Below are 57,671 nucleotides of genomic sequence, written 5' to 3'. Positions count from 1 at the left end.
GCCGGTACGACAACACCGGCACGCTGATCCTGTCCGAGTTCGCCGGCGCGGCGGACGAGTTGCGGCAGGCTTTGCTCGTGAATCCGTATGACGTCGACGGGCTGAAGCAGGCGCTGCTGCAGGCCGTCCGCGTCGAACCACGGGAGGCGAGCCGGAAGATGCGGGCGATGCGTAGGTACCTGGCCGAGCACGATGTCGACCGGTGGGCCAATACGTTCCTCGAGAAGCTGGCCGGAAGGCCCGAGCTGTGACCGGAGGTCGGGTGCTGGCACTCGACCTCGGAACGTCCTCCGTACGCGCGCTGGTGTGCGACGCGTCCGCCGCTCCGCTGCCGGGTCTGCTGGCGCGGCGGGCAGTCGAGCCGCAGCAGGACGAGGACGGTCGCGCCGAGGTCGATCCTGACGTGTACGTGGCGGGGCTGGTGGAGTGCCTCGACGAGCTCTCCGCGGCGGGGTCGCTGGACGGGATCTCGGTGGTCGCGACGTCGTCGCAGTGGCACTCGGTGCTGGCCATCTCCGCCGACGGGCGGCCGGCTTCACCCGTGCTGACCTGGCTCGACACGCGGGCGCCCGCGCCGTCGGAGCCTGCCGATCCGGAGGCGTTCCACCGCCGGACCGGCGCGTGGGTGCACCCGCTCTACTGGACCGCGAAGGCGCCGTTCGTCCGCTCGTCGGTGGCCGGCGCGGTGCGCTTCCGCGGGCTGCCGGACTACGTACGCGGCGTGCTGCTCGGCGACGACAGCACCTCGCTCTCGGTCGCCTCGGGAACGGGGCTGCTCGACGTCGGCGCCGGCCACTGGGACGCCGAGGCACTGGCGATCGCCGGGCTCGCCGAGAACGAGGTGCCGCCGATCTCCGACGCCCCTGGCAGGCTCGCGTCGAAGTGGGCCGCGCGCTGGCCCGCCCTCGCCACCGCCGACTGGCAGCCCGTCCTCGGCGACGGCGCGGCTTCGAACCTCGGCGCCGGCTGCGCGACCTCCGACGCGCTGGCGGTGACGGTGGGGACGTCGGCCGCGCTGCGGGTCGTTCACGGCGGCGACGAGGCGCCGGACCTGCCCTGGGGCGCCTGGCGCTACCGCGTCGATGCCGAACGCCTGGTCACCGGCGTCGCGTTCTCCGGCGGCGGCGTGCTGCACGCGTGGGCCGTGCGGTTGCTCGGCCTGGACAAGGACGCTGAGCCGACGGTCGCGCCCGGGCGGAGCGGGCTGCTGTCCGTACCCCTGCACGCCGGCAGCCGGCCGCCCGGATCGGCCCCGGCCGGGTCCGGGCTGGTGTACGGGCTGTCGCTGGACACCTCCGCGGAGGAGTTCCTGGCGGCGACGCTGGAGGGTGTCGCGATCGAGGTGGCTCGGGCGGCGGAACTGCTGGAGAAGGCGTTCGGCCGGCGGCTGGAGATCGTCCTCGGCGGCGGCGCGACGCACGCGTCGCCGTGGTGGCGGCGTACGTTCGCGGCCACGCTGGACCGCCCGGTCCTGCTCGCGTCCGACCCCGAGGTCGGCGCCCGCGGCGCCGCGGCGCTCGCGTTGAACCTCGCAGTGGACCGCCCCGTGGAGATCGTACGTCCCGATCCGGGCGATGTTAAGGCGATGGCAGCGGCCCGATCTCGCTATGACGCCCTCAGAAACGGTCTCGATCAGCCACACTGAGGACTCACACGCGTAGCGAGGGGTGGGTCGGAGTGACGGTGGGTCCGCAGACGCCGGACAGCGAGCTGCTGTCGGCGATGCTGCACCTCGTCCCCTGCGCGGTCGTCGTCGTGGACGGAGCCGGCCGGATCCGGATGTGGAACGACGCGGCGGAGAGCCTGCTCGGCTGGTCCGCCGACGAAGTGATCGGGCAGGACGCCTCGACGCTCGGCATCGCGACGGCGGACCCCGACGAGACCGTCCGGGGCTTCGCGCTGATCCGCGACGAGGGCACCTGGGAGGGCCACTACCCGCTGTTCCGCCGCGACGGCGAGTCCATCGTCTGCGCGGTGCGGGCGCGAACGGTCCAGCCCGAGGGCAACGTGATGTTCGCGATCGAAGAGGTCACGACCGCGCGGATGGTCTCGGAGACCGCGAGCCTGCTGGACGCGCTGATGACCGCCTCACCGGTGGGGTTGGCGTTCTTCGACAGCGAGCTGCGGTTCGTCCGCGTGAACGAGGCGCTGGCCCGGATGACCGGCCGGCCGATCGCCGAGCACCTCGGCAAGCGGCCCGAGGAGGCCGTGCCGGAACTCGCCGACACGCTCGTACCGAACCTGTGGCGCGTCACCCGCCTCGGCCGGCCCGTCGTCGGCCAGGAGCTGCGGGCGATGTCGGCCACGCCTGGCGCGCCCGAGGGCACCTGGCTGTGCAACTTCTACCCCTGGCAGCCGGGCACGGCGACGCCGTTCGGGGCCGGGCTCGCCGTGGTCGACGTGACCGCGCGGCGGCGCGTCGAGGACGAACGGGCGCTGCTGCTCGAAGCCGAGCAGGCGGCCCGCAAGGAGCTCGAACGGGTCCGCGACCGGCTCGCGTTCGTGGCGCTCGCCGGAAGCCGGCTCGCCTCGACGCTGGACGTCGGGATGGCGCTGGAGACCGTCGCCGATCTGGTCGTCCCGGAGTTCGGGCGGTTCTGCATCCTCGACATGTGGGACGGGCGCCGGCTCAACCGCGTGCACGTCCGCGAGGACGAGCAGTTCCGCACCAACCTGGTGCAGGAGATGCTCGACCTGTCCGGATCCCAGCGCGAGAACCATCCGGCGATCAAGTCGGTGCGGACCGGTCGGCCGGTCGTGATCCCGGAGACCACGGAGGCCATCCTCGAGGAGATGTACGACGACCCGAAGGCTCGTCGGGTCGTCCTCGAGGCGACGGGTGGAAGCAGCTTCGTGACCCTGCCGCTGATCACCCGCGGCCGTGTGATCGGTGTGCTCACGCTGCAAGGGCCGGGACAGGAAGGGCGTTCGTCGACCGTCGACGAGGACGTCGCGCTACTCCAGCAGGTCTCGACGCGGGCCGCGCAGGCCATCGACAACGCGCAGCTGTATCGCCAAGCCCAGCAGAGCTTGCGGGAGCTGGAGGCGGTCGAGCGCCAGCAACGGCAGGCGGCGGTGACGTTGCAGTCCTCGCTGTTGCCGAAGAGTCCGCTCGAGTCCAAGGATCTCGACATCGCGATCCGGTACAGGCCGGGAACCATGGGCACCCAGGCCGGCGGCGACTGGTACGACGTCATCGAGATCACGCCCGGGCGTACGGCGATGGTGATCGGCGACGTGATGGGCCGCGGCCTGCAGGCAGCCGCTTTCATGGGTCAGCTGCGCATGGCGATCCGCGCGTACGCACGGCTGGATCTGCCACCGAAGCAGATGCTCGAACTTCTCGACGGGGTGGTGTCGGATCTCGGCGAGGCGGAGATCGTCACCTGTGTGTACGGGGTGTTCGACTCCCGGCGCGGGACGTTGACGTACGCGTCCGCGGGACATTTGCCTTTGCTGCTTGTGGATCGGCCCGGTCGGGTACGGCGGTTGGACCACGAGATCGGGCTGCCGCTCGGCGTAGGCTCGTACGCGGCGCCGGAGCACGTGGTGTCGTTCGCCCCTGGAACGTTGGCGGTCCTCTACACCGACGGCTTGGTCGAGCACCGTCAACGTGACATTGACGCGGGGATCGACAAGCTGATCGAGACGTTGGCCGGCGCATCGGGCGACCTGGAGTCGATGGCGGACGCGATCCTGCGCGAGCTGAAGCCCCACGACGACTACGACGACGATGTCGCAGTCCTGTTCGCTCGGGCTCGGACGATCACCGACGACCCGACGACCGGCGAGCTGTCGGTGACGTTGCCGAACGACGTACAGGCCGTACCCTTGGCTCGGGCCAAGGTGGAGGAAACCCTGCAGCAGTGGGGGATTTCCGGCGATCTGCTTGACAACATCGTGTTGACAGCGGACGAGCTGGTGACGAACGCGCTACGCCACGGGCGGCCTCCCGTTCGGCTGCAGCTGCGCCAGAGCGAGCGCGCGGTGATCGTCGACGTTCACGACGGAACGGCCGTACCGCCGCGCGAGGTCAACGCCGACGCCGACGACGAGGGCGGCCGTGGCCTCCAGCTCGTCCGGCTGCTGTCCACCGAATGGGGCTGGCGCCGTACCCAACGCGGCAAGACCGTCTGGTGCGAGCACGCCCTCCCGGTGAGTATCGTCCGCTAGCGAGACTTCCCCGCCGCCTCGCACTCACCTCACACGGCCAGCAGGCCCTCTACCTGGCGCCCACCCCACGTAAAGGGGCCAATGATCATGTTTACATGATCATTGGCCCGGGTGCCGGTGAGCGTGACCCGCTAGCGCTGGACGCGGGCTCCGGCCCCTCCGACGAGGGCCTCGACTTCCTTGAGGTTGGCCATCGAGGTGTCGCCTGGCGTGGTCATCGCGAGCGCGCCGTGGGCGGCACCGTACTCGACCGCGACCGCGAGATCGCCCTTCTCTAGAAGGCCATAGATCAGTCCGGACGCGAAGCTGTCGCCGCCGCCGACGCGGTCGAGGATCTCCAGCTTCGGGCGGTGCGTCGCCTGCACGAAGCCGGCATCCGCCGACCAGGCGATCGCGCCCCAGTCGTTGACGGTCGCGCTGTGTACGCCGCGCAGCGTGGTGGCGGTGACCTTGAAGTTCGGGTACTCCTTCGTCACGGCTTCGATCATCCGCTGGAAGTTGCCGACGTCGAGATCGGTGAGGTTCTCGTCGGTGTCCGAGACCTCGAATCCCAACGAGGCAGTGAAGTCCTCCTCGTTCCCGATCATCACGTCGACGAGCCGCGCGAGCTTGCGGTTGACCTCCTGCGCGCGCTCCTTGCCGCCGATCGACTTCCACAGGCTGGGCCGGTAGTTCAGGTCGTACGAGACAATCGTCCCGTTGTCGTGCGCCGCGGTCAGCGCCGCCTCGATCACATCCGGCGTCGTGTCGGACAGCGCGGCATAGATGCCGCCGGTGTGCAGCCAGCGGACGCCGAGGGTGCCGAACAAGTGGTCCCAGTCGACATCCTCCGGCTTCAGCTGGGACGCCGCCGTGTGGCCGCGGTCAGAGGTGCCGACGGCGCCGCGAGCGCCGAAGCCGCGCTCGGTGAAGTTGATTCCGTTCCTTACGGTGCGGCCTATTCCGTCGTACGGCACCCACTTCACGAACGTGGTGTCAACGCCGCCTTGCAGGATCAGATCCTCGAGCAGCCGGCCGATCTCGTTGTCCGCGAACGCCGTGACGACGCCCGTCCTGAGGCCGAAGCAACGCCGCAGACCGCGGGCGACGTTGTACTCGCCGCCGCCCTCCCACGCGCGGAACTCCCGTGCCGTACGGACGCGCAGCTCGCCGGGGTCGAGGCGCAGCATGATCTCGCCGAGCGACACCAGGTCGTAGCGGCACTCGCTGGCAGGGCGGATCTCCAGGCTCACTGTTGCTCTCCCTTCGCCGCCGCGACCGCGGCGGCCGTGCGCTTGGTGACCTCGGCCCAGTCGCCGGCCTCGAGCAGGTCCGGCGCCACCATCCAGGTGCCGCCGACCGCGAGCACGGCCTTGATCGCGAGGTAGTCGGCAAGGTTGTCGGTCGTGACGCCGCCGGTCGGGACGAACTTGACGTTCCGGAACGGCGCCGCCAGCGCCTTCACCGACGCCGGCCCGCCGAGCTGGCCGGCGGGGAAGAACTTCACGGTGTCGAGGCCCGCGTCGAGCGCCATCTGGATCTCGGTCGCGGTCGCGACGCCGGGGAACACCGGGATGCCGAGTTGCAGGCAGTGCGTGACGACGCGCGAGCTGAAGCCAGGGCTGACGATGTACCGGGCACCGGCCGCGACCGCCTCGTCCGCCTGCTGCGGCGTGACCACCGTCCCGGCGCCGACGAGCATCTCCGGATGCTCCGCCATCCGCTCGATCGCCGCGACGGCGGCATCGGTGCGGAACGTGACCTCGGCCGTCCTCAACCCTCCCGCCACCAGCGCATCCGCGAGCGGTCCCGCCCCGGCAGCGTCGTTCAGCACGACCACCGGAACGAGTCGAGTCCTGGCGAAGTATTCGGTGACGTCGACCACGAACCCCATCCTAGGGAAAGCGGATTCCCCGTCACCGCCCGACGTTGTCCGAGCTGGCCAACGTGGCCAGTTCGTCCCGTCGTGGCAGGCCTTCCCAGTCGCCGGCGACGGAGACGGCGAAGGCGCCGCAGGCGTTGCCGCGGCGGAGACGGTCGAGTGGGGGAAGCTCGTCCAGCAGCGCCGAGAGGTAGCCGGCGACGAAGGCGTCGCCCGCCCCCACCGGGTCGACGCTGGTCACGGACAGGCCGGGCGCGGTGGTGGCCGAGCCGTCGACGTACGACATCGCGCCCTCCGCGGCGAGCTTCAGCACGACCTCGCGCGGCCCGAGCGAGGCGAGCTGCTCCGCCACCTGCTCGTTGAACCCGCCCGAGACGACCAGCGCCGCCTCGTCGACGCCCGCGAAAACGACGTCCGAAAGTTTCACCAACTCGGCCAGCTCGGCCGCGGCGGACGTGCGCGACCACAGGCTCGCGCGGTAGTTGAGGTCGAGCGACACCCGTACGCCCGCCTCCCGCGCCACCGAGACCGCGTGCCGCACCGCCGACCGGCACGACTCCGACAGCGCCGGCGTGATGCCGGTGACGTGCAGGACCCGCGCCTCCCGAACGGCCGAGGCCGGCACGTCCTCCGGCGCCAGTAGCGACCCGGCCAGCCCCTTGCGGTAGTAGCTGACCCGCACCCGGTCCGCCGTCCGGTGCTCCCGCAGGATCAGCCCGGTCGGCGCGGAAGTTTCGAGGCGAACGCCGGAAACTTCCACGCCCTCGCCCCGCAACCCGTCCACCACGACTCGCCCCAACGGGTCGTCGCCGAGCCGCCCGACCCAAGCCGCGGCGTGCCCGAGCCGCGCCAGCCCGATCGCGACGTTCGACTCCGCCCCGGCGAACGAGATCCGCGCCGGCGATCCCACCGCGAACGGCCCCGTCCCGGTCGCCGCGACGAGCGCCATGGTCTCGCCGAGCGTGACGACGTCAGCCACGGCGCACGCTCCCGACGAGGACCTTTGCCCGAGCAGCCAACGCGCCGAGGTCACCGGACGGCGAGCACGCGTCGCCGACCAATGGGCTGCCGACCGCCACAGCGGCAGCTCCCGCGGCGAGCCACTCCCCCGCGTTCGCCGGATCCACCCCGCCGGTCGGGACCAGCGGGATGTCCGGCAGCGGCGCCCGGACCGCCTTGAGGTACGAGACGCCGCCCAGCGACGCCGGGAACAGTTTCACCAGCGCCGCCCCCGCACGCCAGGCCGTCACGATCTCCGTCGGTGTCAGCGCGCCGGGCAGCACCGGCACCCCAAGCCGCGCCCCCTCCTCGAGCACCTCCGGGAACACCGCCGGCGTGATCAGGTAGGTAGCGCCGGCCTCCACCGCACGCCGCGCCTCGTCCGCCGTCGTCACCGTCCCCGCGCCCAGGGCGACGTCGGGTGCGCGCTTCGCGTACGCCGACAGCGCGGCCAGCACACCTGGTGTGGTCAGCGTGTACTCGACCGCGCGCAGGCCCGCGTCCACCAGCACGTCGGTGACCTCGCCGAAGCGGTCCGCCGAGGACGCGCGCAGGATCGCGATCGCCGGGCAGTCCTCCAGTGCCTGAGAGAGCTCCACGACGCAGAGCCTAGATCGTTTGACAGAGCATCACTGGTGTCGGAGCATCCTGGACACCAGATCGGCGAGCTGCGGAGGGGCGGCGCAACGTGACGACAGCGAGCGGCCAGGGCAACCAACCCAGACCCCCGGGGCGGCGCTGGCTCGACGTGCTCGAGATCCTCACCGTCGCGGCCGTCGTTCTCGGCGGCATCGTGATCGCCGTCCTCGACATGTTCGACGTGCTCGACCCGACCAGCGCGGGCGGGCTCCGGGAGAAGATCCCGGCGATCACGCTGCTCCTGCTCGGCCTGGTCGGCGGCCAATTGGCGTTCGAACGGTATCGCCAGCTCCGAAACTTGCAGGAAAACCTCGATACCAATCAGCAGCAGCTCGACACCGTGGCCAAGACCGTTCAGCAGCTCGGTCCGAAGCTCGAGCAGGTCCGCGACTCCGTCGCCATCCAGCCCGGCGACGCGCGGTTCGACTCAGCGCTGCGCGAAGTCAGCCTCGGGCTGCAGAGCGCGCTCAAGATCGACAACGACGTCTTCAGCAAGATGATCTTCCGGCACCTCGCCGGCTTCCGCGACCGCGTCAGCGAGTGGCGCGACGGCACGTTCCGTACCCGCGGCGAGGAGTACCACCGGCTGCTGCTCGACCTCTACCGCAGCGCCCAGACCAACGTCGTCTCCACCAGCGCCAGCGCGTACCAGGCCACCTGGCGCAGCACGCTCGGCGACCGGCTCCTCGCGGCGCACGCCACCGGCAAGGCCAAGGTCGAACGGATCTTCGTCTACAACCGGCGCGAGGAGATCACCCAGGACGCGGTCGAGGAAATGCGGCGCCAAAGTCGCGTCCGGAACGTCTCTATCTACGTGTACATCAAGGACGCCGACCCGTTCTTCCGCTTCCCCGCGGACGTGAGCGACGACTTCACCATGGTCGACGACGGCGAGGTCATCGGCACCACCCTGACGTTCGGGGACGAGAACAAGCTCACCGCGGCCTGGTACTTCCGCAACCCGCAGCAGGCAAGGAAGTTCAAGGAGATCGTCGACGCGCTACGCAGCGGCAGCAAGAGCCTCGCGGCGTTCGAAGCCGAAGCCCAGGCCCAGGCCGGCGAGGGCGAAGAGCCATGAGACTCGCGACCAGGCTGACCGAGGTCGTCCGGACGCCCGCCGAGCCGGTCCTCGACCTCGCTCGCGCGGAGGTCGCCAAGGCCGGGGCCGGCGGGTCGCACGTCCTCCGCTGGGGCATCGTCGCGGCGAACGACCGTACGTTCACCCTCGAGCTCGCCACTGCCGAGGACGCCGGCCCGGCCCGCCAGGTCGCGCGGACGGCCGATCCGGCGAGTGGTACGCCGGGCACGCACGTCGCGATGGTCGTCCCCACCGGGGTCGGCGCGGAGGTCGGCGGCTTCCTCGGCGACGCCGGGCCGTGGTCCCGCGTGCTCGAGTCGGTCGCGGACACCGTGATCGTGCACCCGAACGTCGTGAACGCGGCCGACTTCTACACCGGCGGCGACCGGTCGCTCTACGTCGACGGGCTCACGCTGGACGAGTTCTTCGCCGGCCGGGTCCGGCTCGCCCGCCGGCCACGTCCTCCTCGGGTCGGCGTGGTCTTGGATCAGCTCCCGCCTGCGTTGCACCGCCGGCTGGTCAACGCGGTCAACGCGATGCGTACGGTCGGCGGCGTCGACATCGCCGCGTACGCGACGTGTGCCGAGAAGGTGCGCGTACGCACCGAGCGATCGGCCGTCGGGCACTTCGTCGGGACGGTCGACAACCCCGAGGTGCTGTTCGCCGCGGTGGATTCGGTCGTCGGCGCGGGCGCGGAGGTGATCGCCGGCGTGTCCGCGATCACCGGCGCCGGCTCGGAGGCGGTCTTCGCCCACTACGACGGCCACGGCCCGAACCCGGTCGGCGCGATCGAGGCGCTGATCTCGCGGGCGGTCACCTGGCAGACCGGGCTGCCGTGCGCGCACGCGCCCGCGTTCGTCGAAGGCGTCGGCCAGCGTGACGAGATCATCGACCCGCGGGCCGCGGCGGAGGTTGCCTCGGGCACCGGACTTCCTTGTGTGCTTCAAGGTTTGCGCTTCACGCCGTCGGCCGCCACCGGCATCGGCGTGGCCGATCTGACGGCGGTGATCGTGCCGTTCTCCTGTGCTGGTGGGGCTCCCGCGATCGCAGCCGCGGACTTCGGCGTTCCGCTGATCGCCGTTCGCGGCAACGCCACGACCGTCGGGATCGGCGCCGATGTCCTCGCGCTGCCGTCGACCGTGGTGGTCGACGGCTACGCGGACGCCGTCGCGTACGTCGCCGCCCAGCGCGCCGGCGTGAGCTGGGCAGCGCTTTCCCATCCGACTGATTTGGTCACTGAATTTTGATTACTTGACCGCATGGCGGGAAGTTCCATCTGACGGCACACCGCCAAGGTGGCCTTGACCACTCGACAACCGGACCGCTTCACTTGGGCAACTCACCTGAGCCCCCGACAGTGAATCGGGAGGACCTGCGCATGGCAGTAGATCAGAGTGCGAGCGGTGGAGCGGCTTTCACCCCCACGCTCAACACCAGAAATCTTCCTGGCGTCGAAATCCGGGAGCTTCCACCTGCTCCGACGGGGTGGATGCGGATCATCGGCCCGGGACTCGTCGGCGCGGGAGTCGGACTGGCGTCCGGCGAGTTCGTCCTGTGGCCGTACATCGCCTCACAGGTTGGGCTGATCTTCTTGTGGGGCGCCGTGATCGGTGTCGGCGTCCAATGGTTCCTGAACATGGAGATCGAGCGGTACACGCTCGCGACCGGCGAGACAGCGCTGACCGGCTTCAGTCGCTACTGGAAGCACTGGGGTCTCGTCTTCGCGGTGATGACCTATCTCGGCAACATGTGGCCGGGCTGGGCAACGAGCTCGGCGACGATGATCACCTACATCACCGGCGGCAACGTCCAGGTGATCGCGATCGTCATCCTGCTGGTCTGCGCCGCGATCCTCACATTGGCGCCGATCGTCTACACCGCGCTGGAGCGCGTGATCCTGGTCAAGGTTGGCGCGATCGTGCTGTTCATCGTGATCTCGATCATCTACGCGATCAATGGCGACGCGTGGCGCGAGCTGGGCAACTCCGTCATGAACGGGCGGCTGCCGAGCGAGCTGGGCTTCGCGTTGATGCTCGGCGCGATCGCGTACGCCGGTGCTGGTGGCGGGCAGAACCTCTGCCAGAGCAACTGGATCCGCGACAAGAGCTTCGGCATGGGCAAGTACGTGCCGCGGCTGGTCAGTCCGGTGACCGGTAAGGCCGAAGCCGCGCCCTCGGTGGGGTACGTGTTCGAGCCGACGCCGCAGGCGATGTCGCGCTGGCAGGCGTGGTGGCGGTTCGCGAACGTCGAGCAGGCATCGACGTTCGTCCTCGTCACGGTGTTCACGATCGTGTTCATGTCGATGCTGGCGTTCTCGACGGTGTACGACCGGGCCGGCCTGGAGAACAGCATCAGCTTCCTGCAGATCGAGGGACAGGTGCTGCAGGAGACGGTCGGGCCCTGGTTCGGCTATCTGTTCTGGGTGATCGGCGCGTTCTCGCTGTTCGCCGCGACGCTGGGCATCCTCGACTACACCAGCCGGCTGGCGTCCGACGTCATCGCGACCGTGTACCTGCGCGGCTCGGACGTGTCGGAGAGCCGGATCTACTTCTGGCTGGTGTGGGGCATGGCCGCGTTCGGCTGCCTCATCCTGCTGCTGTTCACCCAAGCCCCGTTGGTGATGCTGGTGATCTCCTCGTGCATGGCCGGCATGCAGATGGCGATCTACGGCGGACTGCTCGTCTACATGAACAAGAAGGCGTTACCACCGGAGCTCCGGATCAAGCTGTTCCGAACAGTGGTGGTGATCGTGTCGGCCGCCTTCTTCGGCGTGCTCGGCGTGATCACGATCATCCAACAGATCCAGAAACTCGCCGCCGGCGGCTAACCCACCACGCGCCTGACCGGCTTGGGTCGGGGGCACCCTGGTCCCATAGGTTCGGACCAGGGTGCCCCCGACCCAGCCAGACCTTCCTCACACCAGCCACCTCGCCACGTTGGATGAAGGGCACCTTCATCCAAACCTATTGGATGAAGGTGCCCTTCATCCAAAGGCGAGCCATCCCTAGGCCAGGACGGCGACCGACTCGGCGGAGACCTCGTAGCGCAGAGGCTCTCCGCCGAGGAGGCGTTCGATCTCGCCGACCATCTCCGCGCCCTGGATCCGGTGGCTCTCGATCGTGTGGCCCGCGCTGTGCGGGGAGAGGATCGGCTCCGCCAGCTGCCGCCACTCGCTGTCCTCCGGCAGCGGCTCGGCGGGAAACACGTCGAGGGCCGCGCGGATCCGACCACTGTGCAGCTCCGCGAGCAACGCGTCGCCGTCGACGAGCTTTCCCCTTGCGCTGTTCACGAACAGCACGCCGTCCCTGAGCAAGGCAAGCTCGCGGGCGCCGATCATGCCCTCGGTCTCGGGCAGCAGCGGAACGTGCAACGACACCACGTCAGAGCGAAGCAACAACGTGTCGAGGTCGACCAGCTCCGCACCCAGCCGCGCCGCCTCTGCGGCCGACAGCAGCGGATCCGTCACGAGAACCTCGCAGCCGAACGGCTTGAGCAGCTCGAGCACCGCGCGTCCCGTACGACTCGCGCCGACCAGCCCGACGACCTGCGAGCCGAGCAGCCGCCCGGGGAACGCGGTCCGCAGCTCGGTCCAGGTCTTGCCGTTCTTCAGCCCGTGGTCCAGCCGGTGCAGCTCGCGCAGACTCGACAGCATCTGCAGAATCACCAACTCCGCAACGGACTCCGCGATCACTGCCGCTGCCTGCGCGACCCGTACCTGCCGCCCGACGGCGTCCTGCGGGAGCAGGTTGCGGATGCTGCCCGCCGTATGCGCGATCAGCCGCAACGAGGGCGACACGTCCAGCACGTCCTGCTCGAGCCGCGGCGTCCCCCACCCGGTGACACACGCGACGGCACCGTCCAGCAGCGCGGCGAGATCCCAGCTCGAAGCGGGGCCCTCCGCGTACCGGACCTCGGCGAGACCGGCGAGCCGCGAGGCGGTCTCCGCGGAGAACACCAGCTGTTTGGTCGCTTCCGTCAACAGGACAGTGACAACGGGCATGAAGCGGTCCTCCGGTTCAGAGCTGGCTGGGATGGACGACGATCTCCGAGACGTGCGCGCGCTCGGGCAGGCTCATCGTCGCGACGCAGAGCTCGGCGATGTCCTCGGGCTGCAACGCCTTGGCCAGTTCCTCCTTCGTGGGAGGAACGGGCCGCTGCTCGACGAGCGCGGTGTCGGTCAGGCCGGGATAGATGACAGTGACGCGGACGCCGTTCCCACGCTCCTCTTCCATCGTGCCGAAAGCGAGCGCGGCGACTCCGGCCTTGCTGGCTTGGTAACCGACGCCCGAGCGGTCGGGCCGCTTGGCGGCCACCGACGAGACGTGGATCAGCAGTCCGTTCTGCTGCTGGCGGAACGTCGGCAGGGCGGCCTGGGTGAGAACGTACGCCGCGTCCAAGTTGACCGAGATCAGGTTGCGCCAACCGTCGGACGAAAGGTCGGTGAGCGCACGCTGCTTGACGTTCGTGCCGACACAGTTGACGAGAACGTCGACCCGCCCGCATGCGTCAACAGCTTCTAGCACTGCCCGTCCAGCCTGAGTCGCGTCGGTGGCGTCACCGGCGACGAACGTCGCGTCGAGCTGCTTCGCCAGAGCCGCGAGCTCCTGCTCGCGGCGGGCGAACAACGCGACCTTCGCACCGCCGGCTGCGGCCGCGATGGCCGTCGCCCGACCCATGCCGCTGCTCGCACCAGCGACGAGAACGACCTTGCCAGCAAGGCTCATCGGGCCGCCTCCAGCACGCGCTGGACGAAACGGAGGTCGGTACGAGTCTGGTCGAGCACCTGCCCGTACGGCAGCTCGTAATGGCTGTGGAACGTCAGCAGCCCGTCGAACTCGCCGCCGGCAAGGTGGGCGAGGATATCCGCCCACGGCACCATGCCGTCCGCGAGTCCGAGCCAGTCGGACGCCCAGCGCCGCTGCCCGGTTTCGTCAACGCTGGCAGGGAACCAGCCGCCGTTCTTGACGCCGACGGCCACGAGCCACGGCTTCAGCAGGTCGAGGGTGAGCCGCCAGTCCTCGCGGCCGCTCTGGACCGTCTGGTTGCCAGGATCGGGATAGGCGGCGACCCGTTGCGGATCGCGGCCCTCCAGCAGGACACGGGTCGAAGCACCGGACGCGTGGATCGTGCCGCCGTGCAGCTGGATCGCGAGCGTCACGTTCGCCTTCTCCGCAAGGGAAGTCAGCTGGTCGAGGTGCTTGCGAGCCTCGTCGAGCACCTGCTCGTACGGCCGGCTGCCGTCGTACTTCCAGTAGCCGAGCCTGACCACGCCGATGCCGGCGTTGGCACAGGCTTGCAGCACTTGCTCGGCGGGGAGTGCGGAAGGGTCGGTGAGGTCGGTCGTCGCCATCGGTACGGATTGCCCATGCTGCTTGAGCTTCTCGACCGCCTGCGGGAGCTGCGTGGCGGCCTCGCCAGGCGCAACCGCGAACCCGTCGCGGATCAGGAGGTCGATGCCGTCGAAGCCTAGGTCGTTCGCGACCTGGCCGATCTCGTCGATGGGTCGGTCCCCGAAGAGCTTCGTGAACAGCACGTTCCGCACTAGGTCTCCCGTCGAGTGGTGGAGCCGCGAACAATGAGCGTGGGCGCGAGGATCGTCTGCGGTGGTGGTTCGGTGGCGACGCCGCGGATCACGTCCATCGCGAAGCGCGCCATCTCCTCCAGGGGTTGGCGAACGGTCGTCAGCGGCGGGTTGAACAGCGGCGCGAGTACCAGGTCGTCGAAGCCGACGACGGACACCTCCGGCGCGGGCGTACCAGCGTCTCGGAGCGCGGAGCAGGCGCCCATCGCGTACATGTCGTTGATCGTGACGACGGCCGTCGGTGGCTGCTTCCCGGCGAGCAACGCGGCCATGCCGTCGTGGCCGAGCTGGGCGCTGACGACGTCGCCGAAGCCGGCGGTCTCGTCGGCCCAGACCAGGCGCGGGTCGAACGCGAGCCCGGCGGACTCGAGCGCCTGCCGGTAGCCCGCGAGGCGGCGCTTACGGCTGACGGTGGCGATGGCGCCGGAGAGGAAGCCGATGCGTTCGTGGCCGAGGTCGATGAGGTGCTGCGTGGCGATGCGGCCGCCCTCGAAGTTGTCGACGCTGATGCTGTGCAGGCCTTCGGGATCGCGGGGTTGGCGTTCGCGGTCGAACGCGACGAGGCTGAGGCCCTTGCTCATCACGGCCTGCAGGTGGTCGAGGCTCGGCAGGCTGGTGGCAAGAACGACGGCGCGGACGCCGCTCGCCCAGAGCTCGTCGACGTAGCTGCGCTCGCGGTCGGGGTCGCGTTCGGAGTTGCAGAGCAGCACCTGCAGGCCATGGCTCAGCGCCTCGGCCTCGAGCACGCGGGCGAAGCCGCCCCAGAACGGGTTGGCGACGCTCGGAACGACGAGCCCGACCAGCTGGGCTCGTCCGGTTCTGAGCTGCCTGGCGACCCGGCTCGGCCGGTAGCCGAGCTCGTCGATGGCCCGTTCGACGCGCTGCCTGGTCCGCTTGCGCATCCGGCCGTCGCGCCCGTTGAGCAGGTTCGACACCGTACTCGGCGACACCTTCGCGGCGTCGGCGACGTCGCGGATGGTGACTTCCCTCTGCACGGCTCTCCCTCGGCGCGCTTGTGTAACGTTGCACAAGTGTAACGTTGCACTCGCCTCCTGGACTGGCTTCTGTCCGGTTGCGGCAAGAACGTCAGTCGCGCCGCAGGATCGCCGACGGTGAGACGCGGGCGGCGAACAGGCCGGGAACGACACTGGCGGCGAGGCCGATCGCCAACGCGGCAAGGACGATCGCCAACGTCCACTGCACGGAGACCGCCGGCAGCGGCGGGATGCCGAGGTCGCGAGCGAAGCCCTGCCAGGTGAGGCGTCCGAGCGCGATGCCGAGGGGAACGCCGGCAACCAATCCGGTGCCGATGATCACCAGCGACTGCCACCGCAGCGTGGCGCGCAGCTGCGGGCCGGTGGCGCCGAGCGCGCGGAGCAGCGCGAGCTCGAGACGGCGGGTCCGAACCGCCAGTCCGACGGCGAGTGTCAACGCGACGGCCATGGCGAGGGCGACGAGCGAAGCGAGCAGCACCGGAGCCGACCGCAACGCGGCGACGTCGGCGATCTGCGCCGGACGCACCGGCTCGTGGAGCACGACCGGGCCATAGTCGTACAGGTCCCACGCCCGCAGATCACCAAGCTGGGCAAGGAATCGGGACGCGTCGACCCCGGGACGCAGGTCGACGGCCACGAAGCTGCCGACTCCCGCCAGCAGCTGGTCCGGAGTGACGCCAGCGGCCTGCGCGGCCTCGACGTGCATCTCCTCGATGAACGAGGCCGGAAGCCACATCCCCGTGCCCAGCCCGGCCCGGTCGGAGTAGATCGGTCCCACCGGTGGCAGCACGACGAGCCCGGTCACCGTTCCGGTCCGCCTCAGCTCCCCGACGTTCATCGCCACGGTGTCCCCGATCGAGATGCCGAGGCGCGCGGCGGTCCCGGCGCCGAGGGCGAGCTCGTCCGGCCCGGATGGCCGCCGTCCCTCCACCACCTCGAGCGGAACCCGACCGGAGCCGGACCGTTCGCCGACGAACGGGACCGACTCGCCGTCGACGATCGCCGAGCCGAGACCCACCACGCTCCAGGCCGCGACCTCGGGACGGTCGAGAGTCTCCGCGATGACAGGCTCGTTCGCCCCACCGTAGCCCGAGCCGACGAGCATCGCGGCGTCGTACGACCAACCGAACCGCGCGGGTGTGGTGACGACGTTCGTCAGGTTCGTCCCGAACACCACCGAACCGACCACCACACCCACCGCCGCGACCGCGGCGCCGAGCAACGCGATCGCCGCTGTTCCGCCGAGGGCGGCGCGGACCCCGAGCGCGAACGGGACGTCGCCCGTACGGGCTGCCGCGGCGGCCGCCGCTCCCTCCCGCACGACCCCGGGCGTCGACGTCGCCTCCGCCGCGACGTACGCGGCCGCCGCGACGGCTCCACCCAGCAAGAGCAGAAAGCCCAGGACGAGAGGACCGACGACCATCGGCACCAGCACGAACGCGGGGCGTGGCGCGAGCAGGCGCGCGCTCGCGACCGGCCCCACCGCGGCACCGAGCCACGCCACGAGCACCGCCCCGGCGACGCCGACCGCCACGGCGGCAAGGAGCGGCGCGCCGAGGGCGACCGCTCGCTGGCTCCGCGTGGCACCCAGCTGCTGCCAGACGGAGGGCGCCGGCTGCTTCCGCCGTACCATCCGCAGCAGCGTGAGGACGGCCAACGCCAAGGTGGCGCAGCCGGCCGCGATCCCGAGCAAGCGCAGGGCCGTGACCGACGGTGCCAGCGAACGCGCGACTCGTACCTTCTCCTCGGCCGCGACCGCGGGCACGACATAGAAGTTCGGGTAGAACTCCTCCGCGTCGGTGCCCTTGACGGCCGCGGGCAATCGTGCGTTCTCCTTGCTAGCAAGGGCTTCCAGGAGCTGGCCCACCCGGGCGACGCCGGCGTTCCCGGCCGACAGCCGCAGCGAGTAGTAGCGGTACATCGCCGCACAGTCGGACGGCCAGAACTCCCCGCGCAACTGGTCGAAGGTTCGTTCATCGTCGACTGCCGGCTGCTTCGGCGTGCAGTCGTACGGACCGGCGACCTCCGGCGTCACGAGCACCTGCCCGCGCGGGAACAGCTCGTCGGCGAGCACCTCGTTCGCAAAGACGCCGATCCCGACCACCCGGACCTCGGCCCGGCCGATCGGTGCGATGACCTCGGTCGGCCTGGTGGAGTGGCTGTCGGCGTCGCTGATCGGCCAGAACGCGAGCGGGAGGGTGTCGCCCAGCCGCAGGTCCATGGCCTCGGCGAGCTCGAGGTTGACGAACGCCTCGGCACCGCCCCGGATCATCCGCCCCTCGTGGACGACGGGCCGGTCCATGCTGACGTACCGGCCGTCCGGGGAGTAGCGGACCTGAACGGGATGGCGGAGATCTCGCGGTGTCCGCGGAGCTCCCGTGTCGACCGTCGCGGCCAGCAGCGTGTCGGTGGTCACGTCGACGACGCCGGGCGTTGCCGGGATGGCGCTGGCGATGCGGTCGGTGATCACGCTGGGGTTGACGACCAGCTCACTCACCTCGGCGTCGCGCAGGTACGTCTCGTACGCGTGCTCCGTTCGCCAGGACGCGGTGAGCGCTGCCGTCGCCGTTCCCAGCCCGAGGGCGACCAACAGCGCCAACCCGCCGAGCGCGGCCAACCGCCCCCGGGCACTGATCCGGGCGAGCAGGAGAACAGCCGGCATACCAGGACGCTAGGTCGTGGCCCGGAACTTTGTGAAGGTGAGGAGACCGGACTCGTCCGGGGTGCTACCACCCCGTGAGCGGGCCCGGCCAACCACGCACGCCATAGACTGGGGCCGTTGACCGAATTCGTCTGACGTCTCGCGCACCCGAGGGGGCTCGCCCGTGGAGATCGTCCGCTACGCCGACCGCACGGATCGCCAGGTCAGGGTTGGTCTGCGCACCGATGAGGGGGTGCGCCAGCTCCCGGTGACGGAGCTCGCCGAACTCCTCCGGCTGTCGCTGGGCGAGCTCCGCGACACGCTGGAGAAGCCCGGCGACCTGGTCTCCGACCCGTTCCTGCTGCCGCCGATCGACGGTCGCACCGAGCTGTGGGCGTCCGGCGTGACGTACGAGCGGTCGCGGGACGCCCGCGTCGAGGAGACCACCGAGAAGTCGGTGTACGAACGCGTCTACGACGCCGAGCGGCCCGAGCTGTTCCTCAAGGCCGTCGCCTGGCGGGTCGTCACCGACGGCGAGCCGGTCGCGATCCGGGCCGACTCCGGACTCGATGTCCCCGAGCCCGAGTTCGGCGTGGTCGCCAACAGTGCCGGGGAGATCGTCGGGTACGTCGTCTGCAACGACATGAGCTCGCGCTCCATCGAGGGCGAGAACCCGCTCTACCTTCCGCAGGCCAAGATCTACGCCGGTAGCGCCGCGATCTCCACCGGCATCGTCCCCGCCTGGGAGGTCGCCAACCCGCTCGACCTCGCTATCGCGCTCGAGGTCGAGCGCGGCGGCGCGACCGCGTGGCGCGGGGAGACGAGCACCGCGCGCATGCACCGTACGCCGGACGACCTCGTCGACTACCTGTTCCGCGGCGACGCGTTCCCCGACGGCGCGATCCTCTCGACCGGCACGGGCATCATCCCCGAGCTGTCGTTCACCTTGCGGGACGGCGATGTCGTCTCGATCTCCATCGCCGAGGTCGGCACATTGACGAACCGCGTCACCGTCGGCAAGGACCCGCTCGCCTGGCTCGTCACCGCACTCTCCGATCCGTTCGCCCGGGAGGCCGCCCGATGACCACCGAACCCACGACGCCCGACGCGCTCGCCGCGATCCTGGAGAACGCCGCGGCGGCCGCGAAGCCGCTCGGCGACCTCCGTCCGGCCGAACGTGGCGCGCTGCTGCGCGCCGTCGCCGACGCGCTCGACGCGGCGGCCGACGAGCTGGTGCCGCTCGCGATCGAGGAGTCGCACCTCACCGAGCAGCGGCTGCGGGGCGAGCTGACGCGGACGACGTTCCAGCTGCGGCTGTTCGACGAGACGCTGAACGAGGGCTCGTACCTCGAGGCCACGATCGACCACGCCGACCCCGACTGGGGGATGGGACCGCGGCCGGACCTGCGACGCTACCTCGTACCGCTCGGTCCGATCGTGATGTTCTCGGCGAGCAACTTCCCGTTCGCGTTCTCGGTCTGCGGCGGCGACACGGCTTCGGCTCTGGCGGCCGGCTGCCCGGTGATCGTCAAGGCGCACTCGGGTCACCCGCGGCTGTCGCAGCGCGTCGGCGAGGTCGCCAAGGCCGCGCTGGCCGCCGCCGGTGCGCCGGTGGGAACGCTCGACGTGGTCGTCGGCACGGAGAACGGCAAGACCGCGCTGCTCGACCCGCGGGTGAAGGCGGGCTCGTTCACCGGGTCCATCCCGGGCGGGCGCGCGCTGTTCGACCTCGCGTCGTCGCGGCCCGAGCCGATCCCGTTCTATGGCGAGCTGGGCAGCCTCAACCCGGTCTTCGTCACGCCGGGTGCGGTGAAGGCACGCGGTGAGGAGATCGCGACCGGGTACATCGGCTCGTACACGTTGGGGGTTGGGCAGTTCTGCACGAAGCCTGGCCTGCTGTTCGTTCCCGCCGGGCACGGGCTCGACGAGCTGATCGTGAGCACGGTCGCGGCGTTGGAGCCGGCGCCGCTGCTGAACCCGCGCATCCGGTCCGGGTATGACGAGGTGCTCGACAAGCTGACCGCTGTCGCCGGGGTGTCGGCGGTCGTGGAAGCTTCCGTCCAGGATGGGCTTTCGGTCGGACCGACGCTTGTCAAGACGTCGTTGACGAACCTGCTGGCAAACGCGGACACGTTACTCGAGGAGTGCTTCGGCCCGACGTCGATCCTCGTCGAGTACGCGAGTGTGTCCGAGCTCGAAGAGGCGGCGAAGGCGTTCGGTGGCAACCTCACCGCGACGATCCACGCGGAGCCGGAGGAGGCGGACTCGCTGCACGCGTTGCTCGCGGTGCTGCGCGATCGTGCTGGCCGGCTGTTGTTCAACGGCTGGCCGACGGGCGTGTCGGTGACGTACGCGATGCAGCACGGCGGTCCCTGGCCGGCGACGACGGCGTCGATCCACACGTCGGTCGGGACGTCCGCCATCCGCCGCTTCCTGCGGCCGGTGTCGTACCAGAGCATGCCGCAGGAGCTGCTGCCCGAGGCGTTGCGCGACGAGAACCTTCTCGGCATCGTGCGCCGCGTCAACGGCCAGTTGACGCTGCCGTAGCGGTGTCGGTGCAACGGAAGGTCACGTCGTTCGTCACCCGCGGCGACGGGCTCGGTCGCGAGCTACTGGTGTTCTGGCACGCCGGCTCGGGCGTCCAGGTACCGGCGGGCACGGTCGAGCCCGGCGAACCCTTCGAGGCTGCGGCGATCCGCGAGGCCGCCGAGGAGACGGGCCTCGATGGCCTCGAGCTCGTTCGCTCGCTCGGCGTCCAGTCGATCGACTTCCCCGAAGGCCGGGCCGCCCTGGTCCGCAAGGAGTACCTCCGCACGGCACCAGCCGGCCCGGAAACGTCGTGGCCGCTCACGAACTCGGTCGTCGACGTCGTCGCCCAGGCCGACGGCTTCACGCGGATCGTCTACGCCGAAAGGGATATCGACGTCGAGGACGGCCTGGAGTACGCGCGCTTCGAAGGCTGGGTGCCCTCATCTGCACTTGCCAGCAAGCAGGAACGCGCGTTCTACCACTTCCGGACGACGAAGCCGTCGCCCGAGGAGTGGAAGCAGCTGGAGAACGGCATCTTCGAGTTCCACCTCCGCTGGGAACCCCTCCACCCCAAGCCCACGGTGCTCGTCGCCGGACAGCAGGACTGGCTCGACACGTACCACTCGGCCCTCACCAGCTGACCGGCCTGCCCGCCGATGATCAGGTTTACACGGCGAATGGGAACTTCACACGGCGTCTACCCCACGTAGAGCGGCCAAATGATCATGTTTACATGATCATTGGCCCAGGGGCGGCGGGTCGAGCTTCCATTCGAGGATGCCGCCGGAGACGTTGGGTTGGAGCTGGACCTCGAGGCGCAACCCCGACGTTGTCACCTGGTCGAAGGTCACCTCGTTGTAGCGGTCCCTGTCCACGCCGTACGCCGAAGCGCCCGTCACTGACACCCACGAGTCGTCCGCCAAGGAGAGCACGCGCCAGCTGGCTGGGACTCGGCACGCGCCGAGGCCGGTGTCGTCGAACCAGTAGACGGACACGCCGGACACCGAACGTGGCGTGGCGAAGGAGTACTGCACCCACTCGGCCGTTCCGACGTGGTCCCACCAGGTCAGCCGCGGGATCGTGTGGTCGTTCGACGACGACGGCTCCACCCCGTCGTTCAACGCGTCCACCGAGTCGCCGCGCCAGCAGTGTGACGCCGTCGCGAGGTCGGGCACCCGCCACTCGACCCCATCGGGGCCCAGTCGCGGGAACGTCGTGATCCGCAGCCGCGCCGCGCCCATCGGGATCAGCCTCACCTCGGTCTCCGGCTCGGTCGACAACGCCGGCGACTGCTGCAGCGGTCGAACGACGCCCTCCGGATCCGCCTGCCAGCCAGGGAGAAGCCGCGCCCGCACGGACAGTTCCACAGGCGTTCCCGCCGGTGTGAACGGGTTGACGCCCTCGGTCGACCGCCGACGCTGCCGCACCCGCACACCACGCCCAGCCTCCGGACCAGAAGCCAGCGCGAGCCCGTAGTTCCACGGCGACTCCGGAAACACCTGCAGCCCCGGCGTCGGCTCGGTGCCCGCGTACGACTCCCACCGCTCAGCGATCGCCAGCGAGTACGTCAGCGGCCCGCGATCCACCGACACCGCGTCGCCCTGCGCGGCCCACGTCCGCACCGACGTACTCATCGGCAGCCGCAGGCTCACCCGGTCGCCGGGCGCCCACGTCCGCACAACGCGTGCGTACGACCCCGCGGCAGCATCGACCGACACCTCAGCGCCATTGACGCGCACCGATGCCTCGGAGCACCACCCCGGAATCCTCAACCACAGTGGGAACTCCACCTCCCGCGACGGCGTGATCACGAGGTCGACGGTCTCCAGGAACGGGTAGTCAGTGTCCGCCACGACCCGCACCGACACCCCGTCGGCAACGACAGCCGACACCTCCGACGCCGCGTACATCGACGCGCACAGCCCGCCGTCCGGCGTCGACAGCCACAGCTCCTCGGCGAAGTACGGCCAGCCCATCCCGTAGTTGTGCGGGCAGCACCGGTACGCCACCGGCTCGTTGTGGATGCCCGGAAGGTAAGCCAGCAAGGGGAAATAGTTCTCGAACTGACCGCGCGTCTTCAACGCGTCGTCCAGCTGCACGCAGTTCGCGCAGGTGACGTAGTGGATCAGCTTCCCGTCCGGATCGAGCGACGCCGGCAGCGAGTTGAACGCGAGCTCCTCACACCGATCCGCCCACACCGGATCGCCGGTGAGGCGAGTCAGCAGCTCGAACGAGTGCATGAACTCGACGATCCCGCACGTCTCGAAGCCCTGCCGCGGATCGTCGTACCCCGGCCGCGAGTTCTCGTCACCAGCGAAGCCGCCGCCCGGGAACTGCCCGTACTGCCGCATGATCGTGTCGTAGTTGCGGTACGTCGCCGCACGCAGCGCGGGATCCGACGCGAGAACGCCGTACTGCAAGGGCTCGCGGAATCCCTGCGCCAGGTTGACGTTGTGCCAGTTCGGGATCCCGCTGACGTAGTCGGCCGAGCCCTCGTGGACCTTCCGGGCCAGGTCGAGCAGCCACGCGTCGCCGGTCCGGTTGTAGAGCCAGAAAATGCTGTCGAGGTTGTCGCCGCAGCGGAACGAGCCCCAGCTGCGCCCGAACACCTCGGCGGGCTGGGCGTTCTGGAAGCGGAAGTAGCTCGTGAGGAACGCGACGATGCGGTCGTCGTCGTGGTATTCGGCGAACGAGCGCAGCACGTTCAGCAACGGCATGTGCGGCCAGAAGTCCGGTCCGCCCTCGAGCGACGTCCGCAGCCGCGAGGGGCCGAAGAAGCCATCGGGCGCCAGCGTCGCGAGGATTCCCTCGACCCACTTGCGGGTCAGCGCCAACACGCGTTCGTCGCCGGTCGCATACCCGAGGTTGCCGAAGCCTCGCAGCCAGTACGGCAGTTCCTCCCAAGCCGCCTTGTCCGAGTCGACCCAGCCGTTCGTCTCGTAGACCAGGTAGTCAGAGAGGTCCGGCAGCCGCCCGTTCAGCCCCTCCAGCTGGAGCTCGAGTTGCTGACGGAGCCAGCCGCGCGGCTTGATGCTGCCCGGCGGCAGCTTGGCGAACGCCGCCGGCGCCAGCGGTGCGCGGTGGGGCACGTACGTGGAGCCGGCGCCGAGCGCAACCGGCGCGAGTGGTGCGCGACTGGGCGCGTCCGTGGAGCTGGTGCCGAGCGCCGGCCGAGTCTGCGACAAGACGATTCCTCCTGCTATGGCAGCGATCCCACTGCCCAAGAATGCCCTACGTTCCATGGCTCCCCCGTGTCTGCGCGTCAGTTCTTGATGCCGGTCAGCGTGACTCCTTCGATGAAGTAGCGCTGCAGGAAGAAGAACAGCGCGATGATCGGCGCGATCACCGCCGCCGACGCCGCCATCAAGTAGCCCCATTGCGCGGTGTAGACGCTCTGGAACGACGCCAGTCCGAGCGCGAGCGTGTACTTGCTCTCGTCGTTCAGGTAGAGCAGCGGGCCGAGGAAGTCGTTCCACACGCCGATGAAGGTGAAGATCGTGACGACGATCAGGGCCGGCCTCGACAGCGGCAGCACGATCGTCCAGAACACCTTCCACGGCGACGCGCCGTCGATGTACGCGGCCTCGTCGAGCTCGAACGGGATCGTGAGGAAGAACTGTCGCAGCAGGAACACGTTGAACACCCCGCCGCCAGCCCCGGCGAACCACGCGGGAACGGTGAGCGGGGCGATCGTGTTGAGCGCGCCGAGCTCGCGCCACATGACGAACGTCGGGATCAGCGTCACCGCGTACGGCAGCATCACGCTCGTCAGCAGGATCCCGAACACCAGGTTGCGGCCGCGCCAGCGCAGTCTGGCGAAGCTGAACGCGGCGATCGAGCAGGTGAGGACCGTACCCAGCACGACGACGACCTCGATCACCATCGTGTTGATGAAGTACGCCAGGAACGGCTGGGCGGTGAGGGCCTCGGGAAAGTTCGTCCAGGCGAACGGGCTGGGGATCCACTCCGGTGGCGCGATGAAGATCTGGTTGTCGGTCATCAGCGCGCTGCGGATCAACCACACGAACGGGACGACGGTCGGGATCGCGCCGACAACCAGCGCCGCGTAGAGCAGGATCCGACCGGCTCGCTTGCGCTGCGCGTTCCTCGGGTTGCCGAGACCGGCGGTCGGTGCGACTCTTCCGCCGCGTGGCGTGGTCGCGGTCTGCGCGCTCATCGGGCGCCCGCCATCTCGTAGTAGACCCAACGTCTGGCGTTCTGGAACAGCAGGAACGTGACCACCATGATCACCATGAACAGCACCCACGCCAGCGCGCTCGCGTAGCCCATCTCGCTCTCGGTGAAGGCGGTGCGGTAGAGGTAGAAGATGTAGAACAGGCTGGCGTTGTTCGGGCCGCCCTGCGTCATCACGTAAGCCTGGTTGAAGACCTGGAACGTGCCGATCACGCCGACCACGAGGTTGTAGAAGATCGTCGGCGTCATCATCGGCAGCGTGACGAACCGGAACCGCGCCCAGGTGCCGCCGCCGTCGATCGAGACCGCCTCGTACAGGTGTCTCGGGACGCCCTGCAGGCCGGCGAGGAAGATCACCATCGCGTTACCGAAGCCCCAGGTGCTCATGATGACGAGCGACGGGATGACGGCTGTCTCGCTGTAGATCCACTGCGAGGTGGGGAGGCCGCCCTGGCGGAGGGCCGAGTTGAGCAGGCCGAAGTCCGGGTTGAAGATCCAGAGCCAGAGAATCGCGTTCGCGATTGCGGGGACGAGGGTCGGCACGTAGTAGATCGTGCGCCAGAACGAGAGTCCGCGGACGCGCTGGTTCAGCAACAGGGCAAGGAAGAACCCGACGATGAGGATCAGCGGAACGGAGCCGAGCGTGTAGTACGTCGTGACGCTGAGGGACTTCCAGAACAGCTCGTCGCCAACCAGCCGTTCGTAGTTGTCGGCGCCCACGAACTTCGGGCTGGCACCGATCGTCCACTCGGTCAGACTGAAGAAGAACGACGCCAGCATCGGCCCGATCGTGAAGATGACGAAGCCGAGGATCGCGGGCAGCGCCATGAGAATGCCCCACCTGCGCTCCAGCCTGGTCTGGCCAGACAGCCGTTGGCGGGTCACCATGGGCGCGCTCCTCTCGCCGATCGTCACAGCTCCTGCGTCGGGTTCCAGCCCAGCAGGAGCTTGTCGATCTTCGGTGTCAGCTCCTTCAGCACGTCGGCCGCCGGGCGCTTGCCGGTCTGGATCTGTTGCAGCGCGGGGGTGAGGATCGTGTCGATCTTGTCCATGTTCTTCAACCGCTGGCTGAACACCGCCGCGGAGTTGTCGACCGTGTAGTCGATCACCGCGGTCTTGAACTCCGGTGGATGGACGTCGTTCTCCGCCCACTTCGCGATGAACTCCGGCTCGGTGTAGTACTTGCGCTCCAACGGCATCCAGAGCCCGTTCGAGTACAGGTCGACGTGAGCGGGGTCGTTGTGGAACATGAACAGCTCGACGGCCTCCTCCGGGAACTTGCTGTCGGAGAAGATCACCGACGCCCCGCCCATCGAGGCGGTCATCGGCTCGTCGTACGTCGGCAGCACGCCGATGCCGTAGTCGAGGTCGCTCTGCGACATGTCGAGCAGGATCCACTGTCCGTCGAACACCATCGCGATCCTGCGCGTCTGCAGCTGCACGTTCGACGGCGGCGCGCTGTCGCCGCCAGTCTGGGCGGGCGTGGGCGCGACGTGGTACTTGTAGATCAGGTCCTGCAGGTTCTGGAAGACCTCGATCGCCTCGGGCGTGTCCAGCAGGCACTTCTTCCCGGCCTCGTCGACGACGTCGACCCCGTTGCTGCGCAGCAGCCCGTACCACATGCCGGGGAACTCGATGTTGACGCTGACGCCGAACTGCTTGATCTGCTTGGGATCGAAGCCCGACTCGTCGGGGTGCTTGCCCTTCTGGTCGACGGTCAGCTTGTGCGCGTTCTCGACCAGCTGGTCCCACGTCCACGCCTTGTCCGCCGAAGCCGGCGGATGCTCCACGCCTGCGTCGTCGAGCGACTTCTTGTTGTACCAGAGCAGCATGACCTCGTTGGCGGTCTGCGTGCCGAACGTCTTGTCCTTGCCGTACCAGAAGTACGTGCCGGGCAGGCGCTCCGCGAGCCCCGGGTACTTGTCGAAGTGGTCGAACAGGTTAACGAGTTTCCCCTGATCGGCAAGGCGATACCCGATCGCCGAGCCCATGTACGCCACGTCCGGCGGGCGGTTGCTCGCGACCAGCGTGTTCATCTTCGTGTCGTACTCCTCCGGCGTGTACAGCGGCCGGACCGTGCTGCCCTCGTTCGCCTCCTCGAACTTGTCGAGCATGGCGTTGATGGCCTTCTGCTCGAACGTCGAACCCCAGTACATGAACTGCAGCTCGGTGCCACCACCAGACCCACCACCGCCACCCGAGCAGGCGGACAGCAGCGGCGCGGCGGTGGCGCCGAGGGCGGCGAGGCCGCCCAGCCGGAGCAGGTCACGTCGGTTCACCATGACGACCTCCTCACGCGAGCGGCAGCCACACCCTCATGGCGCGCCCGTCGCGGTTGTCCCACTGGAAGTACGGGATCGCAGTCGCGGTGACGGGCTCAGCTGTCAAGCCGTCGTTGCGCGACGTGGAGTACGGCCAAGCACTGTCCTCGTGCTGGAGCTTGCCTGCGTTCGCTTCGATGAGGACCGTTCGGCCAACACCAGCGAGATCTTCGGCGTCCCTGACGCGCAGCTCGGCGTCCGGCGCGAGAACGAGGTCCTCGACATCGGCGGACTGGTCGACCTGCTCGAAGCAGTAGACGAGCGGACCACGTTCCATCGCCACCGAGCCACGAACGGCGTCGATCCGGCGGTGCGGATGGACGAGACGCGGCGCGAGGTCGAGCTCGACGGTGATCTCGTCGCCGGGCTTCCAGGCGCGGGTGAACGTACGGTACGTCCCGGCGTCGTTCGCGCTGTCCCACTGCGGGATGCGCACGGCGAGCGTCCACTCGTCGTCGGGCGTCTCGTCGATCCGGATGCGGACCGTCCCGTTCCACGGGTAGTCGGTCTCGACGCTGAACTTGGCGGCGCCGGCCTGGACGGTGCCGGGAACGAACTGGTGCAGCTGGACGCCGGCATCGGAGGTCGTCGCGACGTAGTGGCCGAACGTCGCGACCAGCCGCATGATGTTCGGCGGGCAGCACGCACAGGAGAACCAGGGATTGCGGCGGCCAGGGTCGTCGCCCTCCAGGTGATCGGCGCGACGCTGCAGCGGGTTGACGTAGAAGAACCGCTCGCCGTCCGCCGAGGTCGAACCGGCGAACGCGTTGTACAGCGTGCGTTCGATCAGGTCGGCGTACCGAGCCTCGCCGGTCGCGAGCAGCAGCCGCCAACTCCAGTGGATGCTGGCGATCGCGGCACACGTCTCCGCGTACGCACGGTCCGGCGGCAGCTCGTACCGGTCGCCGAACGCCTCGTGCGAGTGCCGCGATCCCAGCGCGCCGGTGAGGTAGGTCTTCCGCGCGACCATGTCCTCCCAGCGCCGAACCGAGCACTCCAGCAGGGACTCGTCGCCGTTCTCGAGGTAGACGTCGACGACACCGGCGTCGAGATAGAGCTGGCGGACGGCGTGCCCGATCGCGGTGTCCGCGTCGCGTACGGGCAGGTGGTCCTGCAGGTAGTGCGCACCCATGCCGCTGCTGACGATCGCGCCCTTGCCGCGGTCGTCGATCAGCTTGCTGGCAAGGGAAAGGTACGGCTGGTGGCCGGTGAGGCGGTACAGCTCGACCAGCGCGGTCTCGATCTCGGGATGGCCGTCGATGCCGGGGTTGTCCCGGGTGAGGAACTCGTCGACGAGGTGGTCGGCGAACCGACGAGCGACCTCGAGCAGCTTGGCGCCGGCACCGACGCGGGCGGCCGCGACCGCGGCCTGGATGAGGTGCCCGGCGCAGTACATCTCGTGGCTGTACTCGAGGTGGTCGTACACCTCGTCCGGCTTGACCACCTGGTAGTAGGAGTTGAGATAGCCATTGTCCCGTTGGGCTTTCTCCAGGAGAGAGCCGACCTCGTCGACGAACGCGGTGAGGTCGTCGTCGGCGTTCACGGCAAGCGCCCAGGCCACGGCCTCGACCTGCTTGTAGACGTCGGAGTCCATGAACCGCGGCCCGCGGAACTCGCCCTGGGCGGTCCCGGCGGCGAGGCGGAGGTTGTGCAGGTTGCCGGCGGCCTCGAGCTGCTTCAGCCCGAGCGGGATGCTGGTCTGCTCGTTCAGCCGCTGCCACTGCGCCAGCGGTCCGGCCGTGAGAAGAACGTCTCGGACCCCGACCGGCCGGAGCGCGGCTTTGGCTTCGCTCGTGGGCACGGCTGGTCCGCTGACCTGGGCTTCCGTCGTCATCGTCGAGCTCCCTCGGCGGGCTCGGAAACTTTCGGAATAGGTTTTCCTTCTGGCACGTTAGGAGCGCTACGGCACCACCGTCAAGGGCCGCGACCGAGATCGGAAACGGGCCGCGCCGTTGGCGGGCGGGGCAGGCCGTGTCGGGCAAATAGCGCCGGCCTTCCGAAGGAAGGGGTCGCGCGGCGCCCCGCGCCCGTATGGGCGTGGTGCAGGAGGAACTCATACTGGTTGTATGGGTGACGAGGTGCACCGCGGCCAGACGGGATGTGGGGTGTCGCGCGTCAGGCGATCTTTGCCCGACACGGCCTAGGCTGGGCCGGATCGGACGGTGGTTTCCGAGGAGGAAAAGCGTTGTCGGATTCGTACGCGGACGGGCGCGTCGCCACGATCCGGGACGTCGCGGCCAAGGCCGGCGTCTCGGTGGGAACGGCGTCCAAGGCGTTGAACGGTCGCGGCCAGCTGAAGGCCGCGACCCGCGCGCGCGTGGCGGCAGCCGCGCAGGAGCTGGGCTTCCGGCCGAACGACCTGGCGCGCGGCCTGCTCGCCGGCCGGACGTTCACCGTCGGCCTGATCACGAGCGATAGTTTCGGCCGGTTCTCGATACCGGTGCTGCTCGGAGCCGAGGACGCGCTGTCCGCCGGCCAGGTGTCTGTGTTCATGGCCGACACGCGCGACGACCCGATCCGCGAACGGCACCACCTGCAACGGCTGCTGGCCCGAAGGGTCGACGGCATCATCGTGACCGGCCGCCGGATCGAGCCGCGGCCGAGCATCGGGCACGACCTGCCGGTGCCCGTCGTGTACGCGATGCTCCAGTCCGCCGACCCGAACGACGTGTCGGTGATCCCCGACGACGCGGGCGGCGGGGAGCTCGCCGTTCAGCATCTGCTGGCGACCGGACGTACGTCCATCGGCCACATCACCGGACCGGACAGCTTCCTAGCCGCGCGCCAACGGGCCGACGGCGCCTCGAAGGTGCTGACCGCCAAGGGGCTGGAGTTCGCGGGCGGCTCGGTCCTGTTCGGCGAGTGGACCGAGCAGTGGGGCCGCCAGGGCGCGGACATCCTGCTCCGTTCCGCGCCGGACGTCGACGCGATCTTCTGCGGCAGCGACCAGATCGCCCGCGGCGTCGCGGAGACGCTGAGAGAACGGGGCAGAAGGATCCCCGACGACGTGGCGCTGATCGGATTCGACAACTGGGCACCGATGGCCGAGGGCTGCCGACCACCACTGACGACGGTCGACATGAACCTGTACGAACTGGGACAGGTCGCCGGCCGCCACCTGCTCGACGCCATAGAGGGACAGCTCACACACGGACTGCACACGTTGCCATGCCGTCTGGTCCTCCGGGAGTCCACCGGACCCGCGTGACCTGGCGAAAGACCAGGCCCCACTGGGATAAACCTCGACCTCGGTACCTGGCCGCATGTGGTCGGATCCTTGAGAAGTTACCGACGGGTCGCCTAGACCGGATCGAGGGGGGAGTCAGGGTCAACGTCAGGGTCAACCCACTCCCTTGGAGGAGCCAGTGAGGGACATCCAAGCCTCATTCCGGCACCGGATCACCAAGACCGCACGCTTCCTGGTCGTCGCTGTCGGCGTGGTCGCCGCGTCCAGCGTGGCCGGGGCAGCCCACGCGGCGCCACCGGCAGAAGACGCCGCATCGACGCTCACCTCGGTGAACGCCGCGGTCGGCAAGTCCGACGTCGAAGGCATCGCCTGGTTCAACGACGCGAAGTCCGGCAAGGTCGTCGTCACCGCCGACAGTACGGTCACTGCGGAGGAGATCGCCGAGGTCAAGCGCAGTGCCGGCGACGATGCGGACAAGCTCACCATCAAGCGTACGAAGGGCGAGTTCAAGCCGTTGCTCGCGGCCGGGGACGCCATCCACGGCAACGGATATCGATGCTCGCTCGGCTTCAACGTCCAGCAGGGCAGCACGTACTACTTCCTCACCGCCGGACACTGCGGCGAGGTCGTGAGCACCTGGTACGCCGACCCGGGCGAGACCACTGTGATCGGCCCCACGGTCGACTACAGCTTCCCCGGCGACGACTACGCGCTCGTGCGCTACGACAACCCCGCGCTCGACCACCCCGGCGGCTACGTCGCGGCGGACGCGTTCGTCGGTGAGAACGTCACCCGTACCGGCTCGACCACCGGCACCCACAGCGGTACGGTCACCGGCCTCAACGCCACGGTCAACTACGGCGGCGGCGACATCGTCGGCGGGCTGATCCAGACCACGGTCTGCGCCGAGCCCGGCGACTCCGGCGGTCCGCTGTACGACGGCAACAAGGCGATCGGACTGACCTCGGGCGGCAGTGGAAACTGCAGCTCCGGCGGGACGACGTTCTTCCAGCCGGTCACCGAGGCCGCGCAGGCGTACGGGGTCACCGTTTACTAGATCTGTCGAAGGTTGTGGCCGGGCGGCCCGGCACCACCGCCCGGCCACAACCTGACAGCGGCGCGCGGGGATTCGTCTGATGTCTATGCTGAGCGGCATGGCTGTGAAGAACCTGACTCCTCGTCGTAGCCACGCGTGGTTCGGCGCCACTGGACGATCGGGGATGGCGCACCGGTCGTGGATGCGTAACCAGGGGTTCGGCCCCGACGTGTTCGACGGGCGGCCGGTGATCGGCATCGCGACCACCTGGTCGGAGCTCGCTCCCTGCAACGCCCACCTGCACCGGGTCGCCGAGGCCGTCAAGCGTGGCGTGTGGCAGATGGGCGCGTTCCCGCTCGAGTTCCCGGCGCTGGCGACCGGCGAGACGCTGATGCGTCCGACCGCGATGTTCTACCGCAACCTGCTGGCGATGGAGTCCGAGGAGCTCATCCGCTCCAACCCGCTCGACGGCGTCGTTCTCCTCAGCGGCTGCGACAAGACCACGCCCGGCCTGCTGATGGGCGCCGCGTCCGTCGACATCCCGGCGATCATGGTCACCGGCGGGCCGATGCTGAACGGCAAGTACAAGGGCCAGGACGTCGGCTCCGGCACGCACGTGTGGAAGTTCGAGGAGGACCTCAAGACCGGCGTGATGACCGAGGCGGACCTCACGTACGCCGAGGGTTGCATGTCCCGGTCGAACGGCCACTGCATGACGATGGGCACCGCGTCAACCATGGCTTGCATGGCCGAGGCGCTCGGCATGCAGCTGCCGGGCAGCGCGACCTGGCCGGCCGTGGACGCGCGTCGGTACGAGACCGCGGAACGAGCCGGCAAGCGCATCGTCGAGCTGGTCAACGAGGATCTCCGTCCGAGCCAGATCATGACGCGCGCGGCGTTCGAGAACGCGATCCGTACGAACGCCGCGATCGGCGGCAGCACGAACGCGATCATCCACCTGCTCGCGATCGCAGGCCGGCTTGGCGTCGAGCTCGAGCTGAACGACTTCGACGAGCTCGCGCGGCCCATCCCGACGCTCGTCGACCTGATGCCGTCCGGCCGGTTCCTGATGGAGGACTTCTGCTACGCCGGTGGGCTTCCCGTCGTGCACAAGGAGCTCGCCGACGCCGGCTTCCTCCACACCGAGCAGATCACCGTGACCGGCCAGAGCATCGGAGCGAACGTCGCCGACGCGGAGTGCTGGAACAGTGAGGTGATCCGTACGTTCACCGAGCCGTACCAGGACGCGGGCACCGGAACGGCAATCCTGCATGGGAATCTGGCGCCGAACGGCGCCGTGATCAAGCAGTCCGCCGCGACGCCGGAGCTGCTGCAGCACACCGGTCGCGCGCTGGTGTTCGACTCGCCGGAGGAGTACCACGCGGTCTGCGACGACCCCGACATGGACGTCGATCCCTCCGATGTGCTGGTGATCCGGTACGCAGGGCCGAAGGGCTACCCCGGCATGCCCGAGGTGTCGAACGTGCCCATCCCCACCAAGCTGTTGAAGGCCGGCGTCACCGACATGGTCCGCATCTGCGACGGCCGGATGAGCGGCACCGGATACGGCACCGTCGTGCTGCACGTCGCCCCCGAAGCGGCGCTCGGCGGTCCGCTGGCCTTGGTCCGTACGGGCGACACGGTGACGCTCGATGTGGCCGCGCGGAGCATCATGATGAACGTGAGCGACGAGGAGATCGAGCGTCGCCGGGCCGCCTGGAAGCCGAAGGACCCGGAGTACACCAGCGGCTATGCCTGGCTGTACGTCGAGCACGTGCTGCAGGCTCCGCAGGGCGCGGACTTCGACTTCCTGCAGGGCAGTCGTGGCCACAAGGTTCCCCGCGAGTCGCACTAAGGATTAGCCTGACTCCCGTCCTGATGCCGGTGACGGGAGGCTCGCGATGGCCAGGTTCGGACGCGTACTCACCACGCTCGGGTTGGCAACGGCGATGGCTTTGACGGCGACGCCCGCGCAGGCGGCGCCGTCGGACCAGGCACGAGCCGAGCTGCGGGCGATCGTGGAGAACGTCAACCAAGCAACGGCAAAGCGCTACAACGCGCGCGACGACGCGGGCCATGTGATGGACACCGCGAAGATCATCCAGGACAGCTCCGGCGGCTACCTCGCCGTCTACCACCACCTGAGCAACGGCGCGTTCAAGGTCAACCTCGCCACCTCCACCGACCTGCTCAACTGGCACTGGGTCCGCGAGCTCGCCGGCAGCGTCACCGGTCCCGCGAGCCAGCCTACGATCGTCCAAGCCAGCAACGGCGGCTTCGTTCTCGCCTGGGAGCAGGAGAATCCCGGCGGCGGCAACAACCACCTCGCGTTCCGCTACTACGCCGACAAGAACGCGCTCCTCGCCGGCAGCGTCGCCCGTAGCTTCGACGCGCCCCGTAGGCTTTCGTCTTGCGCGGAAGGCACCCCGAACATCTACTCCGTCACGCTCTCCCCCGACATCGACCACTCGGTGATCGACATCGGCGCGCACTACTGGTGGAACTGCGACCGCGACCGCCAGCAGCGCGGCCGCCTCACCAACTTCAACTCCTGGTCCACGAGCGCCCAGCCCAACGTCGACAACGCCATGCTGCACTGGGGAGTCGGTGGCAACATCGGGGACCGGGACCAGATCTTCTACCAGGGCTTCAGCTTCGGCCTGTTCGAGGGCCAGTTCGTCAAGGGCGACTTCGGCTCGTGGCGTACGTTCGTCTACGACTACCAGACCGGCAACGCCGACCAGACCACGATCCGCACTGACGGCGGGAGTACCGCGTTCGCCAACCCCACGATCACTTCACTCAGAGCACCGAACGGTCAACCAGCCATCCTCGTCACGCTGTTCGTCCCGAGCGAGGGTTCCGCGCCGGGCGAGTCCGGCGAGCTGATCTACTACAAGACGCTCTAGCCTCGACCTTTCGTCCGGCGGTTGGTTCGACCGGTCCCGCCCGCGCCCTGGGGACATTGATCCTGTTTACATGGTCATTGGCCCCTTTACGTGGGGTGGACGCCAGGTAGAGCGGCCACTGGCCAGGTGAGGCGACCACGACACCTCACCCCAAGTCTCCTCAGCAGGACAGACACGTCCGGCTTTCCCAGGCCACTCTCGCCCACTAGCACCTGAAATCCCGAGGCCAATTCAATGTCAGGATCGGATAGGTTTCTGGCGCGGCCTGGACATGGCTTGATCCGGCATACCTGAGAATGCTGGGCTAGTGTGAGCCAGCCCACACCGCGATTCGACAGGCGTGCCCTCCTGAAGGGCGCGGCCGGCGTGGCCATCGGTGCAGCGGCAGCCGGTTGTACGCAACCCACCGCGGCGTCGTCCGGCGCCGACCTGGAGCTGTGGACGTTCGCCTCCACCCATGCCGGCTGGTTCGAGCAGATGGCCAAGGAGTTCGAGCAGCAGACCGGCCGCAAGGTCAAGGTCAGCCTGATCGCCGGCGGCACGATCTTCGAACAGCTGTTGATCAATCTCAAGGCCGGCGGCCTCAACGCGCCCGATCTGTGCGACATCGAGCAGGGCTCGTTCGGCAGCTTCCTGATCGGCCGTTCGGTGCCGTTCGTCGACCTCACCTCGACGCTGCGCGAGAAGGGGTACGACAAGCAGCTCGTCGAGGCCAGGCAAGCGCTCTACAGCTGGCAGGGCGCCGCGTACGGGATCGAGCACGCACTCACTCCGGTCACGCTGTTCTACCTCCGCGAGCCCTGGGAGAAGGCCGGCGTCGATCCGGGCACGCTGGAGACCTGGGACGAGTTCAGCGCCGCGGCACTCGAGGTGCTGCCGCCCGGCACGCGAGCGCTCCCGATCCCGACGCACGACTGGGTGCTGCGCCAGCGCGGCGGCGACTACTTCGACGCCGACGGCAACGTCGCGATCGACGGCGAGCTCTCCATCGACACGATGAACTGGATGCTCGACCAGGAACGCAAGGGCGTCTTCGCGACGCCGCCCGGCTGGCTCACCGACGGCGCGACGCCCGCGGTGTGGGCGGAGTTCCGCGCCGGGCGCCTCACCTCGCTGTACGTTCCGGACTGGTACGCGGGCACGATCGCCAGCACCGCCGACGACTTCGTGGGCAAGTGGGCCGCGTGCCCGCTGCCCGCGTTCGAGCCTGGTGGCCGCCGGGTCAGTTGCGCGGGCGGCACCGGGCTCACGATCCTGAAGACCAGCAAGAAGCAAGAGCTGGCGTGGCAGTTCATGGAGTTCGCGATGCTCCGCGTTCCTGCCGTGGTCGCGCGCTACAAGGCGATCAACCTGTACCCGCCGTTCATCCCCGCCTGGGACGATCCCGCGATGCACGACCCGATCCCGTTCTTCGCCGGTCAGGACATCGGTGAGCTGTATTCCCAACTGGGCAAGGACGTTCCGCCGGAGTACCAGAGTCCGTACCGCCCGCAGCTCATCGGGCAGGAGCTGTCGCCGTACATCCTCGACGTCTACCAGCGCCGGGCGACACCGCAGGAGGTGTTCGGCCGTGCCGCCGACGTCGTCCGGGCGAAGCAGGAAAGGGGTGGCACCGTTGGCTGAACGACGTACGCGCAGCCGCATCAAGCCGCGCTGGACCCCGTACTTCTTCATCGCGCCGTTCTTCTTGCTGTTCGGCGTGTTCTTCGGCCTGCCGACGCTGCGCTCGCTGCAGATGAGCTTCACGACCGAACGAGGAGTCGACACCTCCGCCACGTTCGCGGGCCTCGACAACTACCGCACGCTGATCTCGGACCCGAACTTCTACACCGGCCTGTTCAACACGACGTACTACGCGCTCGGCAGCATCCTGCTGATCGTGCCGCTCGCGCTGAGCCTCGCGCTGTTGCTGCGCACGAGAGGCCTGCTGCTGCGGGAGTTCTTCCGGCTCTCGTTCTTCCTGCCGAACGCGATCTCCGGCATCGTCGTCGCGATCGTCTTCCGGCTGGTGTTCGACCAGGAGTACGGGCTGCTGAACAACTGGCTGCTCGCGCCGCTCGGTTTACCCAAGCTAGCTTGGCTTTCCGACCCACATCTGATCATGCCGAGCATCATCATCCTCGGGATCTGGCAGTACACCGGCCTGAACGCGCTGTACTTCATGGTCGGTCTGCAGAACCGGGACCCCGGGCTGCACGAGGCCGCGACCGTCGACGGTGCGAACGCGTGGCAGCGGTTCCGCTACATCACGCTGCCGCTGCTCCGGCCCACGATGGTCTTCGTGATCACGTTCGCGATCATCGGCTCGTACCAGCTGTTCGCCCAACCTGTCGCGCTCGTCGGCGACAACGGCGGCCCGGGCCGCGCCGGCTACACGCTGACGATGTTCCTGTACCAGACCGCGTTCACCAACCTCGACCTCGGCTACGGCGCAGCGATCGGCTACGCGATCACGTTGATCATCATCGCGCTCAGCGTGCTGCAGATGTGGGCGCAGGGCTTCTTCCGGAAGGAGGCTTCGTGAGCACCTCCGTGAAGGACCCGGCCCGCGCTTCGTCCGGCGTTCCGCCTGCCCCGCATGGCGAACCGGCGGCAGGTCGTCGGTGGACCCTGGCGCGGATCGCCGCCCACCTCACCCTCCTCGCCGCGGTCGCCGTCACCGCGCTGCCCTACGTCTACCTCGCGACCGGCTCGCTTAAGAAGCCGGGCGAGATCTTCGAGCTGCCGCTGCGCCTGCTCCCGCGGGTGCCGACGTGGGAGCACTTCACCCGGCTGTTCAGCGACGAGCTGATCCCGTTCGGGCGGCAGGTCGGCAACTCGTTCGTGATCTCGTTCCTCACCACGCTGCTGGTGGTCGCGGTGTCGGCGTCGGTGGGGTGGGGGTTCGCGAAGTACGAGTTCCCGTTGCGGAACGTGCTGTTCATCGTGCTGCTGACGACCTTGACGCTGCCGGTGCAGGTGGCGCTGGTGCCGCTGTTCACGATGATGGTGTCGCTGCAGTGGCTGGACACGTTCCAGGGGGTGATCCTGCCGAGCGGCGCTTCGGCGTTCGGGGCGTTCTTCATACGGCAGGCGATGCTCGCGGTACCGGACGAAATGGTCCAGGCGGCGCGCATCGACGGGGCGTCGGAGTTCCGCATCTTCCTCACGATGGGCGTGCCGCTGGCTCGGGGTGCGCTCTCGGTGCTGGCGGTGTTGACGTTCCTCGGTTCGTGGAACGACTTCCTCTGGCCCTCGATCGTGCTGCGGAGTCCCGAACGGCAGACGTACCCGGTGGGCTTGGCGAATCTGGTCGGCTTCTACGCGACGGAGTACGGCATGATCCTCGCCGGCTCCTTCCTCGTCACCGTGCCGATCATCATCCTGTTCATCGCCGGCCGAAAGCACATCCTCGACAACCTCACCATGGGCTCCGTCAAGGGCTGACCTCCGGCCCCTCTTTTGAATGAAGGGCACCTTCATACGAACCTATTGAATGAAGGTGCCCTTCATTCAAACGCCGGGTCCCCGCATGCGGTAGGAATGGCAGCGTGCTGACAGTTGCCGTGCTCGATGACTACCAGACCGTCGCCGAGGGGCTGGCCGAGTGGCCGCCTGACGTGCGGTTCTTCCACGACCACGTCACCGGCGACGAGCTGGTCGAGCGGCTCGCGGACTTCGAGGCCGTGGTCGTGATGCGCGAACGTACGCCGCTCCCGCGCACCGTCCTCGAGCGACTGCCGAAGCTCGAGCTGGTCGTCACCACCGGCATGCGGAACGCGTCGATCGACCTCGCCGCCGCCCAAGAGCTCGGCATCACCGTCTGCGGCACGCCCGGCAGCGGCGCGGCGACGATCGAGATCGCGTGGGGGCTGATCCTCAGCCTGACCCGGAACATCCCGCGCGAGGACCAAGCGCTGCGGGACGGTTGGTGGCAGCAGACCGTCGGCACCGATCTCGCCGGCAGCACGCTCGGGCTGGTCGGCCTCGGCCGCCTGGGCAGGGCGATGGTGCCGGTGGCGCGCGGGTTCGGCATGGGCGTTCTCGCCTGGAGCCAGAACCTCACCGACGAGACCGCCACCGAGGCCGGCGTCACGCGCGTGGAGAAATTGGAGCTGTTCGAACGTTCCGACATCGTGAGCGTCCACTACGTGCTGAGCGACCGATCCCGCGGGCTCGTGGGCACGGCCGAGCTCGACGCGATGAAGCCCGGCGCGTACCTCGTCAACACCTCGCGCGGACCGATCGTCGACACCCCAGCGCTCGTCGAGGCGCTCGCCGAGGGCCGGATCGGCGGCGCCGGGTTGGACGTGTACGACGAGGAGCCGTTGCCCGCCGACCATCCGCTGCGCGAGCGGACGAACACCGTCCTCACGCCACACCTCGGCTATGTCACGGTGGGCACCTACAAGCAGTGGTATCCCGCCGCGGCCGACGCGATCCGCGCGTACGTGGCCGGCCAACCGACGAACGTTCTGGAGCCGCGATGATCGAGCTCACCCTCCACGCCGCGCCGCTCGGCGGACCGCAACCGCTGCGCGGCGACCTCGTCCGTCCGGAGGGCGACGGGCCGTGGCCGGGGGTGGTGATGGTGCACGAGGGGTTCGGGTACGACGATGTGATGCGCCGGCAGGCCGAGCGGCTCGCCAAGGCCGGATTCCTCACGCTGGCGGTGGATCTGTTCAGCGCGGGCGGCGCGCGCAGGTGCATGATCTCGACGTTCCGGGCCATGATGAACGGCTCCGGCCGCCCGTTCGCCGACATCGAGGCCGCGCGCCAGTACCTCCTCGAGAGCCCCGACTGCACCGGCAAGGTCGGCGTGATCGGCTTCTGCATGGGCGGCGGCTTCGCGCTGCTGACGGCGTCGAAGGGGTTCGACGCGGCATCGGCGAACTACGGGATGATGCCGCGCGACCTGGCCGTCTTCGAGGGCGCGTGCCCGATCGTCGCCTCGTACGGCGACCGCGACCCCCTGGCGAAGGTGGCCGGCCGGCTCGAGAAGGAGCTCACGGCCCGCGGCGTCGTGCACGACGTGAAGCTGTACCCGAACGCCGGCCACTCGTTCCTCAACGACGCAGAGACCGGCCCGAAGCTGCTGCGCCCGATCATGCGCATCACCGGCATGGGTCCCGAACCGATCGCTGCCGCCGACGCCTGGCAGCGGATCGACAGCTTCTTCCACGAACACCTGGCGACTACAGGTGAACGTCCTTCAGGTCCCGCCGAGTGAGCAGCGCGTCGACGATGACCTCGGCGACGGCTTCCGGAGTCAGGTAGGCGCTGGGGTCGTACGGGACGCCGGCCTGCTCCCGAAGCTTGCGCAGCAACGGGGTGTCGGTGCCGCTGGGGTAGACCGTCGTCACCTTCAGCTCCGGCTCCTCGGCCCGTAGCGCATCGGCGAGGAAGCGCATCGCCTCCTTACTCGCCGCGTGCGCGCCCCACCCCGGCCGGCCGTGGATCGACCTGCTGGCGCCGACGAAGAGGACATGCCCGTTCGCCCGCCGCAGCGCGGGGAGTAGCAACCGGGTCAGCTCCCCGACCGCGATCACGTTGACCGTCAACGTCCGTTGCCAGACCTCGACCGTCGTCTCGGCCATGGTCGCGAGATCCCCCACAGCGGCGCAGTGCACGAGCCCGTCCAGCCGTTCGAACGCCGGCAGCCCCGCGGCGAACGTCGTCGGCTCGGCGAGATCCAGCACGATCGCGCCGTCGGCCGGCTCCGTACGACGGGATGCACGACGTGCCCACGGTCGCGCAACCCAGCCACGATCGCCGACCCGATCCCGCTCGAAGCCCCCGTCACCACATAAGAACCCACAGCCCCATTCTTCAACGTTGAGCGAACGGCGGCGAAACGGTGCTCGAAAGTATCTGCCGCTTCCGGCCGACTCGTTGACACAAGATCACGCGACCAGGTGTGCTCAGCGCGGAGGAGCTGTTCATCCACAGGGGAGGCACATGTGAAACGCAGCAGGATTCTCGCGGCGCTCGCCGTCGCGACGGTCGCCGTGCTCGCGAACGCGCTGCCGGCGACCGCCGCGGACGACCCGCCCGGAACGTCCGACGAGTGCTCGTTCGTCTGGGCCACCGTCGACCCGATCGGCGACGGGTGGTACTTCGGCGACGCGCGGCTGAACTGCCCGGTCGCCACCGACCTCGGCTGGCGCTGGGAACTCGATGGTCGCGAGATCGAGCGTGCCGCGGACGGGCGACGCGGCCCCGGTGAGGTCCCGATCTTCGACGACATCGAAGTGCACGGAACTCCCGGTCAGGAGCTCTGCTTCTTCCCGACCGCCTGGGGCAACGACAGGGGCAGCGCATGCTTGACCATCTGAAGAAGCTCGCGGTCGGCGCCGCCGCCCTCGCGCTCACCGCGATCCCGATGACCGCCGCCCAAGCGGTCCCAGCAGAGCCGGACGCCACCAACTGCGTCGCCAGCGCAATCGACCTCGACGGCACCAACGCCAGCGTCGCCCCGTTCACCGGAACGGGCACCCTGGAGTGCACCACGCCGACCACGTTCACGCTGACGTTCAAGGTGAACGGGCAGCAGGTCAAGCAGACGACAACGCAAACCGGCGCCGGCACGGTCAACGTGACCAGCACGCTCACCGCGGCCGAAGCGCCTGGCCTCGGCGGCGGAGAGAAGATCTGCTTCGAGGTGCACTCCTCCGGCGCCCGCGAGGCCTCGGGCTGCCTGATCACGCCGTCGCCGCCGGCCGGCTCCGGCGACTGCGTGGGGTTGCGGGCCGACGTCGAGCGGTTCGACGTCACCGACCCGGGCGACACCCGCTACTGGGGCGAGGCCTGGATCCGCTGCTACTACGTGACCGACCTGTCCGGCCGGCTCACGGTGAACGGCGTGACGGTGATGAACGCCTCGTACCCGGACGCGCCCCCAGGCGACCAGCCGGTCTTCGAGGGCATCCCGGCCAGCGAGATCGACGTCCAGCCCGGCCAGGAGGTCTGCTGGTACGGCCGTGCGTACGGCGAGTTCGGCTACGACGCCGTCGCCGCCTGCGACACCTACGACGACGCGCCACCTGCCTGAGCTCGGCGGCCGGCATCAGCTAGACCCCGGCACGGTGGCGGAGACTGAAACCGGAAGTTTCCTCTCTAGACGCCGACAGGTCTGGCAACGACTAACGCGTTCGGGGTTTACTGCGCTGCAGAGCTTTGCTGGCAGCGCGCCCGGGGGAGGCGCCCACCGGGAGGAAAGATCCATGAGAACGACCATCCGCCTCCGCGCGCTCACCGCCGCGTTGGCCGCGGGGGCGATGGTCGCCCTCGGCGTGTCGCTACCCACCACCGCCAAACCGGCGGCAGCCGAGCCGACGACAACGGCGTTCGCACCGCGGCTGGAGACGTACGACCAGTCCCGGCCGATCGCGCCGGGCGTGACGTTCCGCGAGTTCGACCGGTACGGCCCGGACGGCTACAACGGCACGCCGAACTGGCTGCAGGGCGACTCGCTCACCGTCGACCTGACCAAGGGCACCAAGGTCGACTACCTCTTCCCGGGCCGCGTCGCGGCGGGCGAGCCGATCTCGACGCAGGCCAACCGGGTCAAGGCCGTCGCCGCCGTGAACGGCGACTTCTTCGACATCAACAACTCCAACGCCGCGCTCGGCGTCGGCATCCAGAGCGGCAAGCTGATCCAGTCGCCGGACGAGGAGCCGCGCTGGCGCAAGTCGTCCGCGATCTTCACCCCGGACGGCATCGGCGCGATCGGCGAGGTGTTCTTCGAGGGCACGATCAAGCTGCCCACGCAGACCGTTCCGCTGGCCGGCGTCAACAAGCCGAACCTCGCCTCCGGCGGCATCGAGGTCTTCACGCCGTTGTGGGGAACGTACTGCCGCTGCCGCGCGACCCAGGGCGCCGCGCGCGCCACCGAGGTCGAGGTCGTCGACGGCAAGGTGACCGCGATCCGGACGCCTCCGATCGGCGGCGAGGTCCCGGCGAACGGGTTCGTGCTCGTCGGTGAGGACACCGGCGCGGACACCCTTGCCGGGTTGCAGATCGGCGACCCGGTCAGCATCGACTACAAGACCCGCACCGCGAGCGGCGCGCAGATCCACGCCGCGATCAACGGCCGCCAACTGCTCGTCGTGAACGGCGTCGCGCAGAAGGCGAGCGCGGGCGACAACCTCCCGCAGGCTCCGCGGACCGCGATCGGCTTCAACCGCGAGGGAACGAAGATGTTCCTGCTCACCGCGGACGGCCGGCAGCCGGCGTTCTCGCAGGGCCTCGGCCTCGACGAGCTCGCCCAGATGATGATCGAGCTGGGCGCGTACAACGCGCTCAACCTGGACGGAGGCGGCTCGACCACGATGGTCGCGCGCGAGCCGGGCTCGACGACCTCCGTGGTGGAGAACGTGCCGTCGGACGGCGCGGAGCGCAACGACCCCAATGGGCTGGCGCTGTTCGCCCCCCAGGGCAGCGGGAAGCTCAGGGGCATCTGGGTCGAGCCGGAGCTCGAGGCGAAGCGCGCCGCGGGCTCGTCGCGGATCGGCCTGGCGCGGCCGGACCGCACGTTCCCCGGCCTGGTGCGGACGCTGCGGGCAGCGGGGTACGACGAGACGTACGGTCCGGCGTCGAGCTCGCTGCGGTGGCGGGTCGAGGACGGCCGGCACGGAACGGTCAACCGGGACGGCGTCTTCCGCGGGTTGAAGCCCGGCAAGGCGGAGGTCGAGGCGTACGACCGGAACGTCGAGGGCGCGGTCGATCTCACCGTTCTCGGGAAGCTGTCGCGGGTCGAGACGACGACGCCGCAGGTCGCGATCGTCAGCGCCGGCCAGTTGGCAACGTTCGGTGTGGTGGGTCTGGACAAGGACGGATTCTCAGCCCCCATTGAGCATCCGGACATCAAGCTCTCCTACGACGCCACGGTCGCGAAGATCACGCCGACGGGGAACGGGCTGTTCACCGCGACGGCTTTGAAGGACAACGCCTCGACGCTGGTCGAGGTCGACGTGCACGGCGTCAAGGTGAACTTGCCGCTGACCGTCGGGCTCGCCGAGGTCACGGTCGCGGACTTCGAGGACGCCTCGCAGTGGACGTTCTTCGGCGAGCGCGCGCCCGGGGCTGTGGCGTCGGTGCCGGGCAAGGTCGGCAACGGGCTGCGGCTGACGTACGACTTCGCCCAGGCCACGGAGACCCGTACGGGCGGGGCGAAGCCGACGGGCGACCTGGTGTTCCCGGGGCAGCCGCGGGAGATCCGCCTCTGGGTGAACTCGACTGGCAAGGGCGAATGGGCAAGCCTGCAAGTGATCGACAGCCAGGGCACGACGTTGCCGGCGTTCCGGGCCGGGTACCTCACCGGTACGGGCTGGCAGCAGCTGGTGTTCCCCGTGCCGGCGGGCACGTCGTTCCCGGTGAAGCTGGCGCGGTACTACAACGCCGAGACCAAGCCGGAGGCGCAGTACCAGGGCGACGTGGTGATCGACGAGCTGACGGCGATCGTGCCGCCCTCGATCGAGGTGCCCTCGTCGGCCAAGGTGCAGGATCCGGTCATCGTGCAGGACGGCACGGTGGGCGGGGCGCCGTGGAAGTTCGCGGTGATGTCGGACGCGCAGTTCGTGGCGCGCAACCCCGACAGCGATCTGGTGAAGAACGCGCGGCGGACGTTGCGTGAGATCAAGGCCTCGAACCCGGACTTCCTGATCATCAACGGTGACCTCGTCGACGAGGCGTCGGTGGCGGACTTCCAACTGGCCAAGCGGATTCTCGACGAGGAGCTCGGCGGGACGTTGCCGTACTACTACGTGCCCGGCAACCACGAGGTGATGGGCGCGGCGATCGACAACTTCCGTGCCGCGTTCGGCGACACGCAACGAGTGTTCGACCACAAGGGAACGCGGTTCATCACGCTCGACACGTCGCGGATCAACTTCCGGGTGAGCGACTGGACGCAACTGCCGAAGCTGCGGGCGGAGCTGGACCGCGCGGCGGCGGACCGTTCGGTGAAGGACGTCGTGCTGGCGTTCCACGTTCCGCCGGACGACCCGACGCTGGTGAAGGCGAGCGAGCTGTCCGACCGCAAGGAAGCGGCGACGATCAAGCAGTGGTTGGCGGAGTTCCAGCGGACGTCGGGCAAGGGCGCGGCCTTCATCGGCGCGCACGTCGGCACGTTCCACGCGTCGCACGCCGACGGGGTGCCGTTCTTCATCAACGGCAACTCGGGGAAGAACCCGTCCACGCTTCCGGCGGACGGCGGCTTCACCGGCTGGTCGATGTGGGGCGTGTCCCCCGGCGCGGGTGCGTCGTGGCTGCGTACGGAGGTCCGCCCGCACGTCGACACGCTCGCGGTGGCAGCTCCTTCCACGGTGCGAGTGCGTGAGTCGGCCGTCGTCAAGGCGACGTTGACACAGGGCACGCGGACGGTGCCGGTCGCCTACCCGGTGACCGCGGACTGGTCCGCTACGCCGAACGTGTACGTGGGCTCGGATCCAGACGACGTCAAGCCGTACCACGTGGCGACGTTCGATCCCGCGACCGGCGTCCTCAATGCCCGCAAGGCCGCGACGATCACACTGAACGTCAAGGTGAACGGCGTCTCCGCCCAGTCCACGATCCGCCTCGAACAGCGCGCCGCCGGCTAGCTCCTCCGCCCACCCCCTCCGGTGATCATGTACGTGATCGTGAAAGCTAAGCCGTCATATACGACAGTTTGGCTTCATGATCACGTACATGATCACCGGAGGGGGCGCTAGAGAGCAGCTTGGCCGGCGGCGTCGATGCGGTCGACGATCTCCTGCAGGACGTCGGGTACGTCGACCTCGATCACGATCCGCGTCGAGCTGTCCGGGTGATCCGTCGCCCGGCTCACACCCGGCGTCGCGCCGTTCCGGTCCACCTTCACCGTGCCGGGCAGCGCGGCGAACAGGCCGGGCGAGAGCATCGCCAACACCGCAAGGGGATCGTGCGGGTGGTTCCACTGCTTGTCGGTGAACGACCACCAGCCGCGCACCTCGGCCTCGACCGCCTCGCCGAGTGGGCCGGCGCCGGCGATCCAGCCGAGCTGCTCGGCGTCCATCCGTACCTGCGTCGTGATCTCCAACCCCACCACCGTGGTGGAGATGCCGGACTCGAAGACGGTCGCCGCGGCCTCGGGGTCGGACTTGAAGTTGTGCTCGGCCTCCGCGGTCGTGTCGAACCGCCCGCCCATCACGTACAGCCGGCGGACCTCGTCGACGAAGCTCGGGTAGTCGCGGATCGTCGCCGCGATGTTCGTCAACGGGCCGATCGCGATGAGATCAAGCTCACCCGCGTACTTCTCCGCGGTCTTCGCCAGGAACGACTTCGCTGTGGGCGTTGACGAAACGGGCTCCGACTCCAGGTCAGCGAACGACGCACCCTCATGCCCTGCCCACCAGGCGGGAAGCCCGCTCAGCGTCTCGCGCTCCCCCGGCACCACGCGGACATCCGTACGCCCGGCCAGCCGCGCCAGCCGCGACGCGATCCGCGCCCGCGTGACCGTGTCCCCGTACACGGTCGTCACCCCGAGCAGATCGACCTCCGGCGACCCGAGCAGCATCGCGAGCGCGAGCACGTCGTCGACATCCGATCCGATGTCGGTGTCGAGAACGACCAGGCGACGTTCTGGAGGATCGAAGGAGGTCACTCCGCCATTCTGGTGGCGTGCTCAGTGATCAGCACAGCAGGGTGTCGGGTTCGGTACCTCGAACGGCACCACCCCGCCACCTCCCGCGGGCTGGGTCAGCAGCACGAGCCGCCCGTTCACGTACTCCGGCCGGACGAAGTCCCGCGTATGGACGAGCGAGGCAACGCCGCCGCCCATCACGTCGATCTCCTCGATCGCCGACTCCGCCAAGACCTCGGAGGCCGAACGAGTACCGACCAAACCGGACACACCGGGATAGATCACCGCCCGCCCCTCACCGGCCGCGAAGGCAGCGGCCGCCAGCGCGGCACCCGCCGCGAGCTCCGGCGGCCCGGACCGCTCCGACCCCGACGCGACCCCCAGCTCGAGCGAGACCAACGCCGCGCTGTCGACCCCCGTCACCGACAGCGCGACGTGCGGCCGTTCGCCCCGTACGAAGTGTGTGCAGGCCACCATCGCGTCCGTCCGGCCGAGCACCTCCTCAAGGAGGCGACCGAGGAGGTGCTCGGCGTCTTGGACGGTTGCGGAGCCGGCATCGATGCCGACCACTTCCTTCATCAGTCGACGACCACCCAGACCGGGTTGGTGTAGAACCACAGGTCGTTCCACGGGTCGGCGTCGCCCACCACGTCGAGCGCCGGACCGTGCGCGTCGACCGCGGCACCGTTCAGGCCGGTCGCCGTGCGCTTGCCGTCCGTACCGCGCAGCCGCACGTACCCGGACTTTTCGATCTTGCCCAGCGAGAGCTTGAACGAGAACCGCTTGGCAGCACCGGCAGGCACCTCGAACGAGCTCGCCACCCGCGCAGTCGGCGCCGAGAACGTGTCCCGGTCGCTCGCCTTGCCGGTCACGTCGCCACGGACCACGTCCACCCGTGCGAGGCGAGGGACGAACTGCGCCCAGTTCGGCTGCTGCGCGAGATCCACAGTGACGACCAGCTCGACCGCCGCACCGCGCTTCACCCGCAGCACGCCACCGATCGTCGCGCCCGACGGCCCGTGCCCTGCCCGGCGCACCTGCACGTCGATCCCGTCGATCAGGTGACCGTGGTCGACCCAGATCCGCCCGGCGCGCATGCCCGACATCACCGCGGCGTAGCTCTGCCGCGACGCGCCGACGTTCGTCCGGCTGTAGAAGCCCGGCCAGAAGTCGCCGGCCGACGTGAGGATCGTGCCGTTGTGAACGGGGTCGTTGTAGCGCCCGTTCAGGTCGAAGTTGCTGTCCGGCCCGCGCTCGGCGGTGTCCGCCCAGACGACGTGGCAGTCGGAGTTCGCGCTGATCGACCACGACTTGCCCTCGGCCAGCAGGCTGTCCCACAGTCCGCCGACCGTCGAGGTCATCCAGTCGAAGCCGCCCCAGGTGCGGTAGCTCTCCAGCGGGTAGCCGGGGAACGAGTTCGCGCTCGGGCTGCCCTCGTAGAAGCCGCGGCCACCGCCGCCGCCGTTCGGCTCCGGGATGCCCGCGGCCTGGTGACCGGGCGCGCCCTCGAAGCCGATCGCGATGCCCGGCGCCGCGTCGCGCCACGCGCGGATCTCGTGCGGCGAGTCGACGCCCCGGCGAGCGGGGTGGTTGGCGAGGAACAACGCGTCGTCGACGCGTCCCTTGTCGACCTGCTTCTTCAGGAACGTGAGGCCGGCGATCGCGAGGGCCTCGTTCGCCGGCGTGTTGTCGCTGGCGTTCTTGACCGAGCCGTCGTAGTCGTTCTCGAACTGCTTGAGCACGCCGACCTCGTGGCGGCCCGGGTGCACGAACACGGTCGCGTGCTCCGCGCCGGGGATGTTCCACTCCAGGCCCTGGAAGACCAGCGTGTCGCGGACCTCGTCGCGCGCCGCGCGGATGTCCGGGTTGACCTTGTCGACACCGATGCGCGCGTGGGTCGCGCCGCCGTGGTCGGTGATCACCATCCAGTCCAGGCCGTACGCGTTGCCGTGCCGGACCTGGTCGATCACGCGGTACATCGCGTCGCTGGAGTACTGGGTGTGGATGTGGTGGTCACCGGCGAGCCAGAGGTAGCCGGCGCGGCGCTCGCCGCTCGAGGAGGACCTGGTGTCGGCCGACGCGGTGCTCGGCGCGGTGAGTACGGTCGACGCGGCCGCGCCCGTTCCCAGCAGCCCAGCGCTGCGGAGCAGGTTGCGGCGCGAGAGTGCGGACGGCGACAGCTCTTCGTCCGGAACACCGGCGTCGGTGGCGTCGGACGGCTCCACGTTCTCGTGGCTGTGCGGGTGATCGTGGTCGTGCGTGTGGTGATGGCCCATGGGGGCGACCCCTCCCTTGATGCATGGCTGACCTACCCCCCGCACCTGCCAGCCTTGGGGTCGAAGATGAACGAAGGGCGACCTAAGTCATGCGCCCGGCTGAAACCTCAGCCGACCCGGCCGTCCCCGGACACGGGCAGCGTGAGCACCGGGACGGAGCCCGCCGCGGTCTTCACGCTCACGGGGAGCACGGACAGGTTGCCGCCGTACGCGGAGTCGCTCGCCGAGAGGACCACGCGGATCCGGTTCCCCGCCTCGTACCGGTGCACGACGCCGGGCAGCTCGATGCGGACCGGCTCGTTCACGTCCTCGATGCGGGCCGGCGAGACGAGCCGGTCGACGAGCTCGACCTTGCCGTCGGGCGCGACGTCGTAGATCTTGGCGAACACGACGAGCTGCCCACCCGTTCCGCCGAGCTGGGTGAGTGAGGCGACCGGCGAGGTCAGCTTGACGTCGAGCGTGGGGACGCCGACGGTGTGGACGTTCTCTCGCAGCGGCGCCGTGGTCCAGGTCGCGGCCGAGCCGGGGAGGTCGAACGGGGCCGCGTCGAGGTCGAACGGCGGCAGCTCGGAGTACGACGAGGGCACGCCAGCGGGCAGGTTGGCGTACGTCTGCTTGCCGGCGACGATCGCGTTCCCGTTCGGTGTCAACGTGCGGTTGCCGGACAGGTAGAGCTGCTGCGTGCTGCCGACGGGGTACTGATTCGCTGTCCCGTAAGCGGGTTCGGCTCCTTCGGGCTTCGACCCGTCGTACTCGATCCAGTCGCGGAAGTACGCGATCTGCGGGCCGAGCTGTTTGGAGTCGTCGTCGCGCAGCCAGAACGCGAACCAGTCGAGCACGCGGCGGCCGAGGTACGTCGTCTCGGGATCGCGCGTCATCGACGGGTCGAACTCGCCTTCCGCTGGCGCGGCGCCGGAGTGGCCCCAGGACTGCCAGATCATCCGTACTGGCGTGCCGTTCTCCTTGAGGCCGCGGTACGTCGCGATCGCTTCCTGGAGGTTGAACAGCGTGTCGTCCTGGCCCTGGATCAGCAACGTGGGCGTCTTGATCTCGTCGATGAACGACGCGACCGAGGCGTGCCTGAGCAGCGCGCGGCCTTCCGGGGTGAGGTAGCCGAACACGTTCGCCTGGATGATCGTCGGGCAGACCTGGTCGACGAAGTTCGGGCAGCCGACCAGCCTCCGCGGGTCGCCGAGGCCGTACTCGAGCCCGCGCAGCACGCCGAACACCGCGAACAGGTCGGCCCAGACCCGCTTGAAGACGCCGTACGTGTCGGGCGTGACGCCGGCCTCGAAGTCGGCGTTGTTCGGGCCGAGCGCGTACTCGAGGTTGTTCCACGTGATCACGGGGATCAGCGCGTCGATCCGCTTGTCGTCCTTGGCCGCGGCGAACTGCACACCGCCGCCGTACGAGCCGCCGAACATGCCGACCTTCGGGTCGCCTTGCGCGTCGAGTGCCACGACGTCGAGGCTCGCGAGGTAGTCGACGAGCTGACTCGCGGCCTTGCCGTCCCAGTCGGGGTCATCGAGGTGGATCTTGCACTGGCTGCCGCCGAAGCCGAGGCCGGAGTACGCGAGCACGACGTAGTCGCGCTGGGCGAGCATGCGCGCGAACGGCTCCTGGTCGGCCTTGCTGCCGCCGAAGCCGTGCGTGGTGAGGATCGCGGGCTGCTTGCTCTGGCTCGTCGCGGTGTCCGGGACGTACAGGTCGGCCTCGATCTCGCAGGTCGTGGCCTCGTCTGGGCCGACGTGCGTCTGGATCGTGACCGCTGTCTTGGCGTACGTGCCCGCGACGGCGGTCGGGGCCGTGATCAGCCCGGCCGCGACGGCGACGGATGCGGTGGCGGCGACGACGAGTCGGCGCATGGGCCCTCCCCCATGGTCACGCTACGGAGACGCAGCGGTACGCACCGTACTCGCTTCGGCATCTTCGCGGAAGACCGCTGCCGCCGCGAGTACCTGCCGCTCGGCATGGCGGGCGCCGACGATCTGCAGGCCTACGGGGAGGCCGTTCGCGTCCTGGCCGCAGGGGACGGAGATGGCGGGCTGCTGGGTGAGGTTGAACGGGTAGGTGAACGGGGTCCAGGTCATCCACCGTTCGCCGTCGGGGGACTCTCGGCCGGCTTCGAACGCGGTGATCGGGAGCGTCGGGGTGAGCAGCAGGTCGTGCGTCTGGTGGAAGCGGCCCATGCGTTCGCCGAGGTCCGTGCGTTCCTTGGTGGCGGCGAGGTAGTCGAGGGCGGTGAGTGCGCTGCCCTGGTGGGCGATCTCGGCGAGACCTTCGTCGATCAGCTCGCGTTGCTCGTCGGTCATGGTGGCGACGCTGGCTGCCGCGCCGGCGTACCAGAGGACCTCGAACGCTCGGATCGGGTCGTGGAAGCCGGGGTCGGTCTCGTCGACGTCGGCTCCGCGTTCGGCGAAGACGTGGGCGGCTTTGCGTACGTGCGCCTCGACCTGCGGGTCGTTGTGGACGTAGCCGAGCGTGGGGCTGAACGCGATGCGCATGCCTTCGACGCCTTCGGTGAGCGCGTCGAGGTAGCTGCCTTGCGTCGGCGGGAGGCCGGACCAGTCGCGCGGGTCTGGGCGGCTGAGCACGTCGAGCATGCGGGCGGCGTCCTCGACCGTACGGGCGATCGGACCGGCGTGGGAGAGCGTGCCGAACGCGGACGGCGGGTAGATCGGCACCCTTCCGAAAGTCGGCTTGAACCCGACGACGCCGGTGAAGCCCGCGGGGATGCGGATCGAGCCGCCGCCGTCGGTCCCGATCGCGAGCGCGGCCATGCCGGTCTGGACGGCGACCGCGCTGCCGCCGCTGCTGCCGCCGGGCGTCCTGGTGGGGTCGTGCGGGTTCCTCGTGATGCCGGTGAGCGGGCTGTCCGTGACGCCCTTCCAGCCGAGCTCGGGGGTGGTGGTCTTGCCGACGAAGATCGCCCTGTGCTCGCGCAGTCTGGCGACCGTGGGGGCGTCCTCTTCCCATGGCCCTTGGGGATCGATGGTGCGGGAGCCGCGGAGTGTGGGCCAGTCGCGGGTGAGGACGATGTCCTTGATCGCGGTGGGTACGCCGTCGAGCAGGCCGTCCGGTTCGCCTTGCTGCCAACGGCGTTCGGACTCTCTCGCTGCTTCGAGGGCGCCTTCCTCGTCGAGCAGGCAGAACGCGTTGAGCTCCTGGTCGCGTGCCTCGATGCGGGCGAGTGCCGCTCGCGTGGCCTCGACGGGTGACAGCTGCTTGGCGGCGTAGGCGGCGAGGAGCTCGGACGCGGACAGATCAGCGGCATCGGCCATGCCTGCCAGTGTCGCCGCGGTCAGGGCATCAGGACTACCTTGCCGCGAACATGGCCGGTCTCGACCTCGCGATGCGCGGCTGCTGCTTCGCGGAGGCCGTACGTGCTCTGGACGTGGACTCTCAGCTGACCTGCCTCGTACAGGTCGACCAACGCCTGGAGGCGTCGCGTCGACCGGTCGGTGCTCAGTTGGCGGACGCCGAGCTGCGCGGCGAGCGGGTTGAACGCGACTGTCCCGATCCTGCTCGCGAGCTTCGCGGATGCCCGCAGCGACTCGTCGGTGCCGATGGCGTCGAGGACGGCGTCCGGCCGGCTGGGGACCCTGTCGAGCAGGCCGTCGCCGTACTGGACGGGGATCGCGCGGAGACCGCAGAGGTAGTCGTGGTTGCGTGCGCTCGCGGTCCCGATGACGTGCGCGCCCTGGGCCACGGCGATCTGGACCGCCATGCTGCCGACACCACCGGCCGCGGCGTGGATCAGGACGGTCTCGCCCCTGGTCACGCCGAGGATCGCCAACGCGGTGTGCGCTGTCTGCCCGGACGCCGACAGCGCGCCGGCTTCTGCCCACGGCATCGTCGTTGGCTTGGCGACGAGCTGGTCGGCGGGGACGATCGCGTGCTCGGCAAACGCGGCCAGCGCGACCCATCCGAGGACCTCGTCGCCTTCTCGGAACTCGGTCACCTCCGCGCCGATACTTTCGACGACGCCCGCGAGCTCGTTGCCGGTCTGCTGCGGAAATTTCGCCGGGACGTAGCCCTTGGTCGCTCCGCTACGGAACAGGTTGTCGAACGGCTGCACGCCCGCTGCCCTGACTCGCACCCGGACCTCGCGCGGTCCCGGCTCGCGCGGCTCGAGGTCGACGACGTGGAGCACTTCGGGTGGGCCGTACTCGGTGAAGACCACTGCTTCGCTCATGCCGTCGAGTGTCAATCGTTTGAATGACACTTGTCAACTAGTTGATTGACTCGCTATCGTCTCGTGCCATGGCGACTCGTCCCCGACGCGCGCCGTCCGCCGAAGAGCGCGGGCGAGCGGCCGAGCAGACCCGCGAGGCGATCCTGCGAGCAGCGCTTGCGGAGTTCGGCACGAAGGGCTTCGCCGGCGCGCGTACGGCGTCGATCGCCGAACGTGCCGGTGTCAACCAGCAGTTGATCTCGTACTACTTCGGCGGGAAGCAGGGGGTGCTGAACGAGCTCCGTGCGCGCTGGCGTTCGGCGGAAGCCGCCCGCGGTGAGCAGAGCGAGAGCTACGCCTCGTCGGTCTCGACGTACCTCGACGTCGTGCTGGACGACCCGGACTGGTCGCGGCTCGTCGTGTGGAACGCGCTGGGCGACGAAGCGCCGGACTCGCAGCTCGTCGCGGGGCTGCGTTCCGCGGTCGAACGGATGGCCCAACGGCAGCGGGACGGCGAGGTCACCGACGCGATCGACCCGGCATTCCTGTTGTTGCTGTCCTATGCGGTCACGTTCGCACCGATCGCGCTTCCCCAACACGTGCAGGGGATCTCTGGTCTCGATCCGCGGTCGCCGGAGTTCCGGCGGTGGTGTGCCGAGCAGCTCGTGCGGCTGGTCACTCCTTGACCGGGTCGGCCGCGCGGTAGCGCCAGAAGATCGGGAACAACAGCAGGGTCGCGGCCATCGCGACGACGACGAGGACGCCTCCGCCGCTGACCGCGATCGTGGTTCCGGCGGCGGCGCCGATGCCACCGTGCAGCATGTCGGCGAGCCGCGGTCCGCCGACCACGACGACGGTGTGCGTACCCTGCAGGCGGCCGCGCATCTCGTCGGTCGCGGCCTGCTGCATGATCGTTCCGCGGAACACCATGCTGACCAGGTCGGCCGCGCCCCCGATTGCGAGGAAGAACACCGCGAGCCAGAGCGTGTTCGACAGGCCGAAGCCGATCATGGCGACGCCCCAGACGCCGACCGCGACGGCGACCGCCGCGCCGTGTCTTCGGATTCTCGAGAACGTTCCGGAAAGTAGTCCGCCGATCAGCGCGCCTACCGGTATTGCGGCGTACAGGAAGCCGATCGCGAGACCGCCGCTCGCCGGATCGCCGAAAGTTTCGGTCGCGATTTGCGGAAACAGGGCGCGGGGCATGCCGAAGACCATCGCGATGATGTCGGCGAGGAAGCCGACCAGCACGATCTTCTGCTTGACCAGATAGGCGAACCCGTGGAAGATCTCGCGGATGCCAGCGCGTCGCGCCGCCGTGCCGAGCGGCGGGATCGGGGGCAGCTTCCAGACGGCCCAGAGCGTCGCGGTGAGCGCGATCGCGTCGACGAGGTACATCGTGGACAGGCCGACGACCGGGATCAGCGCGCCGGCGAGCAGCGGGCCGACGATCGCTCCGCCCTGGAAGACCGTGGAGCCCATCGCGTTCGCTGCCGGCAGCAGCTCGAGCGGGACGAGCCGCGGGATGGACGCACTTCGCGCCGGCTGGTTGGCGCCGGCACAGGCCTGCTGGAAGGCGAGGAGGATGAACAGCAGCCAGATCGACTCGAGGCCCAGCGCGGCCTGTACGAAGAACAGCAGGCTGGTGACCGCGATGCCGGTGTTGGTGACGAGCATGAGCTTGCGGCGGTCGACCGCGTCGGCGATCGCCCCACCCCACAAGCCGAAGATGACCAGCGGGACGAGCGCGAAGACCGCGGACAGGCCGATGTAGGCCGACGAGTGGGTCATGTCGTAGATCTGGAGCGGCACCGCGACCGCGGTCAGCTGGCTGCCGACCGCCGTGATGATCGAGGACGTCCAGAGCCTGCGGTACGGCGCGTAGCGCAGCGGCCTGGTGTCCATGACCATGCCGCGGAGGCGTGACGGTTTCTTCTTTGTCTCGCTGGGATCTGACATGTGGTCTATAGGGCCGCGATGATCGCGTCCGCGCTCCCTCTGGTCGTGGCGGAACCTCCGAGATCGGGCGTCCTTGCCCCTGGGTCTGCGAGTGCTCGTTCGATGGCCTGCTCGATCGCCACCGCGGCCTGGGTCTCGCCGAGATGGTCGAGCATCATCGCGGCGGTGAGGATTTGTGCTACGGGGTTGGCGATTCCCTTGCCGGCGATGTCGGGTGCGGAGCCGTGAACGGCTTCGAACATCGACGGGGCCGTGCGTTGCGGGTTGAGGTTGGCCGCGGGGGCGATGCCGAGGCCACCCGCCACCGCGGCGGAGAGATCACTGAGCAGGTCGCCGAACAGGTTGGAGGCGACGACGACGCCGAGCGTCTGCGGCGCCATCACCATGCGCGCGGCCAGCGCGTCGGCGAGGCACTGCTCGCTTGGCACGTCCTCGTACTCTTTGGCGACGTCCTGGAAGACCTCGTCCCAGAAGGGCATCGTGTGGACGATGCCGTTGGACTTGGTAGCGGAGCAGACGGGGAGGTTCTGCTGCCTGGCGAGCTCGAAGGCGTACCGGACGACGCGTTCGACGCCGTGGCGGGTGAACACCGCTGTCTGCAAGGCCATCTCGTAGTCGCCGAGACCCTGGCGGCCGCCGACGTTGGAGTACTCGCCTTCGGAGTTCTCGCGGACGACGATCATCTGGAGGTCCTCAGCGGTACGGTCGCGCAGCGGCGACTGGACGCCGGGGAGGAGCTTGACGGGGCGTACGTTGACGTACTGGTCGAACGCTCTGCGGATCGGAATCAGCAGGCCCCACAGGGAGATGTGGTCTGGCACGCCCGGGTATCCGACGGCGCCGAGCAGGATGGCATCGAACGGCCGGAGCTGCTCGAGGCCGTCGTCGGGCATCATCTTGCCGGTGTCAAGGTAGCTTTGACAGCTCCAGTCGAAGCTGGTCCACTCGACGTCGGCCACAGCGTCGACCACGCGGATGGCTTCGGCGGTGACCTCGACGCCGATGCCGTCGCCTGGGATGACCGCGATTCGGTGACGTGTCATCGAACCGGAATCCCCACGTACTTGGTCTCGACGAACTCGTCGATGCCGATCAGGCCGCCTTCGCGGCCGAGCCCGGACTGCTTGACGCCGCCGAATGGCGCTGCCGGGTTGGAGATCAGGCCGGAGTTGAGGCCGACGAGTCCGCTCTCCATCCGTTCGGCGACCCGGAGGGCACGGTCGATGTCCTGGCTGAAGACGTAGGAGATCAGGCCGAAGTCGGTGGAGTTGGCCCGGGCGACGACGTCGTCCTCGTCGGTGAAGGTGGTGATGGGGGCGACGGGGCCGAAGATCTCCTCGGTGCCCATGCGAGCGTCCGGCGGGACGTCGGCGAGGACGGTGGGCTGGTAGAAGTGGCCCTTGCCGTCGATCGGTCCGCCGTCGAGTACCGTACGCGCGCCGCGCTGGCGCGCATCGTCAACCAGGGTTGAAACTTTGGCGACAGCGGCGGCGTCGACGAGCGGACCGATCTCGACGCCGTCCTCGGTGCCGCGGCCGATCTTGAGGGCACCCATCCGTTCGGCCAACCTGGTGGCGAAGGCGTCGGCGACGTCGGCGTGGACGAAGAAGCGGTTGGCCGCCGTACAAGCCTCGCCGACGTTGCGCATCTTGGCCAGCATCGCGCCCTCGACGGCGCGGTCGAGGTCGGCGTCGTCGAAGACTATGAACGGGGCGTTGCCGCCGAGCTCGAGCGAGACTTTCAGTACTTGCTCGGAACTTTGCGTGAGCAGAATCTTGCCGACAGCGGTGGAGCCGGTGAAGGAGAGCTTGCGAGTGCGGCGGTCCTTGATGAGGGGTTCCATGACGGGGCCGGCGTCGGAGGTGGGGATGACGTTCAGGACGCCCTTGGGGAGGCCGGCCTCGTCGAGAATGGCGGCGAGGGCGAGCATGCTGAGAGGGGTCTGCGGGGCGGGCTTGGCGACCATCGTGCACCCAGCGGCGATGGCGGGGCCGATCTTGCGGGTGCCCATGGCCATCGGGAAGTTCCAGGGCGTGATGAGCAGGGTGGTGCCGACGGGCTGCTTCATGACGAGGAAGCGGCTCTTGCCGTCCGGGCTGGGGAGGTAGCTGCCCTGGATGCGGACGGCCTCTTCGGCGAACCACCTCAAGAACTCCGCTGCGTACAGAATCTCGCCCCTCGCCTCGGCGAGGGGCTTGCCCATCTCGAGGGTCATGAGCAGAGCGAGGTCTTCCTGGCGCTGCTTGAGCAGCTCGAACGCGTTGTAGAGAATCTCCGACCGCGCGCGTGGCGGGGTTTGCCCCCACTCAGCCTGCCTCCCAGCCGCCGCGTCCAGCGCCAGCTGGCCGTCCTTGGGACTGGCGTCAGCGACAGCGCAGAGAACCTCACCGGTGGCAGGGTCCTCGACCTTCAGCTCCCGCCCACCCTCAGCGTCTCGCCACTCCCCACCGATGAAGAGGCCCTTGGGAACAGCCCCAACAACAGCCCCCTCCCGCTCACCTGGCGTCATGCCGACAGCCCCTTCCCCAAGACATCTGACGTTTAGCCCACCTCGACTCTACGACCGCCCACCCCAACCCCGCCGGACAACCCCTGACCAACCCCGGCCCACCACCTACGCACGCCTCTGCACTCCTCGTCGTTTCGCATGAGGGCGTCCCTGTAGCGATCTCCTCGAGCGGGGGGACCCTCCGCCCTTCGCGAAAGTGTGGGGTTCTGGTCGCGACACGCCAGCGTGTCGCGACCAGAACCCCACAGTTTGATGGGACATGGTGGATGGACCGGGCTATTCGACAGAGGGACGCCCTCATTCGAAACGTCAGGGACCAGCGCAACAGCACACGCGGAAGCCCAGCTGTCAGGGGAGGACGACAGCCGTTCCGCCGGCGTCCTGGGCGTCGGCGCCGATCCAGGTGGACCACTTGTCCCAGTACCGGCCAGCCCACGCGTACCGCGGAGCATTGAGCCCGCCATCGGCCGCGGGGATCTTGTAGTCGTTCCCGATGAACTTGTTGTCGCCCGTCGCGTCGAACGCGTGGCCCCAGTACGGCGGCTTGTCCGGCTTCTGATCGCTCACCACACCGGTGAGCGCGAGGCCGAACCCGTTCGCGCACTTGGTGCTGTCGATCGTGTTGTTCACGACCCGGAGGTGCTGCAGGTGGAGCTCGCGACCCCGCCGTTCCTGCCCGCCGATCGCGTTGTGGTTGCGGCTCACGGTGTTGTCGGACACTGTCACGCTGATGGACGAGTTCACGTCGATGCCGGCGCCGTCGGGGAGGCCGGCCGGGTTCTGCGGCCCGCGCCGGCCGAGCAGGTCGCAGCCGTTGTCGTTCACGGTGTTGCCGGAGATCTTGCCGTTGTAGCTGATCTCGAAGCGCACGCCGTCGGCGGAGTTGCGGAGGATCTGCGAGTTCGTGAACCGCAACGAGTTCGCCACCGCGGGGTCGCCGGCCTGGCCGTCGGCCCACAGGCCGATGCCGAAGTTGTCGTGAACGAGGGCCTGGTCGACCACGCCGGTCGCGCCGTTCGTGACCTTGAT

Annotated in this window: 47 protein-coding genes (2 of these 47 cut by a window edge); 22 read left to right on the top strand and 25 right to left on the bottom strand. The window is 69.1% G+C overall.

Translation table 11 applies throughout. The features are described from left to right. The 3 genes in view from JOD67_RS09160 to JOD67_RS09150 are tightly spaced (at most 32 nt apart) and all read left to right on the top strand, a layout consistent with a single transcriptional unit that may run on beyond the window. Positions 1-251, top strand: partial view of an alpha,alpha-trehalose-phosphate synthase (UDP-forming) gene (locus JOD67_RS09160; protein WP_205117001.1) — the final stretch only. It extends 1,198 nt beyond the left edge of the window; only the last 251 of its 1,449 coding nucleotides appear in the window; its start codon lies beyond the left edge, outside the window; it ends in the stop codon at positions 249-251. After that, positions 248-1,645 carry an FGGY family carbohydrate kinase gene (locus JOD67_RS09155; protein ID WP_205117000.1) on the top strand — a complete coding sequence of 466 codons (1,398 nt, stop codon included), beginning with the start codon at positions 248-250 and terminating at the stop codon, positions 1,643-1,645. The genes JOD67_RS09160 and JOD67_RS09155 overlap by 4 nt, the downstream gene beginning before the upstream one ends. Positions 1,646-1,677: 32 nt before the next feature. Then, positions 1,678-4,173, top strand: coding sequence for a SpoIIE family protein phosphatase (locus JOD67_RS09150; RefSeq protein WP_205116999.1), 2,496 nt, complete (start codon positions 1,678-1,680; stop codon positions 4,171-4,173). Positions 4,174-4,304: 131 nt separating this feature from the next. Here JOD67_RS09150 and JOD67_RS09145 read toward each other — a convergent pair whose 3' ends face one another. From JOD67_RS09145 to JOD67_RS09130, 4 genes are read right to left on the bottom strand one after another with little or no spacing between them, the layout of a single operon-like run. Continuing rightward, a complete protein-coding gene (locus tag JOD67_RS09145; protein ID WP_205116998.1) occupies positions 4,305-5,405 on the bottom strand; it encodes a sugar kinase in 1,101 nt (366 codons plus the stop codon). After that, the gene (locus JOD67_RS09140) at positions 5,402-6,037 is read right to left on the bottom strand and encodes a bifunctional 4-hydroxy-2-oxoglutarate aldolase/2-dehydro-3-deoxy-phosphogluconate aldolase (protein ID WP_205116997.1); all 636 of its coding nucleotides are present in this window, start codon (positions 6,035-6,037) and stop codon (positions 5,402-5,404) included. Before JOD67_RS09140 ends, JOD67_RS09145 begins: the two co-directional genes overlap by 4 nt. 31 nt (positions 6,038-6,068) lie before the next feature. Next, positions 6,069-7,013, bottom strand: a complete 945-nt coding sequence (locus tag JOD67_RS09135) for a sugar kinase (RefSeq protein ID WP_307782325.1) — start codon at positions 7,011-7,013, stop codon at positions 6,069-6,071. Next, the gene (locus JOD67_RS09130) at positions 7,006-7,632 is read right to left on the bottom strand and encodes a bifunctional 4-hydroxy-2-oxoglutarate aldolase/2-dehydro-3-deoxy-phosphogluconate aldolase (RefSeq protein WP_205116996.1); all 627 of its coding nucleotides are present in this window, start codon (positions 7,630-7,632) and stop codon (positions 7,006-7,008) included. The genes JOD67_RS09135 and JOD67_RS09130 overlap by 8 nt, the downstream gene beginning before the upstream one ends. 89 nt (positions 7,633-7,721) lie before the next feature. Here JOD67_RS09130 and JOD67_RS09125 point away from each other — a divergent pair, with 89 nt between their 5' ends. The 3 genes from JOD67_RS09125 (at position 7,722) to JOD67_RS09115 (ending at position 11,577) form a co-directional block, all read left to right on the top strand. Continuing rightward, positions 7,722-8,750, top strand: a complete 1,029-nt coding sequence (locus JOD67_RS09125) for a hypothetical protein (RefSeq protein WP_205116995.1) — start codon at positions 7,722-7,724, stop codon at positions 8,748-8,750. Continuing rightward, complete coding sequence (locus JOD67_RS09120) at positions 8,747-9,997, top strand: DUF3326 domain-containing protein (RefSeq protein WP_205116994.1); 1,251 nt, start codon at positions 8,747-8,749, stop codon at positions 9,995-9,997. The genes JOD67_RS09125 and JOD67_RS09120 overlap by 4 nt, the downstream gene beginning before the upstream one ends. A gap of 131 nt (positions 9,998-10,128) precedes the next feature. Then, positions 10,129-11,577 (top strand): Nramp family divalent metal transporter, encoded by a 1,449-nt coding sequence (locus tag JOD67_RS09115; RefSeq protein WP_205116993.1) that lies wholly within the window; start codon positions 10,129-10,131, stop codon positions 11,575-11,577. Positions 11,578-11,754: 177 nt separating this feature from the next. Here JOD67_RS09115 and JOD67_RS09110 read toward each other — a convergent pair whose 3' ends face one another. The 5 genes from JOD67_RS09110 to JOD67_RS09090 form a co-directional block, all read right to left on the bottom strand. Further along, the gene (locus JOD67_RS09110; RefSeq protein WP_205116992.1) at positions 11,755-12,750 is read right to left on the bottom strand and encodes a hydroxyacid dehydrogenase; all 996 of its coding nucleotides are present in this window, start codon (positions 12,748-12,750) and stop codon (positions 11,755-11,757) included. Between the two features lie 16 nt (positions 12,751-12,766). Beyond that, positions 12,767-13,474: an SDR family oxidoreductase gene (locus JOD67_RS09105; RefSeq protein ID WP_205116991.1), complete on the bottom strand. Its 708-nt coding sequence runs from the start codon at positions 13,472-13,474 to the stop codon at positions 12,767-12,769. After that, positions 13,471-14,292, bottom strand: coding sequence for a sugar phosphate isomerase/epimerase family protein (locus tag JOD67_RS09100; protein WP_205116990.1), 822 nt, complete (start codon positions 14,290-14,292; stop codon positions 13,471-13,473). The genes JOD67_RS09105 and JOD67_RS09100 overlap by 4 nt, the downstream gene beginning before the upstream one ends. After that, complete coding sequence (locus JOD67_RS09095; protein ID WP_205116989.1) at positions 14,292-15,326, bottom strand: LacI family DNA-binding transcriptional regulator; 1,035 nt, start codon at positions 15,324-15,326, stop codon at positions 14,292-14,294. Before JOD67_RS09095 ends, JOD67_RS09100 begins: the two co-directional genes overlap by 1 nt. A 91-nt stretch (positions 15,327-15,417) precedes the next feature. Next, positions 15,418-17,988, bottom strand: coding sequence for an FtsX-like permease family protein (locus JOD67_RS09090; protein WP_205116988.1), 2,571 nt, complete (start codon positions 17,986-17,988; stop codon positions 15,418-15,420). Positions 17,989-18,151: 163 nt separating this feature from the next. On the opposite strand from JOD67_RS09090, the gene JOD67_RS09085 reads away from it, so the two are divergent. Genes JOD67_RS09085 through JOD67_RS09075 form a run of 3 tightly spaced genes read left to right on the top strand, consistent with a single transcriptional unit; the run spans position 18,152 to position 21,137 of the window. Continuing rightward, positions 18,152-19,051 (top strand): fumarylacetoacetate hydrolase family protein, encoded by a 900-nt coding sequence (locus JOD67_RS09085; protein WP_205116987.1) that lies wholly within the window; start codon positions 18,152-18,154, stop codon positions 19,049-19,051. Then, positions 19,048-20,514 carry an aldehyde dehydrogenase (NADP(+)) gene (locus tag JOD67_RS09080; protein ID WP_205116986.1) on the top strand — a complete coding sequence of 489 codons (1,467 nt, stop codon included), beginning with the start codon at positions 19,048-19,050 and terminating at the stop codon, positions 20,512-20,514. Before JOD67_RS09085 ends, JOD67_RS09080 begins: the two co-directional genes overlap by 4 nt. 2 nt (positions 20,515-20,516) lie before the next feature. Then, positions 20,517-21,137: an NUDIX domain-containing protein gene (locus JOD67_RS09075; RefSeq protein WP_205116985.1), complete on the top strand. Its 621-nt coding sequence runs from the start codon at positions 20,517-20,519 to the stop codon at positions 21,135-21,137. Positions 21,138-21,233: 96 nt separating this feature from the next. Here JOD67_RS09075 and JOD67_RS09070 read toward each other — a convergent pair whose 3' ends face one another. The 5 genes from JOD67_RS09070 to JOD67_RS09050 form a co-directional block, all read right to left on the bottom strand. Further along, positions 21,234-23,681 (bottom strand): beta-L-arabinofuranosidase domain-containing protein, encoded by a 2,448-nt coding sequence (locus JOD67_RS09070; protein ID WP_239553779.1) that lies wholly within the window; start codon positions 23,679-23,681, stop codon positions 21,234-21,236. Positions 23,682-23,758: 77 nt separating this feature from the next. Beyond that, positions 23,759-24,673 carry a carbohydrate ABC transporter permease gene (locus tag JOD67_RS09065; RefSeq protein ID WP_205116983.1) on the bottom strand — a complete coding sequence of 305 codons (915 nt, stop codon included), beginning with the start codon at positions 24,671-24,673 and terminating at the stop codon, positions 23,759-23,761. Next, on the bottom strand, positions 24,670-25,578 hold the full coding sequence (locus JOD67_RS09060; protein ID WP_205116982.1) for a carbohydrate ABC transporter permease: 909 nt from the start codon (positions 25,576-25,578) through the stop codon (positions 24,670-24,672). The genes JOD67_RS09065 and JOD67_RS09060 overlap by 4 nt, the downstream gene beginning before the upstream one ends. 23 nt (positions 25,579-25,601) lie before the next feature. Beyond that, positions 25,602-26,972 (bottom strand): ABC transporter substrate-binding protein, encoded by a 1,371-nt coding sequence (locus tag JOD67_RS09055; RefSeq protein ID WP_205116981.1) that lies wholly within the window; start codon positions 26,970-26,972, stop codon positions 25,602-25,604. Positions 26,973-26,982: 10 nt separating this feature from the next. After that, positions 26,983-28,845, bottom strand: coding sequence for a glycoside hydrolase family 127 protein (locus tag JOD67_RS09050; RefSeq protein WP_205116980.1), 1,863 nt, complete (start codon positions 28,843-28,845; stop codon positions 26,983-26,985). Between the two features lie 351 nt (positions 28,846-29,196). Here JOD67_RS09050 and JOD67_RS09045 point away from each other — a divergent pair, with 351 nt between their 5' ends. The 9 genes from JOD67_RS09045 (at position 29,197) to JOD67_RS09005 (ending at position 39,352) form a co-directional block, all read left to right on the top strand. Next, positions 29,197-30,219: a LacI family DNA-binding transcriptional regulator gene (locus JOD67_RS09045; protein WP_239553778.1), complete on the top strand. Its 1,023-nt coding sequence runs from the start codon at positions 29,197-29,199 to the stop codon at positions 30,217-30,219. Between the two features lie 157 nt (positions 30,220-30,376). Then, positions 30,377-31,255 (top strand): S1 family peptidase, encoded by an 879-nt coding sequence (locus JOD67_RS09040; RefSeq protein WP_205116978.1) that lies wholly within the window; start codon positions 30,377-30,379, stop codon positions 31,253-31,255. A 97-nt stretch (positions 31,256-31,352) separates the two neighbouring features. Next, the gene (locus JOD67_RS09035; protein WP_205116977.1) at positions 31,353-33,089 is read left to right on the top strand and encodes an IlvD/Edd family dehydratase; all 1,737 of its coding nucleotides are present in this window, start codon (positions 31,353-31,355) and stop codon (positions 33,087-33,089) included. A gap of 46 nt (positions 33,090-33,135) precedes the next feature. Beyond that, on the top strand, positions 33,136-34,143 hold the full coding sequence (locus JOD67_RS09030) for a hypothetical protein (RefSeq protein ID WP_205116976.1): 1,008 nt from the start codon (positions 33,136-33,138) through the stop codon (positions 34,141-34,143). Positions 34,144-34,509: 366 nt separating this feature from the next. Further along, on the top strand, positions 34,510-35,766 hold the full coding sequence (locus JOD67_RS09025) for an ABC transporter substrate-binding protein (RefSeq protein WP_205116975.1): 1,257 nt from the start codon (positions 34,510-34,512) through the stop codon (positions 35,764-35,766). Beyond that, positions 35,759-36,667 carry a carbohydrate ABC transporter permease gene (locus tag JOD67_RS09020; RefSeq protein WP_239553777.1) on the top strand — a complete coding sequence of 303 codons (909 nt, stop codon included), beginning with the start codon at positions 35,759-35,761 and terminating at the stop codon, positions 36,665-36,667. Before JOD67_RS09025 ends, JOD67_RS09020 begins: the two co-directional genes overlap by 8 nt. Then, a complete protein-coding gene (locus JOD67_RS09015; RefSeq protein ID WP_307782324.1) occupies positions 36,664-37,569 on the top strand; it encodes a carbohydrate ABC transporter permease in 906 nt (301 codons plus the stop codon). The genes JOD67_RS09020 and JOD67_RS09015 overlap by 4 nt, the downstream gene beginning before the upstream one ends. A 104-nt stretch (positions 37,570-37,673) precedes the next feature. Then, the gene (locus JOD67_RS09010; protein WP_205116973.1) at positions 37,674-38,612 is read left to right on the top strand and encodes a D-2-hydroxyacid dehydrogenase family protein; all 939 of its coding nucleotides are present in this window, start codon (positions 37,674-37,676) and stop codon (positions 38,610-38,612) included. Continuing rightward, positions 38,609-39,352: a dienelactone hydrolase family protein gene (locus tag JOD67_RS09005; protein ID WP_205116972.1), complete on the top strand. Its 744-nt coding sequence runs from the start codon at positions 38,609-38,611 to the stop codon at positions 39,350-39,352. The genes JOD67_RS09010 and JOD67_RS09005 overlap by 4 nt, the downstream gene beginning before the upstream one ends. On the opposite strand, the gene JOD67_RS09000 is transcribed toward JOD67_RS09005, so the two are convergent. Beyond that, complete coding sequence (locus tag JOD67_RS09000) at positions 39,318-39,821, bottom strand: SDR family NAD(P)-dependent oxidoreductase (RefSeq protein WP_205116971.1); 504 nt, start codon at positions 39,819-39,821, stop codon at positions 39,318-39,320. The two genes, JOD67_RS09005 and JOD67_RS09000, sit on opposite strands and share 35 nt — an antisense overlap. A 261-nt stretch (positions 39,822-40,082) precedes the next feature. Between JOD67_RS09000 and JOD67_RS08995 the strand changes: the two genes are divergently transcribed. The 3 genes from JOD67_RS08995 (at position 40,083) to JOD67_RS08985 (ending at position 44,723) form a co-directional block, all read left to right on the top strand. After that, complete coding sequence (locus tag JOD67_RS08995; protein ID WP_205116970.1) at positions 40,083-40,457, top strand: hypothetical protein; 375 nt, start codon at positions 40,083-40,085, stop codon at positions 40,455-40,457. Beyond that, positions 40,442-41,173, top strand: coding sequence for a hypothetical protein (locus JOD67_RS08990; RefSeq protein ID WP_205116969.1), 732 nt, complete (start codon positions 40,442-40,444; stop codon positions 41,171-41,173). Before JOD67_RS08995 ends, JOD67_RS08990 begins: the two co-directional genes overlap by 16 nt. 172 nt (positions 41,174-41,345) lie before the next feature. Then, positions 41,346-44,723, top strand: a complete 3,378-nt coding sequence (locus tag JOD67_RS08985) for a phosphodiester glycosidase family protein (RefSeq protein ID WP_205116968.1) — start codon at positions 41,346-41,348, stop codon at positions 44,721-44,723. A gap of 107 nt (positions 44,724-44,830) precedes the next feature. Here JOD67_RS08985 and JOD67_RS08980 read toward each other — a convergent pair whose 3' ends face one another. From JOD67_RS08980 to JOD67_RS08955, 6 genes are all read right to left on the bottom strand, one after another. Then, positions 44,831-45,745, bottom strand: a complete 915-nt coding sequence (locus JOD67_RS08980) for a nucleoside hydrolase (protein ID WP_205116967.1) — start codon at positions 45,743-45,745, stop codon at positions 44,831-44,833. 21 nt (positions 45,746-45,766) lie between these two features. Continuing rightward, entirely contained in the window at positions 45,767-46,303 is a 537-nt protein-coding gene (locus JOD67_RS08975) for a hypothetical protein (protein ID WP_205116966.1), read from the bottom strand. Beyond that, positions 46,303-48,000 carry a PHP domain-containing protein gene (locus tag JOD67_RS08970; protein WP_205116965.1) on the bottom strand — a complete coding sequence of 566 codons (1,698 nt, stop codon included), beginning with the start codon at positions 47,998-48,000 and terminating at the stop codon, positions 46,303-46,305. The genes JOD67_RS08975 and JOD67_RS08970 overlap by 1 nt, the downstream gene beginning before the upstream one ends. Before the next feature lie 107 nt (positions 48,001-48,107). Continuing rightward, on the bottom strand, positions 48,108-49,865 hold the full coding sequence (locus JOD67_RS08965) for a S15 peptidase family protein (RefSeq protein ID WP_205116964.1): 1,758 nt from the start codon (positions 49,863-49,865) through the stop codon (positions 48,108-48,110). Between the two features lie 21 nt (positions 49,866-49,886). Further along, entirely contained in the window at positions 49,887-51,281 is a 1,395-nt protein-coding gene (locus tag JOD67_RS08960; RefSeq protein WP_205116963.1) for an amidase, read from the bottom strand. A 20-nt stretch (positions 51,282-51,301) separates the two neighbouring features. Continuing rightward, entirely contained in the window at positions 51,302-52,195 is an 894-nt protein-coding gene (locus tag JOD67_RS08955) for an NADP-dependent oxidoreductase (protein WP_205116962.1), read from the bottom strand. A 68-nt stretch (positions 52,196-52,263) separates the two neighbouring features. On the opposite strand from JOD67_RS08955, the gene JOD67_RS08950 reads away from it, so the two are divergent. Then, complete coding sequence (locus tag JOD67_RS08950; RefSeq protein ID WP_205116961.1) at positions 52,264-52,860, top strand: TetR/AcrR family transcriptional regulator; 597 nt, start codon at positions 52,264-52,266, stop codon at positions 52,858-52,860. On the opposite strand, the gene JOD67_RS08945 is transcribed toward JOD67_RS08950, so the two are convergent. The 4 genes from JOD67_RS08945 to JOD67_RS08930 form a co-directional block, all read right to left on the bottom strand. After that, positions 52,850-54,079 (bottom strand): MFS transporter, encoded by a 1,230-nt coding sequence (locus tag JOD67_RS08945; RefSeq protein ID WP_239553776.1) that lies wholly within the window; start codon positions 54,077-54,079, stop codon positions 52,850-52,852. The genes JOD67_RS08950 and JOD67_RS08945 overlap by 11 nt on opposite strands. Positions 54,080-54,138: 59 nt before the next feature. Further along, on the bottom strand, positions 54,139-55,176 hold the full coding sequence (locus JOD67_RS08940) for a tartrate dehydrogenase (protein WP_205116958.1): 1,038 nt from the start codon (positions 55,174-55,176) through the stop codon (positions 54,139-54,141). Then, positions 55,173-56,642, bottom strand: a complete 1,470-nt coding sequence (locus JOD67_RS08935; protein WP_205116956.1) for an NAD-dependent succinate-semialdehyde dehydrogenase — start codon at positions 56,640-56,642, stop codon at positions 55,173-55,175. Before JOD67_RS08935 ends, JOD67_RS08940 begins: the two co-directional genes overlap by 4 nt. 348 nt (positions 56,643-56,990) lie before the next feature. Then, a protein-coding gene (locus tag JOD67_RS08930; protein ID WP_205116954.1) for a right-handed parallel beta-helix repeat-containing protein crosses the window boundary here: on the bottom strand, positions 56,991-57,671 show its 3' portion. 873 nt of this gene lie beyond the right edge of the window; 681 of the gene's 1,554 nt are visible here — the last part of the coding sequence; the start codon falls outside the window, past its right edge; the stop codon is at positions 56,991-56,993.

The organism is Tenggerimyces flavus (assembly GCF_016907715.1).
Classification (GTDB): Bacteria; Actinomycetota; Actinomycetes; order Propionibacteriales; family Actinopolymorphaceae; genus Tenggerimyces; species Tenggerimyces flavus.
Note: the sequence above shows the minus strand (reverse complement) of the source record. Positions and strands in the feature narration are given on the sequence as shown.

Bases quoted from the DNA above. Each gene is read 5' to 3' on its own strand.
- JOD67_RS09120 (WP_205116994.1), top strand. From the start codon at position 8,747: ATGAGACTCGCGACCAGGCTGACCGAGGTCGTCCGGACGCCCGCCGAG.
- JOD67_RS09115 (WP_205116993.1), top strand. From the start codon at position 10,129: ATGGCAGTAGATCAGAGTGCGAGCGGTGGAGCGGCTTTCACCCCCACG.
- JOD67_RS09110 (WP_205116992.1), bottom strand. From the start codon at position 12,750: ATGCCCGTTGTCACTGTCCTGTTGACGGAAGCGACCAAACAGCTGGTG.
- JOD67_RS09105 (WP_205116991.1), bottom strand. From the start codon at position 13,474: ATGAGCCTTGCTGGCAAGGTCGTTCTCGTCGCTGGTGCGAGCAGCGGC.
- JOD67_RS09090 (WP_205116988.1), bottom strand. From the start codon at position 17,988: ATGCCGGCTGTTCTCCTGCTCGCCCGGATCAGTGCCCGGGGGCGGTTG.
- JOD67_RS09080 (WP_205116986.1), top strand. From the start codon at position 19,048: ATGACCACCGAACCCACGACGCCCGACGCGCTCGCCGCGATCCTGGAG.
- JOD67_RS09065 (WP_205116983.1), bottom strand. From the start codon at position 24,673: ATGAGCGCGCAGACCGCGACCACGCCACGCGGCGGAAGAGTCGCACCG.
- JOD67_RS09060 (WP_205116982.1), bottom strand. From the start codon at position 25,578: ATGGTGACCCGCCAACGGCTGTCTGGCCAGACCAGGCTGGAGCGCAGG.
- JOD67_RS09055 (WP_205116981.1), bottom strand. From the start codon at position 26,972: ATGGTGAACCGACGTGACCTGCTCCGGCTGGGCGGCCTCGCCGCCCTC.
- JOD67_RS09050 (WP_205116980.1), bottom strand. From the start codon at position 28,845: ATGACGACGGAAGCCCAGGTCAGCGGACCAGCCGTGCCCACGAGCGAA.
- JOD67_RS09035 (WP_205116977.1), top strand. From the start codon at position 31,353: ATGGCTGTGAAGAACCTGACTCCTCGTCGTAGCCACGCGTGGTTCGGC.
- JOD67_RS09030 (WP_205116976.1), top strand. From the start codon at position 33,136: ATGGCCAGGTTCGGACGCGTACTCACCACGCTCGGGTTGGCAACGGCG.
- JOD67_RS09005 (WP_205116972.1), top strand. From the start codon at position 38,609: ATGATCGAGCTCACCCTCCACGCCGCGCCGCTCGGCGGACCGCAACCG.
- JOD67_RS08990 (WP_205116969.1), top strand. From the start codon at position 40,442: ATGCTTGACCATCTGAAGAAGCTCGCGGTCGGCGCCGCCGCCCTCGCG.
- JOD67_RS08985 (WP_205116968.1), top strand. From the start codon at position 41,346: ATGAGAACGACCATCCGCCTCCGCGCGCTCACCGCCGCGTTGGCCGCG.
- JOD67_RS08975 (WP_205116966.1), bottom strand. From the start codon at position 46,303: ATGAAGGAAGTGGTCGGCATCGATGCCGGCTCCGCAACCGTCCAAGAC.
- JOD67_RS08970 (WP_205116965.1), bottom strand. From the start codon at position 48,000: ATGGGCCATCACCACACGCACGACCACGATCACCCGCACAGCCACGAG.
- JOD67_RS08965 (WP_205116964.1), bottom strand. From the start codon at position 49,865: ATGCGCCGACTCGTCGTCGCCGCCACCGCATCCGTCGCCGTCGCGGCC.
- JOD67_RS08960 (WP_205116963.1), bottom strand. From the start codon at position 51,281: ATGGCCGATGCCGCTGATCTGTCCGCGTCCGAGCTCCTCGCCGCCTAC.
- JOD67_RS08955 (WP_205116962.1), bottom strand. From the start codon at position 52,195: ATGAGCGAAGCAGTGGTCTTCACCGAGTACGGCCCACCCGAAGTGCTC.
- JOD67_RS08950 (WP_205116961.1), top strand. From the start codon at position 52,264: ATGGCGACTCGTCCCCGACGCGCGCCGTCCGCCGAAGAGCGCGGGCGA.
- JOD67_RS08945 (WP_239553776.1), bottom strand. From the start codon at position 54,079: ATGGACACCAGGCCGCTGCGCTACGCGCCGTACCGCAGGCTCTGGACG.
- JOD67_RS08940 (WP_205116958.1), bottom strand. From the start codon at position 55,176: ATGACACGTCACCGAATCGCGGTCATCCCAGGCGACGGCATCGGCGTC.
- JOD67_RS08935 (WP_205116956.1), bottom strand. From the start codon at position 56,642: ATGACGCCAGGTGAGCGGGAGGGGGCTGTTGTTGGGGCTGTTCCCAAG.